The sequence below is a fragment of the Niallia circulans NBRC 13626 genome (assembly GCF_001591585.1).
Lineage (GTDB): Bacteria > Bacillota > Bacilli > Bacillales > Cytobacillaceae > Niallia > Niallia circulans.
The window spans coordinates 115,343-173,013 of sequence record NZ_BCVE01000007.1 but is presented as its reverse complement, the minus strand read 5'-3'; the positions used below and the strand labels follow the sequence as shown (position 1 = coordinate 173,013).

The 57,671-nt window shown below is 34.7% G+C and carries 51 protein-coding genes (1 of these 51 cut by a window edge); 44 read left to right on the top strand and 7 right to left on the bottom strand.

Going from position 1 to position 57,671, the window contains the following annotated elements:
- Positions 1-481, bottom strand: the 5' portion of a protein-coding gene (gene msrC / locus BCI01S_RS11315) for a free L-methionine (R)-S-oxide reductase MsrC (RefSeq protein WP_047941831.1). Its footprint begins 2 nt before the window's first position; only the first 481 of its 483 coding nucleotides appear in the window; its start codon is at positions 479-481; only part of the stop codon is in view: it crosses the left edge, with 1 base visible at position 1.
- A gap of 226 nt (positions 482-707) precedes the next feature.
- On the opposite strand from msrC, the gene refZ reads away from it, so the two are divergent.
- The gene (gene refZ, locus BCI01S_RS11310) at positions 708-1,334 is read left to right on the top strand and encodes a forespore capture DNA-binding protein RefZ (protein ID WP_047941832.1); all 627 of its coding nucleotides are present in this window, start codon (positions 708-710) and stop codon (positions 1,332-1,334) included.
- On the opposite strand, the gene hisJ is transcribed toward refZ, so the two are convergent.
- Entirely contained in the window at positions 1,317-2,123 is an 807-nt protein-coding gene (gene hisJ / locus BCI01S_RS11305; RefSeq protein ID WP_061798797.1) for a histidinol-phosphatase HisJ, read from the bottom strand. The two genes, refZ and hisJ, sit on opposite strands and share 18 nt — an antisense overlap.
- 406 nt (positions 2,124-2,529) lie before the next feature.
- Between hisJ and ezrA the strand changes: the two genes are divergently transcribed.
- The 19 genes from ezrA to argH all read left to right on the top strand — a co-directional run bounded on the left by ezrA (position 2,530) and on the right by argH (position 24,970).
- On the top strand, positions 2,530-4,233 hold the full coding sequence (gene ezrA / locus BCI01S_RS11300; protein ID WP_061798749.1) for a septation ring formation regulator EzrA: 1,704 nt from the start codon (positions 2,530-2,532) through the stop codon (positions 4,231-4,233).
- A 380-nt stretch (positions 4,234-4,613) separates the two neighbouring features.
- The gene (locus BCI01S_RS11295; RefSeq protein ID WP_061798746.1) at positions 4,614-5,759 is read left to right on the top strand and encodes a cysteine desulfurase family protein; all 1,146 of its coding nucleotides are present in this window, start codon (positions 4,614-4,616) and stop codon (positions 5,757-5,759) included.
- Positions 5,756-6,964, top strand: a complete 1,209-nt coding sequence (gene thiI, locus BCI01S_RS11290) for a tRNA uracil 4-sulfurtransferase ThiI (protein ID WP_061798744.1) — start codon at positions 5,756-5,758, stop codon at positions 6,962-6,964. Before BCI01S_RS11295 ends, thiI begins: the two co-directional genes overlap by 4 nt.
- A gap of 121 nt (positions 6,965-7,085) precedes the next feature.
- Positions 7,086-7,292: an alpha/beta-type small acid-soluble spore protein gene (locus BCI01S_RS11285; protein WP_031534962.1), complete on the top strand. Its 207-nt coding sequence runs from the start codon at positions 7,086-7,088 to the stop codon at positions 7,290-7,292.
- A 243-nt stretch (positions 7,293-7,535) separates the two neighbouring features.
- Positions 7,536-9,113 (top strand): acyl-CoA synthetase MbcS, encoded by a 1,578-nt coding sequence (gene mbcS, locus BCI01S_RS11280; protein WP_047941836.1) that lies wholly within the window; start codon positions 7,536-7,538, stop codon positions 9,111-9,113.
- A 93-nt stretch (positions 9,114-9,206) separates the two neighbouring features.
- Positions 9,207-10,805 (top strand): amidohydrolase, encoded by a 1,599-nt coding sequence (locus tag BCI01S_RS11275; RefSeq protein ID WP_061798742.1) that lies wholly within the window; start codon positions 9,207-9,209, stop codon positions 10,803-10,805.
- Between the two features lie 108 nt (positions 10,806-10,913).
- A complete protein-coding gene (gene rarD / locus BCI01S_RS11270; protein ID WP_061798739.1) occupies positions 10,914-11,840 on the top strand; it encodes an EamA family transporter RarD in 927 nt (308 codons plus the stop codon).
- A gap of 105 nt (positions 11,841-11,945) precedes the next feature.
- Positions 11,946-12,959, top strand: a complete 1,014-nt coding sequence (sppA, locus tag BCI01S_RS11265; protein ID WP_047941839.1) for a signal peptide peptidase SppA — start codon at positions 11,946-11,948, stop codon at positions 12,957-12,959.
- Positions 12,960-12,971: 12 nt separating this feature from the next.
- On the top strand, positions 12,972-13,535 hold the full coding sequence (locus BCI01S_RS11260) for an RDD family protein (protein ID WP_047941840.1): 564 nt from the start codon (positions 12,972-12,974) through the stop codon (positions 13,533-13,535).
- A gap of 199 nt (positions 13,536-13,734) precedes the next feature.
- Positions 13,735-14,421, top strand: a complete 687-nt coding sequence (locus BCI01S_RS11255) for a DUF2953 domain-containing protein (RefSeq protein WP_047941841.1) — start codon at positions 13,735-13,737, stop codon at positions 14,419-14,421.
- A gap of 19 nt (positions 14,422-14,440) precedes the next feature.
- Positions 14,441-14,893 carry a GerW family sporulation protein gene (ytfJ, locus tag BCI01S_RS11250; protein WP_047941842.1) on the top strand — a complete coding sequence of 151 codons (453 nt, stop codon included), beginning with the start codon at positions 14,441-14,443 and terminating at the stop codon, positions 14,891-14,893.
- 167 nt (positions 14,894-15,060) lie between these two features.
- Positions 15,061-15,561 carry a thiol peroxidase gene (tpx, locus tag BCI01S_RS11245; RefSeq protein ID WP_047941843.1) on the top strand — a complete coding sequence of 167 codons (501 nt, stop codon included), beginning with the start codon at positions 15,061-15,063 and terminating at the stop codon, positions 15,559-15,561.
- A 141-nt stretch (positions 15,562-15,702) separates the two neighbouring features.
- Entirely contained in the window at positions 15,703-16,686 is a 984-nt protein-coding gene (locus BCI01S_RS11240) for a class I SAM-dependent methyltransferase (protein WP_061798736.1), read from the top strand.
- Between the two features lie 270 nt (positions 16,687-16,956).
- Entirely contained in the window at positions 16,957-18,147 is a 1,191-nt protein-coding gene (locus BCI01S_RS11235) for an acetate kinase (protein WP_047941845.1), read from the top strand.
- 183 nt (positions 18,148-18,330) lie between these two features.
- Positions 18,331-19,167 (top strand): EcsC family protein, encoded by an 837-nt coding sequence (locus BCI01S_RS11230; protein ID WP_047941846.1) that lies wholly within the window; start codon positions 18,331-18,333, stop codon positions 19,165-19,167.
- Positions 19,168-19,232: 65 nt separating this feature from the next.
- Positions 19,233-21,554, top strand: a complete 2,322-nt coding sequence (gene helD, locus BCI01S_RS11225) for an RNA polymerase recycling motor HelD (protein WP_047942139.1) — start codon at positions 19,233-19,235, stop codon at positions 21,552-21,554.
- Entirely contained in the window at positions 21,547-22,053 is a 507-nt protein-coding gene (locus tag BCI01S_RS11220; protein ID WP_047941847.1) for a MogA/MoaB family molybdenum cofactor biosynthesis protein, read from the top strand. Before helD ends, BCI01S_RS11220 begins: the two co-directional genes overlap by 8 nt.
- A gap of 320 nt (positions 22,054-22,373) precedes the next feature.
- Complete coding sequence (locus BCI01S_RS11215; RefSeq protein WP_047941848.1) at positions 22,374-23,582, top strand: argininosuccinate synthase; 1,209 nt, start codon at positions 22,374-22,376, stop codon at positions 23,580-23,582.
- Positions 23,579-24,970 carry an argininosuccinate lyase gene (gene argH / locus BCI01S_RS11210; protein ID WP_061798734.1) on the top strand — a complete coding sequence of 464 codons (1,392 nt, stop codon included), beginning with the start codon at positions 23,579-23,581 and terminating at the stop codon, positions 24,968-24,970. The genes BCI01S_RS11215 and argH overlap by 4 nt, the downstream gene beginning before the upstream one ends.
- Before the next feature lie 67 nt (positions 24,971-25,037).
- Here the strand turns inward: argH and BCI01S_RS11205 are convergent, their stop codons facing one another.
- Positions 25,038-25,484, bottom strand: coding sequence for a universal stress protein (locus BCI01S_RS11205; RefSeq protein ID WP_047941850.1), 447 nt, complete (start codon positions 25,482-25,484; stop codon positions 25,038-25,040).
- A 109-nt stretch (positions 25,485-25,593) separates the two neighbouring features.
- Between BCI01S_RS11205 and BCI01S_RS25250 the strand changes: the two genes are divergently transcribed.
- The gene (locus BCI01S_RS25250; RefSeq protein ID WP_156485418.1) at positions 25,594-25,740 is read left to right on the top strand and encodes a hypothetical protein; all 147 of its coding nucleotides are present in this window, start codon (positions 25,594-25,596) and stop codon (positions 25,738-25,740) included.
- 254 nt (positions 25,741-25,994) lie between these two features.
- On the opposite strand, the gene BCI01S_RS11200 is transcribed toward BCI01S_RS25250, so the two are convergent.
- Together BCI01S_RS11200 and BCI01S_RS11195 are read right to left on the bottom strand one after the other, a co-directional pair.
- Positions 25,995-26,606, bottom strand: coding sequence for a cupin domain-containing protein (locus BCI01S_RS11200; RefSeq protein ID WP_061798732.1), 612 nt, complete (start codon positions 26,604-26,606; stop codon positions 25,995-25,997).
- 260 nt (positions 26,607-26,866) lie between these two features.
- A complete protein-coding gene (locus BCI01S_RS11195) occupies positions 26,867-27,967 on the bottom strand; it encodes a M24 family metallopeptidase (protein WP_082810047.1) in 1,101 nt (366 codons plus the stop codon).
- A 228-nt stretch (positions 27,968-28,195) separates the two neighbouring features.
- On the opposite strand from BCI01S_RS11195, the gene BCI01S_RS11190 reads away from it, so the two are divergent.
- From BCI01S_RS11190 to BCI01S_RS11180, 3 genes are all read left to right on the top strand, one after another.
- The gene (locus BCI01S_RS11190) at positions 28,196-28,441 is read left to right on the top strand and encodes a hypothetical protein (RefSeq protein WP_047941852.1); all 246 of its coding nucleotides are present in this window, start codon (positions 28,196-28,198) and stop codon (positions 28,439-28,441) included.
- Between the two features lie 578 nt (positions 28,442-29,019).
- Positions 29,020-30,339 (top strand): CBS domain-containing protein, encoded by a 1,320-nt coding sequence (locus BCI01S_RS11185; RefSeq protein WP_061798730.1) that lies wholly within the window; start codon positions 29,020-29,022, stop codon positions 30,337-30,339.
- Between the two features lie 15 nt (positions 30,340-30,354).
- Complete coding sequence (locus BCI01S_RS11180) at positions 30,355-31,287, top strand: DHH family phosphoesterase (RefSeq protein ID WP_061798728.1); 933 nt, start codon at positions 30,355-30,357, stop codon at positions 31,285-31,287.
- A gap of 81 nt (positions 31,288-31,368) precedes the next feature.
- On the opposite strand, the gene ytrI is transcribed toward BCI01S_RS11180, so the two are convergent.
- Positions 31,369-31,878 carry a sporulation membrane protein YtrI gene (ytrI, locus tag BCI01S_RS11175; protein ID WP_047941855.1) on the bottom strand — a complete coding sequence of 170 codons (510 nt, stop codon included), beginning with the start codon at positions 31,876-31,878 and terminating at the stop codon, positions 31,369-31,371.
- Positions 31,879-32,211, bottom strand: a complete 333-nt coding sequence (gene ytrH / locus BCI01S_RS11170) for a sporulation membrane protein YtrH (protein WP_016202788.1) — start codon at positions 32,209-32,211, stop codon at positions 31,879-31,881.
- A 460-nt stretch (positions 32,212-32,671) separates the two neighbouring features.
- On the opposite strand from ytrH, the gene dnaE reads away from it, so the two are divergent.
- From dnaE to BCI01S_RS25245, 20 genes are all read left to right on the top strand, one after another.
- Positions 32,672-36,034, top strand: coding sequence for a DNA polymerase III subunit alpha (gene dnaE / locus BCI01S_RS11165; protein ID WP_061798726.1), 3,363 nt, complete (start codon positions 32,672-32,674; stop codon positions 36,032-36,034).
- Between the two features lie 157 nt (positions 36,035-36,191).
- Positions 36,192-36,812: a FadR/GntR family transcriptional regulator gene (locus tag BCI01S_RS11160; RefSeq protein ID WP_082138306.1), complete on the top strand. Its 621-nt coding sequence runs from the start codon at positions 36,192-36,194 to the stop codon at positions 36,810-36,812.
- Positions 36,813-36,881: 69 nt separating this feature from the next.
- Entirely contained in the window at positions 36,882-37,751 is an 870-nt protein-coding gene (gene accD / locus BCI01S_RS11155) for an acetyl-CoA carboxylase, carboxyltransferase subunit beta (RefSeq protein WP_047941858.1), read from the top strand.
- Positions 37,745-38,698, top strand: a complete 954-nt coding sequence (accA, locus tag BCI01S_RS11150) for an acetyl-CoA carboxylase carboxyl transferase subunit alpha (protein WP_047941859.1) — start codon at positions 37,745-37,747, stop codon at positions 38,696-38,698. Before accD ends, accA begins: the two co-directional genes overlap by 7 nt.
- A 721-nt stretch (positions 38,699-39,419) precedes the next feature.
- Positions 39,420-40,385, top strand: coding sequence for a 6-phosphofructokinase (gene pfkA / locus BCI01S_RS11145; protein WP_217275753.1), 966 nt, complete (start codon positions 39,420-39,422; stop codon positions 40,383-40,385).
- A gap of 117 nt (positions 40,386-40,502) precedes the next feature.
- Positions 40,503-42,263: a pyruvate kinase gene (gene pyk / locus BCI01S_RS11140; protein ID WP_061798724.1), complete on the top strand. Its 1,761-nt coding sequence runs from the start codon at positions 40,503-40,505 to the stop codon at positions 42,261-42,263.
- Positions 42,264-42,478: 215 nt separating this feature from the next.
- On the top strand, positions 42,479-42,877 hold the full coding sequence (locus BCI01S_RS11135; RefSeq protein WP_047941861.1) for an FxsA family protein: 399 nt from the start codon (positions 42,479-42,481) through the stop codon (positions 42,875-42,877).
- Between the two features lie 183 nt (positions 42,878-43,060).
- On the top strand, positions 43,061-44,803 hold the full coding sequence (locus BCI01S_RS11130; protein ID WP_061798722.1) for a sensor histidine kinase: 1,743 nt from the start codon (positions 43,061-43,063) through the stop codon (positions 44,801-44,803).
- Position 44,804: 1 nt separating this feature from the next.
- Complete coding sequence (locus BCI01S_RS11125) at positions 44,805-45,584, top strand: response regulator transcription factor (protein ID WP_047941863.1); 780 nt, start codon at positions 44,805-44,807, stop codon at positions 45,582-45,584.
- 128 nt (positions 45,585-45,712) lie between these two features.
- Positions 45,713-47,032: an extracellular solute-binding protein gene (locus tag BCI01S_RS11120; RefSeq protein WP_047941864.1), complete on the top strand. Its 1,320-nt coding sequence runs from the start codon at positions 45,713-45,715 to the stop codon at positions 47,030-47,032.
- Between the two features lie 201 nt (positions 47,033-47,233).
- On the top strand, positions 47,234-48,112 hold the full coding sequence (locus BCI01S_RS11115) for a carbohydrate ABC transporter permease (protein ID WP_061798721.1): 879 nt from the start codon (positions 47,234-47,236) through the stop codon (positions 48,110-48,112).
- Between the two features lie 14 nt (positions 48,113-48,126).
- Positions 48,127-49,023 carry a carbohydrate ABC transporter permease gene (locus tag BCI01S_RS11110; protein WP_061798719.1) on the top strand — a complete coding sequence of 299 codons (897 nt, stop codon included), beginning with the start codon at positions 48,127-48,129 and terminating at the stop codon, positions 49,021-49,023.
- Positions 49,024-49,430: 407 nt separating this feature from the next.
- Complete coding sequence (locus tag BCI01S_RS11105; RefSeq protein ID WP_061798717.1) at positions 49,431-50,066, top strand: YesL family protein; 636 nt, start codon at positions 49,431-49,433, stop codon at positions 50,064-50,066.
- Between the two features lie 123 nt (positions 50,067-50,189).
- Positions 50,190-50,981, top strand: coding sequence for a Nif3-like dinuclear metal center hexameric protein (locus BCI01S_RS11100; RefSeq protein WP_061798715.1), 792 nt, complete (start codon positions 50,190-50,192; stop codon positions 50,979-50,981).
- A gap of 313 nt (positions 50,982-51,294) precedes the next feature.
- Entirely contained in the window at positions 51,295-52,257 is a 963-nt protein-coding gene (locus tag BCI01S_RS11095; RefSeq protein WP_061798712.1) for an ABC transporter permease, read from the top strand.
- Positions 52,258-52,270: 13 nt separating this feature from the next.
- Positions 52,271-53,140 (top strand): carbohydrate ABC transporter permease, encoded by an 870-nt coding sequence (locus BCI01S_RS11090; protein ID WP_047941871.1) that lies wholly within the window; start codon positions 52,271-52,273, stop codon positions 53,138-53,140.
- A 111-nt stretch (positions 53,141-53,251) separates the two neighbouring features.
- Positions 53,252-54,880: an ABC transporter substrate-binding protein gene (locus BCI01S_RS11085; RefSeq protein WP_047941873.1), complete on the top strand. Its 1,629-nt coding sequence runs from the start codon at positions 53,252-53,254 to the stop codon at positions 54,878-54,880.
- A gap of 165 nt (positions 54,881-55,045) precedes the next feature.
- Positions 55,046-55,783, top strand: a complete 738-nt coding sequence (locus BCI01S_RS11080; protein ID WP_061798711.1) for a DUF624 domain-containing protein — start codon at positions 55,046-55,048, stop codon at positions 55,781-55,783.
- 185 nt (positions 55,784-55,968) lie between these two features.
- Positions 55,969-56,814: an SDR family oxidoreductase gene (locus tag BCI01S_RS11075; protein ID WP_047941876.1), complete on the top strand. Its 846-nt coding sequence runs from the start codon at positions 55,969-55,971 to the stop codon at positions 56,812-56,814.
- Between the two features lie 594 nt (positions 56,815-57,408).
- Positions 57,409-57,579, top strand: a complete 171-nt coding sequence (locus tag BCI01S_RS25245) for a hypothetical protein (RefSeq protein ID WP_156485417.1) — start codon at positions 57,409-57,411, stop codon at positions 57,577-57,579.
- Positions 57,580-57,671: the final 92 nt, after the last annotated feature.

Sequence of the window (57,671 nt, the reverse complement as noted above, 5' to 3'; positions counted from 1 at the left end):
ATAAATACTTAACTAAAGTAGAAGCGAATAATTCTAAGTATTTTTGATCCAATTCATCAAATCGATTCTTTTCTGGGGAATCGATATCAAGCACTCCAATTAATGTGCCATCTTCTTTTACTAATGGGATTACAATTTCGGATTGAGAAGCGGCATCACACGCAATATGGCCAGGGAATTGATGGACATCTTCAACTCTTACTGTTTCTTTATTGTGAGCGGCTGTACCACAAACCCCTCTCCCAAATGGAATTCGAACACAAGCAGGTAATCCTTGGAATGGTCCAAGAACTAGTTCATTTTCTTCCACTAGATAAAAACCCACCCAATTGATGTTTTGCAAAAATTGATTCAATAATGCGGATGCATTAGAAAGATTCGCAATAGCATTATGTTCTCCCTCTAATAAAGCACGTAATTGCTTTTCAACTAATTGATACTGTTGTTCACGGTTACCATTATATGTTTCGACACTAAACATGTATATCACCAATCTTTCTCGTTTTAAATGTGTTTTTTTGACGATAAATACAGAAGAATCCAGCACTTTGTCGGAAGGTTTTTAAAGGATTCTTTCCGCTGATAAAGAAATTGTAATTAAATAGAAAACGATTGTCTTCATAAAAACAGTCTTTCTCAATTATATAGAAGTTTTTATTATTCAACCATACTTTTTAATGATTCGCAACAGAAAAGAGGTAGACTAGATGAAAGAAATTTCAACAAGGGATGCCATTGTAGAAGCAGCCATTTCTTTATTTAATCAAAAAGGCTATCATGGTACTTCTATACGTGATATTGCTGGATTAGCAAATGTAAATATTGCCAATATATCGTATTATTTCAATGGGAAACAAGGATTATTAGAGTATTGCTATATGAACTTTTTTGAAACGTATTTAGAACTGCTTGAAGAAGTATTTCTCCAGTCTGATAGTCCAACAGAGAAATTAAAAAAAATGGTGGATTGCATTATTTCCTATCAATGTAAAAATCCACAGCTGACAAGATTTGTTTTACGAGAGGTATCCATCGATTCCCAAGTTGTAAGAGAAATAATGTCCACCTATTATGTGAAAGAAAGATATATTTTTACGCAAATCCTTGAAAAGGGGATCGAGAGCAAAGAATTTAGAAAACAATCTATTTCTTATAGTATCATTCAATTAAAAGGACTACTCTCGATGCCCTTTATACACTCTTATTATGTGACCGAGGTTCTTCATATTTTTCTAAATGAGGACTACTTTAAAAGAAAGTATATAGAAGAGATCCACCGATGGATTCGCGATGTTGTTTGTTTGAACGAAAAAGAATTATTGATTATTCCATAACATAACGTCCCAGCCTTGCCCTAAATCTTTTGCCTGATGAGCATCAGATCCATATACTAAAGGGATTTGACGGTTTATCGCTTCCTTGACAATCCACTTAGGAGGATATGGTTCTTTGCAATATGGCTTATTTACGCCTGCCCCATTATAATCCAGTTCATATCCATGGCTTTTCACTTCATCTAAAATGGTGAAAATAATGGTTTGAAAGTTCTGCTCCTGGGGATAAAGCTGCTGGAATTTATGTATAAGGGTGATATGGCCTAGTCGTTTTGGCTTGGCTGGGCCTAGATCTGCTTTAATCGATTTAAGAAGTGTTTTATAGTAGCAGTCATATAGTCTTGAAACTCCCCCATACTGTTTCACCATATGTCCAAAATACTCAGGACTATAATCCACACAATCATAGCGATTAGATAATGGATCTTTCAAAAAGTGAACACTTAGGATACTGTCGTCCAAAAAATGTCCCCATTCAGCTAGAAAATCTTTTATTTCTAGTTCGAATCCTTCTATATAATCAATCTCGAGTCCTATATTGATCTTTATTCTTTCTTCATATTCTTTCTTGATATGCTGAACTTCCTTTAAGTAGAATGGCAGTGCTTCCAGCGTTATACTACTATCCTGTGTTGGTGTGGTATCGATAAAACCTTTTGGTAATGGCGCATGCTCTGTAAAAGTCATTTCCGTAAAACCGAGCATAATTGCTTGTTCAACGTATTGTCTAAGAGAATCCTTCGTTCCATGGGGGCAAAATGGTGTATGAATATGTCCGTCCTTCTTCAACGTAATTACCATCCTTTCTATTCCTTCTATATTCAATATATACTTAATTTAACAGCAAGGTAAATAAAGAAGTTTTCCTGCGTGTTTTTTTGAATTAATCCTTATATAATTAAGATAACTATCGAACTTTGAAAAAAGAATACAAAATTATGAAAAAAACGTAAAATAATAGTCAAAAATTGTCGTTTACATGTTATCATAAATACAAAGAATTTTACTTGCTTATAGGGAGACATCTCTTAATTTTTTTTCTTATTTTGTTATCGTACAGATTTGTTGAACCTATTTAGTTTTTTAGGGCATTTAATCCATTGTTGTTACTTACGGATTACTGCTGCTTAATTTTGATAAAAAATAGTGAAAATAGATACGGAATTATGGCCGGTGTATGAACAGGGGGCTTCAAATGAATTACATAATTGGAGGAATAGGGATAGTTATTTGCCTATTCGTAGCGGGATATTTTATTAAAAGAAAGTATTATAACGGAGTCGATGAATTAGAAAACTGGAAAATAAATATCATGAATCGTCCAGTACTGGAAGAACTCGCGAAGGTTAAACAATTGAATATGATTGGACAAACTGAAGAGTTATTTGAAAGATGGAGACAAGAATGGGACGATATCGTTACGGCTGAATTACCTGAAATTGAAGAGCTGCTTTTTGATACAGAGAGTTATATTGATAAATATAATTTTCCAAGAGCGAAGAAGACACAAGATATAATTCGGATGAAAATGGAAAGTGTGGATAAAAGAATTGATACACTATTAGAAGAGCTTAATAACCTTGTCGGTAGTGAAGAAAAAAACCGCACAGAAATGGAAGAACTAAAAGAATCCTATCGTGTCAGTAAAAAAAATCTTTTAGCCCATCGCCATACTTTTGGTGATACAGAGAAAAAGATTGAAACAATGCTTCAAGAAATAGCGGAATTATTTATTACTTATGAGGAGAAAACGAATAATGGAGATTATTTAGAAGCAAGAGAAATAGTCTATAAAATCCAAGATCGCTTATCTACTATTACTTATTTGATTGAAAAAATTCCTCCATTATTAATTGAATGTCAAACGAAGCTGCCTGAACAACTTGATGAGTTAAAAGATGGCTATGCAGATATGCTGGAGCAAGGATACATTTTAGAACATTTGCAGATGGATGAAGAAATAGCAAGTTTAACTAATGAACTTGCTTCCACAGAAACAGATTTAAAGGAAGGAAATGTGGAGGCCGTAGAGAAGGTTGTTTCTGAAATTCAGGATAAGCTAGATTTACTTTATGACTTATTAGAAAAAGAAGTGCTGGCAAAAAATTATTGCCATATCAATATGAATGCAACAAAAGAAATCTTAGCAGATGTGCAGCAAGGAAATGCGCAGCTTCAAGTCGAGGTTGGCTTGTTACAAAAGAACTATAATTTAGATAATGAAGATATTGAGCTTCAATTTAAGTTGGAGAAGAAATTAAATTTTCTATTCAAGCAATATGAAGTATTAGAGCATAAATTACTGACCGAATCTGCAGCACATACACTTTTGGGAGAAGAGTTAAAAGATTTAAAGGAACAGTTAGAAAGTGCCTCTTTAGAACAAAAAGCACTATTTGAAAAGCTGCATGCTCTTCGTAAAGACGAAGTTTCTGCCCATAATCGCTTAAGAGAATTAAGTAAACAAGTGGCAGATGCGGTAAGAAGCGTGACAAATAGCAATTTGCCAGGTGTCACAGAGGAATACAATCAACTAATGCAAGAAGCAAAAGAGAGTATTGATCAAGCAAAAAGAATGCTAGAACATACGCCATTAAATATGGTTGAAGTGAAAAAGATAATTGATGTGACCGAAGAAAAAGTGACAATGCTAGTAAATGTAACAATTGAATTGGTTGAAACAGTTTATTTAGCAGAGAAAATTATTCAATATGGAAACAGGTATCGTCGTAAATATCAAAAAGTCCATCAAGGTTTATTAGAAGCAGAAGCTCATTTTAGACACTATCGCTATAAAGAAGCATTGCAATATGCAGCAGCCACCATCGAAGAAATAGAGCCAGGCAGTATGAATAAAATCGAAGCTTGGTCAAATGAATGGAAAGAAAATCAACATTAGAAAGCTAATGCAATATGTGCAAAAAAGTCTGAGGAAATAAACTCAGACTTTTTTTATGTAATGAAGAAATCATAGTAGCTTATCCGTGTATTTGCAAAAGTTTTAACATATGGTAGCATTATAAAGTAAAACTTTCATGGTGGGGCTTATTACCTAAATGTAATGGGCATCTGTTGTGAAGTGTTCGACTTATCGGATATCCTGTCAAAGAACATAAAAAAGCAGTTGCAGTTTTCAATCGATAAATACTCTTTTAAAAGGAAACTACCTTCTAGAAAAGATTTTGTTTTTATGATGTGATGCAGCAAAATGGCTGTTAATAAATATATCCATTTAACTAAGTAAAGTTAACTTTTTTAAGGAAAGGAACTCCCGATGTAATGATCTATATAGATAATAGTGCTACAACTAAACCTTTTTCAGAAGTTCTTGATGCATATACTACTGTATCTCAAAAGTATTTTGGGAATCCATCCTCGATCCATGGGATAGGAATGGAAGCGGAGAAATTACTAATACAGGCAAGGGAACAAATTGCTGAGCTCTTAGAAGTAAAAAGTAATGAAATATTTTTTACTTCAGGAGGAACGGAAGGGAATAATACTGTTTTAAAAGGGATAGCGCGTACGTTTAAAGGAAAAGGAAATCATATAATAACGACAACTATTGAACATGATTCTATTCACAAGGTAATGGAACAATTAGAAGAAGATGGATTTACTATTACGTATGTACCCGTTAATGAATATGGACAAGTTTCTGCAGAGGATATAATCAAACAGATTCGTAAAGAAACCATCCTTGTCTCGGTGATGCATGTTAATAATGAAGTAGGTTCAATTCAGCCGATTGAAGAAATAGGCAGGTTTTTATCTAATTATCCGCATGTTTTTTTTCATGTGGATGGCGTTCAAGGAATTGGAAAGCAGCCAATTTCTTTAAAGAAAGCAAATATAGACGCTTATACGATTTCAGCTCATAAATTTCATGGACTTAAAGGAAATGGCGTTCTATATATAAAAGAAGGTAAAAGGATTCAACCGCTATTAGCAGGTGGTGGTCAAGAAAATGCTTTTAGAAGTGGGACCGAGAATGTAGCTGGAGCAGTAGCAACTGCCAAGGCATTACGAATGCAGCTACAAAATCAAAAAAAGAAAATGTCTGTCCTAACACAAATAAATCTTTATTTGCGTGAACAGCTAGCTAGAATAGATGGTGTCTCTATCCATTCGCCAGCTCTAGGAAAAAGTGTGCCCCATATTCTTAATTTCTCTATTGAAGGAATAAAAGCAGAGGTATTTGTTCATGCGTTAGAAGAACGTGATATTTATATTTCTACAACGAGTGCATGTTCCTCCAAAACTAATAAAGTTAGTAAGACATTATTAGGTATGGGTGTATCCGAACAAATTGCTGAAAGCTCTTTTCGAATTAGTTTTTCGTATGCAAACACAATGGAAGAAATGGAAAAAGTAGTGGCTGCTATACAAGATATCAAAGAATGGTTGAGAGGTGTAATGAAATGAAATATGATCGTATTTTAATACGCTATGGGGAACTATCAACAAAGGGAAGAAATAGAAAACAATTTGTAGATAAATTAAGACGGACAATCGCCAAGGCTTTAGAGGCGTTTCCAGCTGTGTCTATTGAAGCAAAAAGAGAAAGAATGTATGTATTATCAAATGGGGAAGATGTGGAGGAGATTTCCAAAGTTCTTAAAAATATCTTTGGCATTCAATCTTTTAGTCCTGCAATAAAGCTAGAAAGAGATATCGAAATAATCAAAGCGGCTGCTTTAGATATTGTTACTTCTTTATATGAGGAAGGATCTACTTTTAAAATAAGTGCTCGACGTGCAGACAAAGGGTTTGAACTTGATACTAATGAAATAAATCAGGCGATTGGTGGTCATTTATTAAAAAATATCCTTGGTTTAAAAGTAGATGTTAAAAACCCTGATATAAATGTCCAAATTGAAGTCAGAACAGAAGCGATCTATCTTTCCTGTGAAAATATAGCAGGAGCAGGAGGATTACCTTCAGGAACAAGTGGAAAAGCGATGTTGATGTTATCTGGAGGATTGGATAGTCCGGTAGCTGGATACTTGTCCATGAAAAGGGGATTAGAAGTAGAGGGAGTACATTTCTTTAGTCCGCCATTTACTAGTGAAAGAGCTAAACAAAAGGTAATTGATATTTCGGAGAAACTGGCTCGTTTTAACGGACATTTTGTCTTGCATATTGTTCCATTTACGACAATCCAGCAGTTGATTCATAAACAAATTCCAGAGAACTATACGATGACTGCAACACGAAGAATTATGTTAAGAATCACAGACGAAATTCGGAAAAGACAAGAAGCACTAGCTATCATTACGGGTGAGAGCTTAGGTCAAGTGGCGAGCCAAACGTTAGAAAGTATGTATGCAATCAATGACGTGACAAATACTCCTATTTTAAGACCTTTAATAACAACAGATAAAACGGAAATTATTGAATGGGCAAAGAAAATTGATACCCATGATATCTCCATTCGTCCATATGAGGATTGTTGTACAGTATTTGTACCTTCTTCTCCAAAAACAAAACCGAAAAAGGAAAAAATACAGTATTACGAAAGTTTTACTGATTTTGAGCCTTTGATTGAAGAAGCAGTCAAAAATGTGGAAACGATAATCCTGAAAAGAGAAGAAAATAAAATAAACACAGAAATGGATTCCCTTTTCTAAGTGGAGCATCATAACTTTTGCTAACAAAAATCCCAAATATTTTTGTGAAGAATTACCAGTAATTAAAACGAATGAATGCCATGTGTATTACACATTCTATTATCACAAGGAGGTGATACACATGGCAAGCAGCAACAATTCAAATCAATTATTAGTACCTGGAGTTTCTCAAGCTCTAGATCAAATGAAATATGAAATCGCTACTGAGTTTGGTGTAAACTTAGGTGCTGAAACAACTTCTCGCGCTAACGGTTCAGTTGGTGGTGAAATCACTAAACGTTTAGTTCAAATGGCTGAGCAACAATTAGGCGGCGGTTTCTCTAAATAATTGAATAAAATGGCCAAAGAGCAAGGTGTTATGCCTTGCTCTTTTCTTTACGATATTTTTATAAAAAGAAACACTTTATCATTTTGCAGAGTGAGTTTCTATTGAACTTTCATGTAGATTTTAGAGTAATTCTTTGAAAAACTATCAAATTCCTAGTGCTTTGAAATTTAAATAATTTAAAAAATACAAATGGGGTAGTATAATGGGTTAAGTATTTACAATTAGAATCAGGAGGAATAGGTTATGAAGACGGAAGATTTAATAGCTCCCAAACAATATAATTTTGTTTCGGAGATTGAGAAATTTGCCCAGAATCCAGATAGGCTAGCGTTGAAATGGGAGAACGAAGAAGGCGAAACAAAAGAAGTTACATATTCCTCTTTAATGAAAGCAGCAAATAGAATAGGAAATGTATTTAAGGATGAAGGGTTACAAAAAGGAGATGTCGTGCTTGTTATTGTTCCACGAATAATAGAAGCATATCAAGTATATTTAGCAGCTTTAAAACTAGGGTTAACGATTTTACCAAGTTCTGAAATGCTGCGGGCCAAAGATTTGCAATACCGGATCAAGCATGGAGACGTAAAAGCAGTTGTTAGTTATTATCCTTTCATAGGCGAATTAGAACTAGTAGAAGATATACATATGATTAAACGCTTTGTGCTGGGAGAAGGAAAAGAAGGCTGGATGCATTTAGATGCAAGAGCAGAAGATGTTTCTGACGAGCTGCAGTTAGCTCCTACATTGAAAACAGATACGGCTTTTATTTCCTATACTTCAGGAACAACGGGGAATCCAAAAGGTGTTGTACATACGCATGGATGGGCATATGCTCATCTAAGAACAGCTGCTCCAAATTGGCTCTGTATTGAAGAAGGAGATTTAGTATGGGCAACAGCAGGACCTGGATGGCAAAAATGGGTATGGAGTCCTTTATTATCAGTATTAGGATCTGGAGCAATTGGACTTGTTTATCATGGACGATTTAATCCAGAAAAATATTTACAACTTTTGGAGAAATATGAAGTGAATGTTTTCTGTTGTACACCAACAGAGTATCGTCTAATGGCGAAAGTGGAGGATATTCATAAGTATCAATTAAACCAATTACGAAGTGCTGTTTCTGCTGGCGAACCATTAAACAGGGAAGTAATTGATGTATTTAAAGAACATTTCCACCTAGATGTACGTGATGGATATGGACAAACAGAAAATACATTATTAGTTGGGATAACAAAAGGAGTCGAATTAAGACCTGGCTCCATGGGAAAACCAACACCAGGAAATTTGGTGGAAATCATCAATGAAGATGGTGAAATTTGTTCAGTTGGTGAAGTTGGAGATATAGCAGTTCACAAAGATACGCCAGCGTTGTTTAAGGAATATTTAAAAGAACCAGAAAGAACACAAAATCAATTTCGCGGGGAGTATTACGTCACAGGGGATCGTGCGAGAAAAGATGAAGATGGTTATTATTGGTTCGAAGGTAGAAGAGATGATATTATTATCAGTTCTGGCTATACGATTGGACCATTTGAAGTGGAAGATGCTCTTGTTAAACATAAAGCGGTGAAAGAATGTGCGGTCGTAGCAAGTCCAGATCCAATAAGAGGGAATGTTGTGAAGGCATTTGTCGTTCTTAGAGATGGAATGGAAGGAAACGAGGAATTAACGAAAGAGCTGCAATCCCATGTCAAGAAATTAACGGCTCCTTATAAATATCCTCGTAAAATAGAATTTATGAATGAGCTGCCAAAAACAACTTCAGGTAAAATTAGACGAGTTGAATTAAGAGAGAATGAAAAAAATAGTAAGTACTAAAACAGTATATTGAATTGAAGCAGGGAGACAAAAAGGGCACTTTTAAGAGTGTCCTTTTTGTAAAAAGAAAAGTGAAAATGGGGAGGGATTGACGTGAGAAAACTTATTTATGGTGGGAAAATATATACACTTAAAGAAGAAGGAGATCTGGTAGAAGCTATTTTAACAGATGGACAATATATAGTAGACTATGGTGATAAGGAATATTTGTTAGAAAAACATGGAGAAAGCATAGAGGAAGAAATAGACTTAAAAGGTGATGTGCTTCTACCAGGTTTTGTTGATAGTCATATGCATTTAATTGGTCACGGAGAAAAACTTTTAAGACTAAATTTATCTGCTTGCACCTCGAAAGAGGAAGCTTTACAAATGCTAGCTAGTTATGCAAAGGATATTAAAGAAGGCGAATGGGTTATCGGAGATGGTTGGAACGAAAACATGTGGCCTGAACAGAAAGTCCTGACAGCTAAGGACATTGATCAACATGTTCCCAATCATCCCGTTCTCCTTAACCGAATATGCAAGCATGCGATTGCGGTGAATTCATATGCTTTGAAGATTGCCAATATTACAAATGATACACCAGTTCCATTTGGTGGAGTTATCGAGAAGGATGAATTAGGCAACCTTAATGGCGTATTTAAAGATCAAGCTCAAGAATTAATCACAAGTGTTCTACCAAAAGTAACAGACGAATATGTGGAGAATGCATTACGAGCAGGAATTAAAGATGCTTACCGATTAGGCCTTACTGGAGCTCATACAGAAGACTTAAATTACTATCATGGATATAAAGGAACATATCAGTCCTTTAAAAAAGTAATAGAAGAAGAGGGCAATCTATTTAGAGCTCATCTGCTTGTGCACCATGAAGTGTTTGAAGAGATGAAAGAAGATGGTGGGAAATACTTAGGTGGTTCCGAATGGGTAGAGTTTGGTAGCATGAAAATATTTGCAGATGGCGCTTTCGGAGGAAGAACCGCCTTTTTAAGTAGACCGTATCATGATGATCCTTCGACAAATGGAGTAAGTATTTTTACCCAAGAAACGTTAGATGACCTAGTAGCAAAGGCAAGAGAAAAAGAAAATCCGATTGCTGTACATGCCATTGGGGATGCTGCCTTTGAGATGGTGTTGAATGCTATTGAAAAGTATCCCTTGCAAGGGTCTGGGAGAGATCGTCTTATCCATGCAACCATGCTGCGCAAGGATTTAATCGAACGTATGAAGGGATTACCTTTAATATTAGATATCCAGCCTAGCTTTGTAGCTTCCGATTTCCCATGGGTTATCGATAGACTGGGAGAGGAAAATTTAGCATACTGTTATGCTTGGAAAACATTATTAGAAGAAGGATTGCATTGTGCAGGTGGTTCAGATGCTCCAATTGAAAATGTGAATCCTTTAGTAGGAATTCAAGCAGCAGTGACAAGATCTAACCAAGAGGATAAACAAGGAAAAGGATATATTCCCGGAGAGGCTTTGACGATTTATGAAGCAGTTTGCCTGTATACAAAAGGGAGTGCCTATGCTATTTGTCATGAAGAGGATCGGGGGAAGATTGAAAAAGGGTATGTAGCGGATTTTACGATTTTAAATATGGATATATTTCACGTGAACTCACATGAAATAGAGCAAATCGAAGTAACGAAAACTATTGTTGGAAATGAAATAATGTACGAACGTATTTAACAGAGGAAGTTAATCCATTACAAAGATTTCTAAAAAAGATTGATTGTCAGCCTCCAAAAAAATGTATATAATATGGAATATTTCGATTATAGAAAGAAGCGATGAAAAATGGAGAAAAATAATGTTCGGATTGGGGTCATCTTTGCGGGGATTTCCTATTTAATATGGGGGCTGTTTCCGATATATTGGAAACATCTGCAAGGAGTAGGAGCAGATGAAATTCTTGCAAATAGAATATTTTGGTCGTTTATTTTTATGTGTATTTTACTTACTATTACACGGAAATGGACATTGTTTTTTCAAACACTACGATCATTTAAGTATCAAAAAAAACAGGCGATTATGCTATTTATAGCTTCTGTGCTAGTTAGTTGTAACTGGTTTATCTATATTTGGGCGGTAAATGCCAACAAAATAATCGAAACGAGTCTTGGGTATTATATAAATCCATTAGTAAGTGTATTATTAGGCATTTTTGTGATGAAAGAAAAATTATCGAAGATCCAGTATGTATCCGTACTATTAGCTGCAATCGGAGTTTGTATTATTACATTCGCCCATGGAGCCTTTCCTTGGATAGCAATTTCTTTAGCAATGACATTTGGTTTATATGGCTTGGCAAAAAAATTAATCAAAGTTGATTCCGATGTAGGATTAACATTGGAAACCATGTTTATTACCCCATTTGCGCTCCTTTATATCGGTTATTTATTTGCAAAAGGGAATCATGCCTTTTTGGCTGTTTCAACCAGTTTAGACTTTTTGTTAATTATATCAGGCGTGTTGACAGCTGTTCCGTTATTATTTTTCGCTAAGGGAGCGCAGCGGATTCCTTTATCCATGCTAGGATTCATACAATACTTAACACCTACATTAACATTAATTCTTGGTGTATTTGTTTATCACGAACCATTTACAACGGCACACTTATTAGCATTTATATTTATTTGGTCTGCATTAACGATTTATTCTCTTTCACGAACAAAGCTATTTTCTTCAGCAAAAAAGAAAGAAGAAGCTAAAGGAATAGCATAAGAGAAAAATAATAAAATACTATAGTTGGAATTATGCATTTTTCTGAAACATTTTTCTTGGTAGAACGTAAAGGAAAGAGAACGAATATTAGGGGGTTTTGAGTGAATGAATGGAAAACGTTGGGCAGCTTTAGGCATAGCAGGTGTTATTTTTGCCTTCTCCATTATTACTAGTTTGGTATCAATAGCATTTACAACCGATGTGGAAGAGTTATTTGGACAATTTCTAGGTGAAGGTAAAGCGCCTTATGTAGAAGAATACATAGAGGATGGAAATATCGCTAATAAAATTGCAGTTTTAGAAGTGTCTGGAACGATACAGGATACTGGTGATGCTGATTCTCTTTTTTCAGCAGCTGGATATAACCATACTTCCTTTATGGAAAAGCTGGATTATATAAAAGAAGATCCAAGTGTAAAAGGGGTTATTTTGAAAGTGAACTCTCCAGGTGGAGGAGTAGTGGAAAGTGCACAGATTCACGATAAAATAGTGGAAATTCAAAAGGAAGCTAAAATACCTGTTTATGTCTCAATGGGATCAATGGCAGCTTCTGGAGGTTATTATATTTCAGCCCCTGCTGATAAAATTTTTGCAAGTCCTGAAACATTAACTGGTTCGCTTGGTGTTATTATGAGTGGATATAATTTTGAAGGTCTAGCTGAAAAGTATGGTGTTGAATTTGTTACAATTAAAAGTGGTAAATACAAGGATATCATGAGTTCTACTAGAGAAATGACAGAGGAAGAAAGAGACATTTTACAACGATTAATTGATAATTCATATGCTGGTTTCGTTAAAGTCATCGCAGATGGACGAGGTATGAAAGAGGCAGAAGTGAAGAAAATCGCAGATGGTCGTATCTATGATGGAAGACAAGCGAAGGAATTAAATTTAATTGATGATTTTGGTTATTTTGATGATGTGGTAGAAAAGATGAAAGCAGACTATCAATTAAATGATGCTGCGGTTGTTAAGTATACGGACAATACTGGCTTTGGTTCCTTGTTTGGCGTGACTGCGAAAAAATTAATTACAAGTGAGGATAAAGAATTAGCAAATATATTAAAAATCGTCACAAATGCTAACTCACCTCGACTAATGTATTTATATGCAGAATAGGAGGGGAACTAATTGAGTAATGAACATGAAAAGTTGGAAACTGAAACTTCTTTAAAGGGAGAAACAGTGTCAGAATCTACTATTTCATATAAGGAAACAGTAGATAGGGATGAGCAGACACCAAATGTACCAAAAGAAAAGAAGTTGCCATTGGGGGAAGCTCCTTATGTGTATGCAGGATTCTGGATGCGCTTTTGGGCATATCTAGCAGATTTAATTATTGTTTCAAGTGTCAATCGAATTCTAATCTATCCGATTTTACGAATAGCCGATATCCCGTTATACGAATCAGGGATTTTCTCAACAGTAAACATTTGTACAGCTATTACGTTTTATTTATATTTTGTGTTAATGACAAAGTTTTTGAAACAAACATTAGGGAAAATGATTTTTGGATTAAAAGTTGTACCGATAAACAAAGAAAAACTAACATGGGATACTATTCTTTTCCGTGAGTGGATAGGTCGATTTATCTCTAGCAGCTTTTTCATTTTATATGCATTAGTTGCCTTCTTACCAAAGAAACAAGGACTTCATGATATATTTGCTGATACGGCAGTAGTACATGACCGATAACAAAAATGAGACGAGGATTGCAGTATTTTAACGAATATAGACCCGAACAATTATACGGAAATGGTAATTTTCGTATAATCGTTTGGGTTTTTTTATTGATTTTGTGAAACACGCTTTCTGGTAATTAACTGCAGACCTAGCATGTTTAATTTTGGCTGCTTTATCCAATAATAATAAGCTGAAGGGAAGTGTTGCCAAAATGAAAGTTCTTTTCATTCTAGCTATTATTATTGGTGCTTTTTTATTACTTCTACTATCTTTATGTTTTTTTAAATTAACGATACATATCCGCTATTACCATAAGAAAGATAACGATGATTTAAAAATAGAAGTTCGTGCGTTATTTGGAATTATTCGGTATAAGAAGACGATACCACTAATCAAAATAGATGAGGACTCTCCTTCATTAGTAATAGAAGAAGAAACAGAAATAACAGGCAAAAAAGAGACAATGGAGGATACGAAACAATTTTCTGGCTCAGATTTATTAAATTTTTTATCAAATTCCCAAGAGTTATTAAATCATGTTGTTCATTTTCACCGCATAGTAAGAGCGTTTTTAGCAAAACTAACAATAAAGAATATAGAATGGAGCTCCATTGTGGGCCTAGGAGATGCGGCGCATACAGGGATGGTTTCGGGTGCAATTTGGGCAGTAAAAGGCAGTATCATCGGAATGATGAGTAATTATATGAAGCTGCGTGATATGCCGAAAATAAATATCTATCCTCAATTTCAGGGAGTTGCCTCTGAAACATTATTTTCTTGTATGATTCAATTTCGGTTAGGGCATGCTATGATGGCAGGAATTAAACTGGTGAAATATTGGAAAGATGGTTTCCCTAATTTTAAAACAAATGAAACGTCTATCCAAAGTAAACAATAGACAATGGAGGAATAGGAAAATGTCAGATCATCCGATTCAAGGCTTAATGACAACTGCGATGGAAAATTTAAAAGAAATGATTGATGTCAATACGATTATTGGCGATCCTGTCGAAACACCAGATGGCAGCGTTATTTTAACTGTTTCTAAAGTTGGATTTGGATTTGCGGCCGGAGGGAGCGAATTTACGTTAGAGAATCATTCATTAAATGATTCTTTAACAAAGCATCCTTTTGGTGGAGGTAGCGGTGGTGGAGTTAGTATTACACCAATTGCATTTTTAATTGTAAATGCTCAAGGAGTAAAAATGGTCCACTTAGATGAAAGTACCCATCTTTATGAAAAAATCTTGGATATTGCTCCACAAGCTGTTGATAAAATTCAGCAAATGTTTGCCAAGAAAGATTTATCTTCTAATTCCAACAGTAGTGAAGGACAATCACAGCAACAAAAAGAAGATATTGAATTTTAATGTTCAGCAAACTGCGAATTTAATTGTTAGCAAAACGAGTTCACAAGAATCGGTGAGCTCGTTTCACTTTGCCTGTAAATATCCTTAAACAGTTCGTATTTTTTGCAAATAGTAGCAACTATCGATATGATTGATAGTAATTACATATGAATATGGAGGAGAGACAAATGGCAAATGTAACATTTAAACATAATCCAGTCACACTGATTGGGAACGAAATTAAAGTTGGAGACAAAGCTCCCGAATTTACTGTATTAGCGAATGATATGTCAGAAGTGACTTTAGCTAGCTCAAAAGGAAAGATTCGTCTTTTTAGTGTAGTTCCTTCTGTTGATACAGGTGTGTGCGATGCGCAAACAAGAAAATTTAATGAAGAAGCTTCCAAGCTTGAAAATGTGGAAGTAATAACAGTAAGTGTCGATTTACCTTTTGCGCAAAGAAGATGGTGTGCAGCAAGTGGGTTGGAAAATGTTATTACCGTATCAGACCATAGAGACTTGTCTTTCGGGGAAGCATATGGTGTTGTGATGAAAGAATTGCGATTATTAGCACGTGCTGTTTTCGTAGTAGATGCTAATGATACGGTAACATACGTAGAATATGTAAGTGAAGGAAGCAATCATCCAAATTATGAGGCAGCAATCGCAGCAGTAAAAGAAGCTAATTAATTTGCCGAACGGCAGATAATACAATCGATTATCTGGTTAATTTCTTAACCGTATGATAAGCTAGAGTTTGGCCTTTTAAAAGGGACAGACTCTTTTTATTTGGTTTATTTTATAAGAAATCTATAATAATTAGGTGATAACATGAACATTTCTCCAGTAGAAGAATTATTTACAGTTTTTAATGAAACAGCATTGATTATACAAGAAGAACTAGAATATACGTATTTAGAATCTTTAGCTTTAACAGGAGAGAATATTTTTCAAGAAGCGATTTTACAGGAAGAGTTAAGTGAATTAAGTAAAAAAAGATTAAAAAAATCATATGAAACGATTCACTTGGCTAAATATTCAAAAGAGGAAATTCGTAAAGCATTTCAATTAGTCATTTTAAAAGGAATGAAAGAAAATACACAGCCTAATCATCAAATGACACCAGATTCAATTGGAATCCTCTTTGGTTATTTAGTACAAAAGTTTTATACGAGTGAAGAGCTTCGGTTATTAGATTTGGCAGTTGGAACAGGCAATCTATTAACAACTGTGATGAACCATCAAGTCGGTAAGAATATTGCAGCCTACGGTGTTGATATTGATGACTTGCTTTTACAGTTAGCATTAGTAAATGCGAATCTTCAGGAACAACCGATTGAATTTTTTAACCAAGATAGCTTAGAGCATTTGTTTATTGATCCAGTCGACGTTGTCGTAAGTGATTTACCAGTAGGGTATTATCCGAACGATATTCGTGCGAATGAATTTAAAGTGAAAGCGGAAGATGGGCATACATATGCACATCATTTGTTCATCGAACAAAGTATAAATTATGTTAAGCCTGGGGGCTATGCTTTCTTTGTTATTCCTAATAACTTATTTGAGTCAGAGCAAGCGGCTAAACTTCATGACTATATAAAAGAAGAAGTACACATACAAGCAATAATGCAATTGCCGGAAACGCTTTTCAAAAATAAACAGTCCGCAAAAAGTATATTGATTCTACAGAAAAAGGGGAATAATATAGTAGCACCAAAGCAAGTTTTACTTGCAAAAGTTCCAAGCTTCTCTAATATGCGTGCAATGGAACAAGTTTTAAGTGAATTAGACACATGGATACAAGCAAATAAGTAAGGATAATAATTTAAATTACGTTAAGTGTTATAAGACAGTTTCCTTTTATTATATAGAAGATAATCGGCGCAAATTTGTCTTTTTTTCGAAAAATCGACGAAAATCTAAAAAAAAATGAATAACTGGGCATAATGTGCTTGAAATGTTTCTAGTAGAATGTTTTAATGAAAAACTGAAAGAAGTAAATCTTGTCTGTTGTATGATTCGATCTGTTCAATGTCAGGCAAAGTAAATAAAAAGTTGTTATACAAAAGGGGAGTAAATCATTTTATGGCAAAAATAATTGCGATTAATGCTGGTAGTTCTTCACTAAAGTTTCAATTGTTCGAAATGCCAAGTGAAGAAGTAATTACAAAAGGTTTAATAGAGCGCATTGGATTAACTGATGCTGTATTTAATATCTCTGTCAACGGAGAAAAAATCAAGGAAGTTACAGAAATTCCTGATCATGATGTCGCTGTTAAGATTCTTTTAGGCAAATTAACAGAATTAGGCATTATCGCATCTTTAGATGAAATCGAAGGAATTGGCCATCGTGTTGTTCACGGCGGAGAAGAATTTGCTGATTCTGCAGTAATTACAGATGATGTAATTGGTAAAATTGATACTTTATCTGAATTAGCACCTTTACACAATCCAGCTAACTTAACTGGTATTCGTGCATTCCAACATGTATTGCCAAATGTTCCGGCTGTAGCAGTATTTGATACAGCATTCCATCAAACAATGCCGGAAAAATCTTATTTATACAGCCTTCCATATGAATATTATGAGCAATATGGAATTCGTAAATATGGTTTCCATGGTACAAGCCATAAATACGTGTCTCAACGTGCTGCTGAATTATTAGGCCGTCCTATTGACCAATTACGCTTAATTTCATGTCACCTAGGAAATGGTGCTAGTATTGCAGCTATTGAAGGTGGAAAGTCTGTTGATACTTCAATGGGATTCACTCCTCTTGCAGGTGTTACAATGGGAACTCGTTCTGGTAATATTGACCCTGCGTTAATTCCGTTTATCATGGAAAAAACAGATCAATCTGCTGATGAAGTATTACAAGTATTAAATAAGAAGAGTGGTCTTTTAGGAATCTCTGGTTTCTCCAGTGATTTACGTGATATTACAGAGCAAGCAAAAGAAGGCAACGATCGTGCGGAACTTGCATTGAGAATTTTTGCAGATAACATCCATAAATACATTGGATCATATGCATCTGGAATGAACGGTGTAGACGCAATTATTTTTACTGCTGGTATTGGTGAGAACAGTGAAATTGTTCGTGCTAGAGTTCTTCAAGGGCTTGAATTTATGGGAGTTTATTGGGATCCAACATTGAATAAAATCTCTGGTGAAGAGTCATTCATTAACTATCCACATTCTCCAGTAAAAGTAATGGTAATCCCAACAAATGAAGAAGTAATGATTGCAAGAGACGTTTGTAGATTAGCTGGTATTTAAGTTAAGCGTACAAAGGTCTAGGATGAAAAATTAGAAGACAATCTTTTTCGTAGCATAATGTACGAGAAAGATTGTCTTTTTCCTATTAAAAAAGGAATACTACTTGAATGGATAAATATATTGTCTTTTATTGGCTTCTTTTAGTAAAATAAGGAATGATTCTTATTATTCAGGGGGGATTAAATGCTTACAAAAGCTGAAGCTTATTATTTGGATAAATTAGAGCAATGGGAAAATGAACGGAAAAGTGAACGATCAATCAAAATTCTCCATCTTTATTCTGATTACATAGATACTGGCTTATCCTATTTACCTGAATGGCAAAAACAAAAAATTGTACGATCACTTAATAATATCTTATTCCATCTTCATGCCATCTTAATTAATTCCACATTTCAACGAAACACCGCTCAAAAAATTATGCAGCAGGCAAGAGTACATAATGAATCAATCTTCACTTTAAGAGATATGACAAAATTGAGTATAGACCAATTACAATCCATTGCAGAAAAACAAATGGCTCATTACAGGATGCTTGCCTCGGCCCAAGGGGCTTTGGCTTCGAAGCATACTGGTTTTTTCATGGGCGATTTTCTCTCGATGCTTATTATTAATCTTCGATCCGTTCAGGTTCTTGCTTCGCTATATGGGAGACCAGCTGATAGTCCCAATGAAATCATGACAGCATTGAAAGTTTTCTGTGCAGGGTGTTTACCGCATGAGCAGCGAAAAGAAGCATGGAATGAGCTAATGGATGAATTGGAGAAAGAACAGCAAGGTTTCTTTTATGATGGAAAGGATGAAATAGTTCAGGAAAAGATGCTGCACTCTTTATTAAGTGAGCTGATAAAGCTTTCATTTATCTTATTTTTTAAAAGGAAATCGAGTATGGCTGGTACCATAATAGGAGCAGCGGCGAATTACCATTTTACGAAAGAGATGACGGAATTGGCACATCATTTTTATCAAAAAAGCTATTTACTAAGTAAACGAGATGGAATTTATCCGTCTTTAAGATAAGTGTAGCAACCGGGACCAAAAAGGTGCGGATGGAAATTTTCTTATAAATGGAGAAAGGGGAAACTATGGAAGACTTTTCATTAGACGAATGGGAACAGGAAAGGGAAAGACTTGAATATACGAAAAATTATATGAATATTGTTTTGCATGAGGCGCAGATCAATCAAGGGACATTACAGGAAAATGTGCGAGAATCCATAAGCAATGAAGAGGCGCTTGACAGTAGTTTGAGTTATATCAACTATTTAACGAATAGTAAGTTTTTACAGCTTGCAACAACCGAGTTAAGTATTTTAAAACGTATTTTAGATACTCCCTATTTTGCGCGGATTGATTATCAAATGAAAGGGAAATCCCAAAAGAATGTCTATTATTTAGGAAAAACTTCGCTTTTTGAAAAGGACACACAAAAACCAATAATTGTAGACTGGCGTTCACCAATTGCAAATGTCTATTACGATGGACGATTGGGCGAAGTTTCATACGAAGTGAATGAAGAAACGATTGAAGGGCATTTATCATTAAAAAGACAATTTAAAATTGAAAAAGGAGAGCTCCTTCATTATCAGGATATTGATTTAACTACAACAGATGAATTATTGCAGCAATCTCTTGCTGGAAAAGCAGACCAGCGACTAACAGAGATCATTTCAACTATTCAAGCTGAACAAAATGAAATAATTCGAGCAGATCTAAATCGGCCAATCATTGTCCAAGGAGCGGCCGGAAGTGGAAAGACCACTATTGCTTTACACCGAATATCCTATTTTATCTATAACTATGCAAAATATTTTCAGCCTGAGCAATTAATGATTATTGCGCCAAATAATATGTTCATCGGTTATATTGCACAAGCGCTGCCTGATTTGGGAGTAGAGAAGATTCGTCAAACGACATTCCTAGATTATGTTTTACTATGCATTGGAAAGAAAATGAAAGTAATTCAGTCAAATAAGAAATTACTAACATTTATAAATCATAAGAACAAACAAGAAGAACTGGTTAAGTGGCTTTCCCGTTATAAAGGATCTTTAGAATATAAAAAGGTAATGGATAAATATTTAGTGGATATATGTAATGAAATGAGTCCAAAAGAAGATTTTCGGGTAGAAAAATTCCCGTTATATGGAGCAAAGAAACTGGAGCGTTTATTTAAGAAGGAATACGATTATCTTCCCTTAATCAAACGGAAGGAGAAAATAAAGGGAATCTTACAAGCTGATTTAAAACGGAAAAAGAAAATAATTTTAAGTAAGTTGGAAGATAAGTATGAAGATGCATTAGATCGTGCCTTAAAGATAAAAGAAGATTCAAAGCGGAAAGAGAAAGTTGTCTATTTTCTAGACACGAAGGCAGAAAGAATAGCAACTGTAAAAAAAGAAGCTTCAACTGCTGTTAGAAGATATATGAAGACAATGGAGACAACCGATTTATATGAGTATTATTCCAGATTATTTGCGGATAAGGAGCTCCTTAGAAAATATACGGAAGATTCGCTAACAGAAAAGCAATTAGATTATTTGATTGCCTTCCAGCGAAAGATATTAAAACAAAAGAAAGTGGAAATCGAGGACTTAGGGGCATTATTTTATTTGCAGTATAAAATATTTGGCATAGATAAAGAATATCGAGCGAAGAATATTGTCATTGATGAAGTGCAGGATTATAGCGAATTTCAGCTATATGCCTTAAAAGCAGGACTAGAAACAGATATGTTTACCCTTGTTGGAGATTTAGCACAAGGGATTCACTCCTATCGGGGATTACAGAACTGGCAGACATTACAGCAAACTATTTTTCCGCGCGCGAATTATATGACCTTGCAAAAAAGCTACCGGACTACGATTGAAATTATGTTTTTGGCAAATGAAATTTTGCATTTAGTCAATGAAGATTTGCCCAAAGTGAAACCAGTTGTCCGCCATGGAGAAAAACCGACTGTTCATTTATATGAGCAAAAACAAGAATTGATTGACAGAATGATTCAAGTAGCAGATCGACTGCATAATGACGGTTATCACTCCATTGCTATTATTGGTAAAACAGAGGAAGAATGTAGAGCAATATTGAAAGAGATGCAAAAAAGAAAAGTGCCTAATGTCCAATTTCTTCAAGAAAATGAAGAGCTTGAAAAGAAATATTTAATTATAGTACCAAGCTACCTTTCCAAGGGACTGGAATTTGACGCAGTTCTTCTTTTTACGTTAAATGAGTCTTTTTCCCAAGAAGAAATAGATTTAAAGCTTTTATATGTTGCAATGACAAGACCAATGCATCGCCTTCATTTATTTACACGCGACAAAGCCACGTTATTATTGGATAAGGCACATAAAGCATATTTTACAGTGGAGAAAGAAAACGAGCGAAAGAGTGGGGAATATGAATAAACAAATCCATACGAAGCATCAATACTTACAGGTTGGCTGTAAAGTGATAACCGTTAGTGATACAAGATCTGAGGAAAATGATAAAAGCGGTAAATTGATGATTGATCTGTTAGAACAGGAAAACCATTCTATACAAAAGTATGTCATCGTAAGGGATGAGAAAGAACAAATTGTACACGAAATAATGACGGGGGTACAATCAGCTGAAATTAATTGTATTCTCTTAAATGGAGGGACAGGAATTTCACCCAGGGATATTACCATCGAAGCCATTAAACCTCTCCTAACAAAAGAATTAGATGGATTTGGAGAACTGTTTCGAATGTTAAGCTATACAGAAGATATAGGCTCTAGTGCTATATTATCAAGAGCGATTGCTGGAACGATTAATAATACGGTCATTTTTTGTACTCCAGGATCTACAGGTGCTGTACGGCTTGCGATGAACAAATTAATCCTTCCTGAATTAAGTCATGTCGTCAGCGAATTGCATAAATAATAATAAAAAGGTCAATAACTTTTCAAGTAAAGAAAAGGGTTGACCTATTTTTATATATAAAAATAGAATTTATCTACTAATGAAATGTATAAAATAATGCATAAAAGATTAAGTTTATTTTTATAGATACAAATAGTTAGTTTATTAATAGGATGTATACTGAGATTCCTATCTTTTTGTGTGTATAAAAATAAAATTATTTAAATTTTTATAAAAATTCTATTGAAATTATTAGGGAAAGTTGTTAAAGTGATACATATAGTTTTTGAATAAAAATATAAATAAATGAATATTTATTCGAATATAGGAGGAATTAGGTAATGGCAAATCCAAAAGTAGTCTTAGCATATTCAGGAGGATTAGATACATCTGTAGCAATAAAATGGTTACAGGATCAAGGTTATGATGTAGTAGCTTGCTGCTTAGATGTTGGTGAAGGAAAGGATTTGAACTTTATACAACAAAAAGCACTTTCGGTTGGTGCAGTTCAATCTTATGTCATCGATGCAAAAGAAGAATTCGCACAGGATTTTGCACTTACTGCTATGCAGGCACATACCCTTTATGAAGGAAAGTATCCCCTTGTTTCTGCATTATCAAGACCTTTAATTTCCAAAAAATTAGTAGAAGTTGCAGAAAAAGAAAATGCTGTTGCGGTCGCACATGGATGTACGGGAAAAGGAAATGACCAAGTGCGTTTTGAAGTATCTATCCAAGCATTAAATCCTAATTTAAAAGTATTAGCACCAGTCCGTGAGTGGGGATGGTCTCGTGAAGAAGAAATTGCTTATGCAAAAGAAAAAAATATTCCCATCCCGGTTAACTTGGATAGTCCATTTTCTATAGACCAAAATCTATGGGGAAGAAGCAATGAATGTGGAATTTTAGAAGATCCTTGGGCTGCCCCTCCAGAAGAAGCGTATGACTTAACGGTAAGTCTCGAAAATGCTCCTGATCAAGCAGATATTATTGAAATTGAATTTAAGGAAGGTGTTCCTGTCAGCATAGATGGTATTACTTATTCTTTATCTGCGCTAATTCTTGAGTTAAATAAGATCGCTGGAAAACATGGTGTGGGTAGAATCGATCATGTAGAAAATAGATTAGTAGGAATTAAATCAAGAGAAGTGTATGAATGTCCAGGTGCTTTAACATTGATGAAAGCACATAAAGAATTAGAAGATATTACGCTTGTAAAAGAAGTAGCTCATTTTAAACCAGTTATCGAAAAGAAAATCACAGAAGTTATTTATGAGGGACTTTGGTTCTCTCCAATTACAAAAGCATTGCAAGCTTTCTTGCAAGAAACCCAGAAAAACGTGACAGGAACGGTTCGCGTGAAACTATTTAAAGGGCATGCGATTGTAGAAGGAAGAAAATCACCGTATTCTTTATATGATGAAAAACTTGCTACGTATACTTCCGACGATGAGTTTGATCATGCAGCAGCGGTTGGCTTCATTAAACTTTGGGGACTTCCTACAAAGGTTCAAAGCATTGTGGAAAACGACAAGAAGGTGTCTGTGTGAAGAAGTTATGGGGAGGCAGATTTACAAAATCTGCCGAGGAATGGGTAGATGAATTTGGGGCGTCCATTTCCTTTGATCAAGAACTAGTGTTAGAAGATATAGAAGGGAGCATTGCCCATGTGGAAATGCTCTCTAAGACAGGGATATTGTCAGTAGCAGAGGCAGAGAAAATCAAAAATGGATTACTTACTCTAAAAAAGCAAGCAGAAAAGGATGAATTATCTTTTTCTGTAAAACTAGAAGATATCCATCTTAATTTAGAAAGTAAATTAACGGATTTAATTGGTCCTGTAGGTGGGAAGCTCCATACTGGTAGAAGTAGAAATGATCAGGTTGCAACAGATATGCATCTTTACCTGCGAAAACAAGTGAAACAAATTATCCAATTATTGAATGAGCTGCAAAGCTCGTTGCTGGAAAAGGCAGAGCATCATATTGAAACAGTAATGCCTGGTTATACACATCTTCAGCGTGCCCAGCCTATCTCTTTTGCGCATCATTTAATGGCGTATTTCTGGATGTTTGAAAGAGACAAACAGCGATATCAGGAAAATGTAACGAGAATTAATGTATCACCACTAGGTGCAGGTGCTTTAGCAGGAACAACCTTTCCTATTGATCGTTCCTATAGTGCTGACTTACTTGGCTTTGATTCCATTTATGAAAATAGTATGGATGCAGTAAGCGATCGTGACTTTATTCTAGAATTTCTATCGACTAGTTCTATTTTAATGATGCATCTATCGCGCTTTAGTGAAGAAATTATTCTTTGGTCTTCTCAAGAATTTAAATTTATTGAATTAGACGATAGTTTTTCCACGGGAAGCAGCATTATGCCCCAAAAGAAAAATCCAGATATGGCTGAATTAATCCGAGGAAAAACCGGACGGGTTTATGGAAATTTAATGGGCTTGTTAACTGTATTGAAAGGTTTGCCTTTAGCATACAATAAAGATATGCAGGAAGATAAAGAAGGGATGTTTGATACCGTAAAAACGGTGGTTGGCTCTTTGCGCATTTTTGCTGGTATGATTCAAACAATGAAGGTTAATGAGCAAGGAATGGAAAATGCCACGAAAAATGACTTTTCTAATGCTACAGAATTAGCTGATTATTTATCAGAAAAAGGGATGCCATTCAGAGAGGCACATGAAGTAGTAGGGAAATTGGTTCTATACTGTGTGAATAAAAAATGTTATTTGCAGGATTTAAGTATTACAGAACTACAAGCGGCGAGCAGCTTATTTGAACAGGATATCTACCATGTATTGAATCCCAGAACGGCAGTTGAAAGACGAAATAGTGCTGGCGGAACTGGATTTACCCAAATAAAGCAGGCGATTGAAAAAGCAAAGCTTTGCGTTTTGGAAAAAGAAGAAGTGAAGTAAAAGAAGAAAATTCTATTATTTGATTGCAAACACTGCTTTCAATAATAGAACTTTCTTCTTTTTATTTCTATTGATCACTGCTTCTAACAATTAAAACATCACAAGGAGCATTTCTGGTAATTCCTTCAGAGACACTGCCGATAATAAATCTCTCAACGGCATTTAAACCTGTCGCTCCACACACAATTAAATCAGCTTTGTACTTTGTCGCAATTTCTCGAGGAACTACTGCTCTTGGAGAACCGAATTCAATTGCCTTTACAACATTCTCAATTCCTGCTGCAGTTGCTTGAACAATATATTTATCTAAGAGCTCATTAGCGAATTCATCTGATTTAGCTGCAATGGATTGATCGTACGCAGCTACTGTTGCAAAAGATCTCGTATCAATAACATGGGCAATGACAAGCCTAGCATTATTTTCTTTTGCGATTGAAATCGCTTTCTTTATAGCGTTATCAGCCTCGTCAGAACCATCTACTGCCACAATAATGTTTTGATAGTTTACGTTCATAAGCATTCACTCCTTAAGTTTATCTACTTCTATTATATACCCAATTCATGCATAAGTTTAACTTTTCAATCAAATAATAGGGGGAAAAATAAGAAAGGAAGGAATAGAGATGCACAAACAAAATGAAAGTATACAGAATGATTTTCAATTTGATGAAAAAGGAAGCGAAGAAGTAACTGCCCAAGTGATGGAATCCTATAACGACGGTGCGGTTGATGCCTTCTTGGATAAAGAGCAGAAACAAATAAAGGACTAAACAAAAAAGACTGTAGGAAGAGCCTGAGCCTTAAATGATAGGCGAATAATAACTAATTCCACCTATCATTTAAGATAAACTAGTTTTAAGTTACTATGACCTGCGGCTGAATGGAGGAGGCTGAACCTCCCTCAACGCTCTCCTGGTGGAAAGCAATATATACCATTCAGCCTGTGAGTACTGTTGCAAAACAAATCGTCCTTTTTAAATAAATAACTGCCCTAATTTTTAATCCATCATCTGCACTCAACTTGTTAGTAATTTCTTGGAATGTAGTAAGGCTGGTAGATAGGCTGAGGATAAGGGGCGTCTGCATAATAATTTTGACTAGAACTATTTCTACTAATCACTGGGCCAAGAATTGTTGTTTTATTAATGGGAGAGATGGTGGATTTCCACTTATGAAGATCCAATGAATAAGTATGTGCCATTAAGTCTGAAGGAGTTAGACGAAGTAAATCAGAGCCAAAGATTGCTTCAGGTGTAGGTGCATTGAATATAGCTAATAAATGTGTCTTATTTGTATTTGCGATTTCATAATGCCACCAGCCTTGGGGAACATTAGCTACTTGGCCAGGCGTAATGGTATAGTTTAGGATTTTTTTTGTAAAAGGATTTAATAGTGAAACAGTAGCAGAACCGGAAATGCAGTATACGAGCTCTGCCGCATTTTGGTGAATATGTGGTTCAACTACAATATCTCTGCTTAAATAGATATCTAGCAATGACACATTCTCTAACGAATTTAACTGTTGTTCTCCTAAAACATTAATATAGTTATGACTATCTCTTGTGAAAAAATTACTTTTATTTACATCAAAATGGTATTGGATTTTTGGATCTGTATAATCTACATATTTAACCATTCTCTTCTCCCCCATTTATTCCTTTTTAAGTTTAGGTATCTTATGTAAAATATAAATTTAGGTGCAAGTACATTAAAAGAGAAGATAATAGATTCGTTTTTTTGGGGGCATGAGTATTTCAATCACATATAAACCCCAACGATTATACGGAGATGCTAGGGGAAACTCCGAATTATCGTTGGGGTTATTTAGAAAACAGGTTTGTGGTTAACATCAGCATGACAGATATTAAAAAACAGGCGGATTTTCTTGTTTACCATTTATTGAATAATTTGAAGCTCTTTCGGAAATTTAGTTAAAATCTCCACTCCATCTTTTGTAACATAAACATCATCTTCTATCCGAACTCCTGCAACATTCGGTACATAAATTCCCGGCTCGATTGTATATACCATACCTTCTTGTAAAACTAGGGAATTTGTTTCAGTTAAGGAAGGGAATTCATGAACACTAATCCCTAATCCATGCCCTAAACGGTGAGGGAAAAACTCGCCATAACCTGCTTCTCTTATTGTGTTTCGAGCAGCTAGATCAACAGTAGCACAAGAAACGCCTGGCTTAGAGGCTTCAATCGCTGTAAGCTGAGCTTTTAAAACTGTATCATAAATATCCTTTTGCTTATCATTAATGTCGCCAAATGCCACTGTTCTGGTTATATCGGAACAATATCCATCAACAACAACCCCTAAGTCAAATAATACTAGGTCTCCTTTTTTGATTTTTGTCTCTCCTGGATTACCATGAGGGGAAGCGCCGTTCACACCAGTTAAAACCATGGTTGAAAAGGACATCTTACCAATTCCTTTTTTCTTCAATTCATATTCAATTGCAGCTAGAATTTCCATTTCAGATTTGCCTTCTGCTATTTCATTACAGCCTACTTCTATAGCGAAATCAGCCCATTTACAAGCTTCTTTTATCTTAGCTAATTCATCTGATGTTTTTATCATGCGCAAAGTATTAATTTTTTCTTCTGCTGAAACATATCCTTCAATGTTTGGAAATGACGTTTGAAGTGCCTGATATCTTGCCACATTCATGTGATCTATTTCAAGAGCTACTTTTGTTGTACGGTTTGTACGGCTTTGAACCATACTTTGAATAGCCTCCCATGGATTTTCTGTATCACTATAGCCGATGATATCATAGCTCCACCCGGCATTTTTAGCATCATTTGTTTCCATTGCAGGACAAACTAATATCGGATCGTTTTCTGGGAAGACAATCAAAGCCAATAATCTTTCATGTGGATCACTATAGAATCCGCTAAAATAGAAAATATTATCTGTAGAAGTTAAAAAAGTGAAATCAATTTCTTCCTGCTTCATCCAATTTGCTAGAGACGCTATTTTTTTTTCCAATTCAACCTACCTCCAAGTGTTTCTTAACAAGTCTATACTTTTTTCCATTTCCTTATATTGTAGGACCAGTTAAATATTATTCTTATCCTATAAGATTATCAACATAAATCGTGTATGTAAATATTTAGACTTACGAAACTTTCTGTGTGATCAGATGCTTTAGCTAATTTTTAAATACTTTTTTTGTCCTTGTCCGCATAGGATAGTATCAAGGAGGTTTTAGCGACTATGAATAAGAATAGATATTTACTATGTATATTATTATGTGGTGTCCTTTTATATTATGGAATGCCAAGACTTTCTCCCTTCAGTAACGGGGCTGAAGGAATATTTTCGGTTACATGGCTAGCCTTTGCCTTAATGGTAGTAGCGGGAAATTTAACTGCATTACTATATACCCCTAAAAAACCACGACCAGCCAAAAGGTCCTATAGTAAAGCACAGAAAAAGAAGAAAATCTATTATTACCAATAAGATGAAAAGAGGAGAGAGATAGAACTAAAACGAAAATCTATCTCCCGTTATCAATAAATAAGGGTCCGTATGCTGGTAAATGATTATGCGGGTCTTTATTGCCGATATCCGTATAATGTGGTTCGATTTATTTACGGCTGGAATTATTTTCTTCCAGCCCTTTTAGCATGTAATATTTTAATACCAATCAGATTTTTTTAAAGAAATAAAGATGTCCACAAAAGACATACTCCACTCAAAAAACAAAATGACTGAATGTTTTAATGGCGATTAACAGAGAATTCATTGAATACCCTAGTAGTTCACTCTATAATAAAGATATACAAGCTTTTTTCAATAGATTTTTTACCTAGGGAAATCATAGATATTAAAGAAGGCAGCTTTAAATGAAAGAAATTAATAGTTAGCCGAAAACTATTGAAACATAGATGGATAAATTGTAATAAATAGAAATAAATGGTATGAAAATGTCTAGTACAGGCAGTTTTCGCATAGAACAAACGAGAGAGTTTAACCAATAGAATTTTCTAAGTTTGTCTGCGAGAAGCAGTGTGCTTTTCTTAAAAGAGGGTGGTAATTTGGCTACAAAACATGAGCAAATATTAAATTATATTGATGAATTACAAGTAGGAGAAAAGATTTCTGTTCGACAAATTGCGAAAGCATTAAATGTAAGTGAAGGAACAGCTTATAGAGCGATAAAAGAAGCAGAGAATAAAGGGTATGTAAGTACCATTGAAAGAGTTGGTACAATTAGAATTGAACGAAAGAAGAAAGAAAATATTGAGAAGTTAACCTATGCAGAAGTAGTTAATATTGTGGATGGACAAGTTCTTGGTGGGAGAGCTGGTTTACATAAAACCTTAAATCGTTTTGTTATTGGGGCAATGAAATTAGATGCAATGATGCGTTATACAGGTCCTGGAAATCTCTTGATTATAGGGAACCGTGTGCGGGCACATGAACATGTATTAAAAGCTGGTGCTGCGGTTTTAATTACAGGTGGCTTCGATACAGAGGAACATGTGAAACGTTTAGCAGACGATTTGCAGCTCCCGATTATTTCAACAAGCTATGATACATTTACTGTTGCAACGATGATAAACCGGGCAATCTATGATCAGCTCATAAAAAAAGAAATTGTTTTAGTAGAAGATATTTTAACACCGCTTAAAGAAACGATTTACTTAAAGACAACGGATGATGTTGCTTTGTGGCATAAATATAATAAAGAAACGTTACACGGTCGGTTCCCAGTAGTGGATCATAGTTTAAAAGTACAAGGGATGATTACATCAAAGGATATCATTGGAAAATCGATGGATATGACGATCGATAAAGTCATGACAAAACACCCAATGACGGTTAGTGGCAAAACAAGTGTTGCTTCTTGTTCGCATATGATGGTATGGGAAGGAATTGAAGTCTTGCCAGTTGTAGATGAAGCAAACAAGCTAGAAGGGATTATTAGTAGACAAGATGTATTAAAAGCGCTGCAAATGAACCAAAGACAGCCTCAAATTGGCGAAACGATTGATGATATTGTCACAAAGCATGTCTTGTTGACTAAAGGAAAAAACAAAGGGGAAACAGCCTTTTCCTGTGAAGTAACTCCGCAGATGACGAATCACTTAGGGACCATATCTTATGGGGTGTTTACAACGATTGTTTCCGAAGCGGCGAACAGAGTACTTAGATGGTTTAAAAAAGGTGATTTAGTTGTCGAAAATATGACCATCTATTTTATCAAGCCAGTTCAAATGGATAGTGTTATTGAAATAGTTCCCAAAATTTTAGAAGTTGGACGAAAATTTGGGAAAGTCGATGTAGAAGTTTTTAACCACGGAGTACTTGTTGGAAAAGCGATGATGATGTGTCAATTAATCGATCGTCATTAATGAAAGGAGAAATAAATGAAACAGAAAATACTAGATGCGATAAGAGCCTTTAATACTATCATTATTCATAGACATGTCCGTCCAGATCCAGATGCATATGGATCGCAAGGTGGATTAGCAGAAATTATAAAAACTTCTTATCCCGATAAAAACGTCTATACGGTAGGAAAAGAAGAAGCTTCCTTAAACTTTTTACGAAGACTCGATGTCATTGATGACAGCACCTATGCTGATGCGCTGGTCATTGTATGTGATACAGCTAATCAAGAAAGAGTATGTGACCAGCGCTATCTGACTGGGAAAATGCTAATAAAGATCGACCATCATCCAAATGATGATGCATATGGCGATATAGTTTGGGTAGAGACTGCAGCTAGTTCGACAAGTGAGTTGATCTATGAGTTTTATTTGTTTGGAGAAGATCAGGGGCTAAAGATGAGTGATGAGGCTGCAAGGCTGCTATATGCGGGAATTGTTGGAGATACTGGGAGATTTCTATATCCAAGTACATCGGAAAAAACATTTCTTTATGCCGGAGAATTAATCAAATATTCTTTTTCGCGCACAGAAATGTATGACCAAATGTATGAACTCGATCCCCATATTGTCAAGCTGAGTGGCTATGTTCTGCAAAATTTTCAAGTTCATGCAAATGGAGTAGCAAGTATGAAGCTCAATAAGGAAATATTAGCTCAATTTCAGGCAACTCCTGCAGAGGCATCGTTACTTGTTAGCAGTCTAGGGAGTGTAAAAGGTTTAAAAGCATGGGTCTTTTTTATTGAAGAAGCAGATCAAATTCGTGTAAGATTGCGTTCAAAAGGACCAGTTATTAATGGAATTGCAAAAAAATATAATGGTGGAGGACATCCAATGGCCTCAGGCGCAACCATTTATCAATGGGAGGATGCCTGTAAAGTAGTGAAGGATTTAGAAGCAGTTTGTAAATAAGGTAGTTTTCTTATGGCTTAATTATTCAACAAGAAAGAAAAAGGGTGCAATCCGTTACGTTATAATGGATTGCACCTCTTTTTAATCGCCAAAGGTGACTCTTAATTCGACATGAACCGTTGTATAAATAATCAACTCTGTTACTTTAAATTTATAACGCTTTTTATCGGAAACAACTACTTTGTTTTCAATCGACTTTTTTAACAGTGCGCGACTTTTATAGACCATATCGAGGTCTTTTGCAATAATGGTCGATAAATCTTCTTTAATGGCATCTTCCATTTCTAAGGCATTAAAGGGTTTAATATCATATTTTTCTTTATCTGTATTGTTTATCTTTACAACGATATCCTCCACTGTCAGCTTTTCTTCGGTCGTTTTATTTTGTGCAGCAAATTCCTCTTGCCATATTTTTTTCTCTCTTTCTAAATCCTCAATAGTTGCTTTTTGTGTTTTAATTTCCGAGCTATATCGTTCCTGCCATACACCAAAAATAAAGACAAAAATACACCAACTGATTACTCCACCGATAACCATTCCGGCAAAAAAACGTTGTACAGCCTGATTTTTATAATATGGTGGAATTCTCATTTATATATACTCCTGTGTAATCCACTTAATAATTGTAATGCCTGTATGAGCTCCTCCGAAAGCAGAAACGATTAATAAGATTTGTTTGAATAGGTCTTTTGTGCCAGCATCATAGATTCCTTTTTCAATCGTATCAATAGCATCAAAGGTCCCGCCAATCGCTGTAACAATCGCCCAAATTTTGATGATTCCAGAAATGCGTATGATTTCAGTAAGGAGTGGTTTTCCGGTTAGAAATGCAGCAAGTCCACCTAAAAGTGCGCCTCCTAAAATAACCCCTAAGGCAATAAAGTAGCTTTCGATGAAGGTAGGGAAGAATGGTTGTTGATTCATACGTTTACCTCTCTAACTTTTATTAGTTTTTGTTTCTAAGCAGGCAATAAATCAAATAGAATGAAGTCTTCTCCATAGAGCAAAATATTTATTCTCACGGTTGTATATTTTTCTCATATCTTGTAATCTTCTATTCTTCTTCTTATTATTATGGACAATCTATTGCATTTATGAATGAATTTAAAGGTCGATTATACAAGTGTTGAAGTTTCACGTCATTCCTTAATAAAGAGAACATATTTTCTTTTTTTGCTGTGAACATCTATAATGAAAGGAAAAAGTCTTTTATTTTGAGGCAAACTAATAAGATAGAATAACAATGATTGCTTTTTTAAGGGAATAGCCTTTAAAGTGGTAAAAAGGTTTGTAAATAAAGCAAAAATGACATCTTCTCTAGCATTTTTATATATTTTTTTGTTATAAGGAAAAAAATTTTTTAAGAAAAGTGGTGAATTAATTTATGTCTTTTATACATCTTCAAGTATCTAGTGCATATAGCCTTTTATCTAGCACGCTTTCGATAAAAGAGTTAGTTACAAATGCTAAAAAGCATGGCTATCGTTCTATTGCTTTAACAGATCGCAATGTGATGTATGGTGCAGCTTCTTTTTATAAAGAATCATTAAAGCAAGGGATAAAACCGATTATCGGACTAACAGTAGATGTAATAAGTGAATGGGAAGAAGATAATGTTTATCCATTGGTCTTATTAGCTAGAACTAGTCTAGGATTTAAAAATTTATTGAAAATTACGAGTGCTGTTCAAACAAAAAATCCACAGGGAATTCCTGTGAAATGGTTAAAGCATTATGCTAAAGGTCTCGTTGCAATCTCACCTGGATTTGAAGGGGAGATTGAACAAAATTTACTGAGGGATGATACGGAATCAGCAAGAAATACATTAATGCTATGGAAGTCCATTTTTGAACCTGGTCAATGCTTTTTATCTATTCAAAGACACGGCATTGCGGTGGAAGATGCACTAAATGAAAAGTTACTCAGATTAGCTTCTGAAGAAAAAGTCAAGCTGGTAGCAACAAATAATGTATTTTACCTGGAGGAGGAGGACCATTTTGCTTATGAATGCTTAAAGGCAATCAAAAATGGGGAGAAGCTTTCCGATATAGAGCAAGATGAATGGAGTTCTAATCAGCATTATCTAAAAAACAAAGAAGAAATGATCACATTATTCAATGATCAACCAGATATTCTGGAAAACACATGGAAGGTAGGAGAGTCTTGTCAGATTGAAATGAATGGCATACTTGCTACCTTACCTAAATATACTGTACCTGCAGGAAAAAATGCTCTTAGTTATTTAAGAGAATTATGTATGGCTGGTTTAAATGACAGATATTCTCATCCTTCTCCAGAACACACAGCACGGTTGGAATATGAATTGGACATCATTGGGAGAATGAATTATAGTGACTATTTCTTAATTGTTTGGGATTTTATGAAGTTTGCGCGAGAGAACGGAATTCTAACAGGTCCTGGAAGGGGGTCAGCTGCGGGATCAATCGTTGCCTATGTTTTACATATTACAGATATAGATCCTATTAAATATCAATTGCTTTTTGAAAGATTTTTAAATCCAGAGAGAATTTCCATGCCAGATATCGATATTGATTTTCCTGATAATAAGCGGGATAAAGTTATTTCATATGTGAAAAATAAATATGGAGAGCTGCATGTTGCGCAAATTATTACCTTTGGTACGCTTGCTGCTAAAGCAGCTTTGCGTGATGTTGGGCGAGCCTTTGGCTTATCTGTTAAAGAGTTGGATGAACTGTCAAGAATGATCCCATCTAAACTAGGTGTTAATCTCAAACAAAGCTATCAAGAATCCATCCGTTTGCAGCAATTTGTTGAATCATCTCCTCGAAATCAAAAACTATTTGATACTGCATGTAAAATCGAAGGGCTTCCAAGGCATACATCAACCCATGCTGCCGGCGTGGTTCTTAGTCAACAGCCCCTTGTTGATATTATTCCGATTCAAGGTGGTCATGACGATATTTATTTAACACAGTATAGCATGGAATATTTAGAGGAACTTGGCTTATTGAAAATGGATTTTCTTGGTTTAAGAAATCTTTCTTTTATTGAAGCTATTCTTGATATGCTTTATAAAGCAACAAAGAAAAGAATAGATATAAGAAAAATACCAATTGATGACCCAAATGTTTTCAAGCTATTAAGTAGAGGAGATACAACAGGGATCTTTCAATTGGAATCAGAAGGAATGCGCAATGTATTAAAGAGGTTACAGCCAACTAATTTTGAAGATATTGTAGCTGTTAATGCGCTTTACCGTCCTGGACCTATGGAGAATATACCGCATTACATCAATAGAAAACATGGCAAAGAATCGATAAACTATTATCATCCTGATTTAGAAGAGATACTAAAGAGCACCTATGGAGTGATTGTTTATCAAGAGCAAATTATGCAAATCGCTTCTAAAATGGCTGGGTTCTCACTAGGAGAGGCGGATTTGTTAAGACGAGCTGTGAGTAAGAAACAAAAGGAAATTCTGGAAAAAGAAAGAATTCATTTTGTAAAAGGAGCAGAAAGAAAAGGATATCATGAAAAAACAGCGAATGAAATATATGAGTTAATTGTGCGTTTTGCCAACTATGGTTTTAATAGAAGTCATGCAGTAGCATATAGTATGATTGCTTATCAGCTTGCCTATTTAAAAGCAAACTACCCCCTGTATTTTATGGCGGCACTATTAACATCTTCCCTTGGAAACACAGGGAAAATAATTCAGTATATTCAAGAGTTAAAACAGATGAATATTGAATTGACTCCGCCTTCTATTAATCAAAGTAATTACTTTTTCCGTGTAGAAAAGAATAAAATCCGTTATAGCTTAGCAGGCATAAAAGGTATTGGCGGAAATGTATTAAGAGAAATATTAAAGGCGAGAAGTCAGAAAAAATTTGAAGATTTGTTTGATTTTTGTATACGAGTTTCCCCGAAGACGGTTAACAGAAGAGTCTTGGAAATGCTTATTTATTCCGGAAGCTTCGATGAATTCGGAGTAGATCGTGCTATTTTGCTGGCATCTATTGATGTAGCCATACAGCACGCCCAATTAGTTCATCCAGAGGATGAAGAGCAAAATGATTTATTTAGTGAGGATGATTTCTTTTTTAAACCGAAATATGTAGAAGTAGAACCACTCAGAGTGGAAGATAAATTAGCTTTAGAAAAAGATGCCTTAGGATTTTACTTATCAGACCATCCTGTGTCTATCTATAAGCCGTATCAAGCAACTTTGCAAACCATTGCTATTAATGGAATGGAAGTAGGAAAAAAACATAAAAGCATTGTCTATATAACAGAAATAAATATCATTCGCACTAAAAAAGGGGAGCCGATGGCATTTATCCAGCTGAGTGATCAGAGCGGAGAAATGCAAGGTGTTATATTTCCAACTATTTTTAAGAAATATCAAAGTCTGCTTAACTCGGGTGAAATCGTATATTTGGAAGGGAAATGTGAAGAAAGAAACGGCAGTAAACAATTTGTTATTCAATTAGTTGAATCGATGAGGACGATTGTCCAGTCACTTTCTAAAAAGGAACATAAGTTGTTTATTAAAGTGATGAATGAGAAGCATATGATGAACCAAAGATTAGAGTTACTGGCGGTTATGAGAAAATTCCCGGGAACTACTCCAGTTATTATTCATTATGAGGAAACAGGAAAAAACATCGTTTTAAACGAAGAATATAAAATTTCACCAAGTAAGGAATGTATCGCTGAATTATCTACTTTACTAGGTGCTAATCGCGTTTTCTTATCCGAATAAAACTTTACAACTTTAAAAAGTTGTTATATTGTTTAATAAGCTGACTGGTCAGACCACTTAGCCTAAATTTTTGGATTGGATATTTTGTACTTATACTTTATTTATTTTCTTATAACATTGCCTAAAAAGGCAAGAAAGAAGTGAGTGATGACATAAGGTGAATGAATCATCTTCAAAGGAATCCAAATTATATGTGGATATCGTGAATCATTTACGAGAAATGATTGATCAAAACGGCCTGAAACCAGGGGACAAGCTTCCCTCTGAACGAGTATTGAGTGAAACCCTGCATGCAGGCAGATCATCCATCAGGGAAGCTCTGAGAGCATTAGAGCTGCTTGGGTTGATTGAAACAAGAAAAGGGGAAGGAACCTTTCTTCGTGATTTTCAAGGTCATAAATTAGTAGAATTGATCAGTACTTTTATATTGCAGAATGATAAAGCAAAACAAGACGTTTTGGAAACAAAGAACTATATTCAATTAAATGCTCTATATATTGCCATGGAAAAAATTACAGAAGATGAATTGGCACATTTAAAACAGTTGGTAAATGAACGAGAAATATCAGAAAGTGAGTTTTTCTTTCAAATCATTAAAATAGCTGATAATTTCTTGGTCCATCGTTTATGGACTATTTTAAATGACTATTATCATTCACTAACAATTCCTGCGAAAGAATGGAAGAGGGAGGATTACCTCCTTCTTTTAGATTCATTAAAAAAAAAGAATCAAATGCAATTATGGAGTGTATTTAGTAATTACAATAATTTTAACTGATTATTGGTGCTTGGAAATGATAGGAATCCGATTCAAATCTAAATTGTTACTTATGGGGAGGTTTCCATATTGATTAAGGGAATATTTTCGAAATCAAAAAAACTTAAGTATGCAACATTACCTTCAGAATTATCAAAGAATGAAGTTCCAGAAGGGATTATGACAAAATGTTCTAATTGTAAGAAAATAATGTATACACGTGAATTACAGAAGAATCATAAGGTTTGTTTAAACTGTGGGTATCATCTGCCTATGAAGGCTTATGAAAGAATGAATTGCATTTTGGATGAAGCAACTTTTGTTGAGCTAAATGCAGAAATGAGAACCGGAAATCCTTTGCAGTTTCCTGGTTATGAAGATAAAATTGCCGGCGATATTAAAAAAACGAATATGAATGAAGCTGTTGTTACAGGAACAGGCGAAATAAATGGCAGAAAAGTAGTAATAGCTGTAATGGATTCTTCTTTCCGGATGGGAAGTATGGGTTCAGTAGTTGGAGAAAAAATTACCCTCGCTGTCGAAAAGGCTGATGAGCTTTCGGTACCCTTTATAATTTTTACGGCTTCTGGTGGAGCAAGAATGCAAGAAGGCGTGCTAAGTCTTATGCAAATGGCGAAAACAAGTGTAGCATTAAAACGATTTAGCGATAATGGCGGTTTATATATTACCATTATGACCCACCCAACAACAGGAGGCGTTTCTGCAAGCTTTGCCTCACTTGGAGATTATAATTTTGCTGAACCAGGTGCATTAATTGGTTTTGCGGGACGTCGTATTATTGAACAAACGATAGGAGAAGAGCTTCCGGAGGACTTCCAAACGGCAGAGTTTTTACTAAAGCATGGTCAATTAGATGCGGTAATACCTAGATTAGAATTAAAAGAGAAGCTTAGCCTCGTGCTTGAAATGCATCAAACAGGTGGTGAATTAGAATGGTAGGATTAGATTTTGATAAACCAATTAATGAATTGAAAGATAAAATCCAAGAATTAAAAGACTTCTCGGAAAATGCAAATGTTGATTTAAGTACAGAGATTGAAAAATTAGAAATACGCTTAAAAAAATTGGAAAAAGATGTATACGATAATATGAAGCCTTGGGATCGAGTTCAAATTGCTAGACATCCAAATAGACCAACGACCCTTGACTATATTCCCCATTTGTTTACCGATTTTATCGAATTACATGGAGATAGAGGCTTTGGAGATGATGAGGCAATTGTAGGTGGAATTGCGAAATACAAAGGATTACCAGTAACGATTGTCGGCCATCAAAGAGGAAAAGATACAAAGGAAAATATTCGCAGAAATTTTGGAATGCCTCATCCAGAAGGATATCGAAAAGCCCTGCGTCTAATGAAGCAAGCGGATAAGTTCAATCGTCCCATTATTTGTTTTATTGACACAAAAGGTGCATACCCTGGTAAAGCTGCAGAGGAAAGAGGACAAAGTGAAGCTATTGCCAAAAATTTATTTGAAATGGCATCGATGGAAGTCCCAATTGTCTGTATTGTAATTGGAGAAGGTGGTAGTGGTGGTGCTTTAGCACTTGGCGTTGGTAACCATATTCACATGCTAGAGAACTCCACATACTCAGTTATTACACCAGAAGGAGCCGCATCTATTTTATGGAAAGATGCTGGGCAGGCTAAACAAGCAGCTGAAAAAATGAGGATTACTGCACCTGACTTAAAAGAGTTAAGCATTATTGATTCCATCATTAAGGAAGTAAAAGGTGGAGCACACCATAATATAAAAGAACAAGCAGAACAAATTGATGAAGTATTATATGCATCTCTGAAAGAATTAAAAGGAATGACAAAGGAAGAACTTGTGAATAACCGCTATGCTAAGTTTAAAAATATGGGTGTCTATTTAAATCATTGATAAGAGTTTTTAAACGAGACTAAGAATAAATTTCCAAGCGAAGATAACCCCCCATAATTATGCGGAGATAGTAAAACTATTTCGTATGATTGTTGGGGGGTTTTTATTCATTTTTTATGCGTCAAAAGGTTTTAATTTCCCACCCAGTGCATCGTTTAATTATAACGTTATGGACGAGTTCTAATCTAAACACACATAATCAAATAGCGGAAAACGTTTGTCCGATCCAATTTGGGAAGTATTTTTGTTTTTTCTTCTTTTTTTATTGGTATGAAAATGCGGTAAGAAGGTAAAAATGTAGTTTGCAGAATAAAAAATGTTTATTTTATTTTAAAACTATTAACACTATTTTTATGATTTTTCTTTTCTGAATGCCAGTTAATAGGTTTAAAGTTTGCGATAAGGGGAAATAGCTACAAAATAGTGATAGATAAAACGTTTGCATTTTGCTGATTATTCCGTCTTTTATTTTTTTTTCATATTAAGTTGAGATACACGATTCTTCATGATATGGTAGAATTGTTTAATGGATAATTGGATAAATGTAAGATAAATTAATAGAGAAAAGCCAATTTCTTGATTAATTTACAAAAGTTAGCATTACATAAATTATATATGTAAATTTTGTGAAAAATGTTACAGACAAGTAATTTGTTATATAATAGTATATGTATGTTATGCTACATAATTTATTTGTTAATGAAATTATGAGGTGAGGAAATTGACAGTTAAAAGAATTGGTGTATTAACAAGTGGCGGTGACGCACCAGGAATGAACGCAGCTATTAGAGCCGTAGTTCGTAAAGCGATATTCCATGGTGTGGAAGTATATGGGGTAGTTGGTGGTTATGCTGGGCTAATTAGTGGCAACTTCAGAAAATTAGAAGTTGGTTCAGTTGGTGATATAATCCATCGTGGTGGAACCTTCCTTTTCTCTGCACGTTGTGAAGAATTTAAAACAAAAGAAGGACAACAAAAAGGGATTGAGCAATTAAAGAAACATAATATCGATGGACTAGTAGTCATTGGTGGAGATGGTTCTTATATGGGTGCGAAGGCGCTTACAGAACAAGGTTACCCTTGTGTTGGAGTTCCAGGAACAATTGACAATGATATTCCAGGAACAGAATTCACAATCGGTTTCGATACTGCATTAAACACAGTTATTGATGCGATTGATAAAATCCGTGATACAGCTACATCTCACGAGAGAACATTCATCATTGAGGTAATGGGAAGAAATGCTGGGGATATCGCATTATGGGCTGGTTTAGCTGGTGGTGCTGAAACAATTCTTATTCCAGAAGAAGGCTTTAACTTGGAGGAAATTGTAGGCAGATTGAAAAAAGGTCAAGAGCGTGGTAAAAAGCATAGTATTATTGTCGTAGCTGAAGGAGTAGCCAGCGGTGTTGAAATCGGTAAATTGATTGAAGAAAATACAGATTTCGATACTCGTGTGTCTGTGTTAGGACATATGCAGCGTGGTGGATCACCTACAGCCCAAGACCGTGTGTTAGCTAGTCGTCTAGGTGCATATGCAGTTGAGCTTTTAGTAGAAGGCAAAGGTGGAAGAGCTGTTGGTATCGAAAAAAATCAATTGGTTGATTATGATATCATTGAAGCGTTAGCACGTAAACATACGATTGATAATAATTTATATCACTTATCAAAAGAATTATCCATTTAAATCAGTAGGAATTTATGATTATCTAGTGCATTTTATGATTAGATCATCCATAAATTCCTAAAATGCTGTTTTAGTTCGCTATTATTTTTTACTAATATTTATCGGAGGTTATTATTAATGCGTAAAACGAAGATTGTATGTACTATTGGTCCTGCAAGTGAAAGCGTAGAAAAATTAACGCAATTAATGGAAGCTGGAATGAATGTTTCACGCCTTAACTTTTCACATGGTGATTTTGAAGAACATGGAGCAAGAATAAAAAACATTCGTGAAGCTGCTGAAATTACTGGTAACAATATCGCGATTCTTTTAGATACAAAAGGTCCAGAAATTAGAACAAACAACATGAAGGATGGCGCTATTGAACTAGTTGCTGGTAATGATATTATCGTATCTATGACAGAAGTTGAAGGTACTACAGAGAAATTCTCTGTTACTTACGAAGGTTTAATTGATGATGTGGAGCCAGGTAGCAAAATTCTATTAGATGATGGTTTAATCGGCCTTGAAGTAACGAAAATAGACAAAGCTGCTGGAGAAATACATACAAAAATATTAAATTCAGGGACTTTGAAGAATAAAAAAGGTGTAAACGTATCTGGTGTTGCTGTAAATCTTCCTGGTATCACGGAAAAAGATGCAAATGACATCCTTTTTGGTATTGAACAAGGAATTGACTTCATTGCAGCATCTTTCGTTCGTCGTGCATCTGATGTTCTAGAAATTAAGCAATTATTAGAAGATAATAATGCTTCTCATATCCATATCATACCTAAAATCGAAAACCAAGAAGGTGTGGATAATATTGATGAAATCCTTGAGGTTTCTGATGGGCTAATGGTTGCTCGTGGAGATTTAGGGGTAGAAATTCCTGCTGAAGAAGTACCATTAGTTCAAAAAATGCTAATTAAAAAATGTAATACATTAGGGAAACCTGTTATTACAGCAACGCAAATGCTTGATTCTATGCAGCGTAATCCACGTCCAACTCGTGCAGAAGCAAGTGATGTAGCAAACGCAATTTTTGATGGAACAGATGCTATTATGCTTTCTGGAGAAACAGCTGCAGGATTATATCCTGTGGAAGCAGTACAAACAATGAATAATATTGCAGCAAGAGCAGAAGAGGCATTAAACTATAAAGAAATCCTCTCAAAACGCAGCAAAGATTCAGAGCATTCTATTACAGACTCTATCGGACAATCTGTTGCTCATACAGCGTTAAATTTAGAAGTAAAAGCAGTAATCACACCAACTGGCAGTGGTCATACTGCAAGAATGATTTCTAAATATCGTCCAGAAGCTCCAATTATTGCAGTAACATATGATGCAAAAATTCAAAGACAATTAGCGCTAGTTTGGGGAGTATATCCACGTCTTAGCCAGAAATCAGAATCAACAGATGAAATGCTAGATGTAGCAGTTCAAGAAGGTGTTAACAGCTCAATTGTTACACATGGTGATTTAGTTGTGATTACTGCTGGGCTTCCTGTGGGAGAAGCAGGTACAACAAACATCATGAAAATCCATGTAATTGGCGATGTACTTGCTAAAGGACAAGGAATTGGCCGCAAAACAGCCTTTGGTAAAGCAGTAATTGCTACTAGTGCAAAAGAAGCACTAGATAAAGTTAATTTCGGTTCTATTCTTGTAACAAATGCTACAGATCGTGATATGGTACCAGCATTAGAAAAATGCAGTGCCTTAATCGTTGAAGAAGGTGGCTTAACAAGTCATGCTGCGGTTGTAGGATTAAATATTGGAATTCCTGTTATTGTAGGAGTAGAAAACGCAACTAGCATCTTAAAAGATGGCTTAGATATTACAGTTGATTCTCGTAGCGGCTACGTATATAGCGGACATGCGAGCGTACTTTAATCTGTAAAGCATAAAAATTGGAAGAGTAGCCATACCTAATAATCTTTAGGCAATGGCTACTCTTCTTTTTCAGTTCTTAAATATCCAAGGTATCGACTATAAGCAGCAACGCGTTATTACATTATTTAACAGGGAAAAGGAAGGCAGCTTACTATCAGACCAGATAAAAAAAAGGTATAATAAAAAAAGGAAATGAAAAGGAGGATGGTGACAATTTGAGAAATTTTATGATCAGCTTGCTGCTATTACCACTAATTGAACTTGTGGTTTTTCTGATAGCCGGAAACATAATTGGTATACCAGAAACCTTAATTATTGCAATAGGCACTGGAATTCTAGGCGGTATTTTACTGAAGAAACAAGGTTTAAAGGCGATACGTAATGTACAAATGCAAATAAATCAGGGAATCATGCCAGGAGATGCGATATTAGATAGCTTTTGTATTCTTATTGGCGGGCTTTTATTGCTGTTTCCAGGATTTTTAACAGATATTGCAGGTGTCCTTATTCTATTTCCGCCAACGAGAAGAATTGGAAAGAATTTATTTATAAGAAATATACAAAGAAAGCTGCAAAAGAGAAATCGAGTTACCATTATCCATTCATATAAATAAGAATAAAAGAAGAGGCTGAATTTTTTACAATAGTAAATAGTCAGGCTCTTTTTTTGGTTAAATAAAAGATAAAAATTTTAGATAGCAGAATAATTATTATGTTTATTTGTATAATGAATAAACAAAGTAAAAAGGATTTTTGGTATAATAAGTTGCAAATGGGGCGAAAGGCGATAAAAATCTATGTTCAGCTTATTAAGGAAATGGAATACACTCCGAAATCAAATTTTATTTGTATTTTTATCCGTAATGATAGTCGTGCTTTTATTTGTAAGTATATTGATATTTAATCAAGTATCTACTTTATTAGAAAATAATGCAGAAAAACAAATTCAGCAAGTCGCAGTGGAAGCAAGTGGAAGAATTGAGACACTGTATGAGCAATTAAATATGGCCTCGAAATTAGCGGCGACGAATGATAAAGTACAAAAGCTGCTAACAAAGGAATACGAACAAAAGAAAGTGACCTTCTATGAAAAACAAGAATTAATGGGCACTGTTAATACAATTACAGCCAATTCTGATGGGATTTTTTCATTTCAATTATTTACCAGGGAACAGGAACGAATACTACCACTTGATGATGCAAAAATAATGACCGATTTGCATGCTAATTGGGTAGAAAAAGCGGACCAAGCAAAGGGAAGTCTAGTTTGGATTGGAGAAGATCCAAATGACAGCAATTATTTTCTTGCTATAAGAAGAGTAAATTTAATTAATCGCAGTTTTACAAATGGAGGGTATTTACTCTTTAGTATTTATGCTAATTATTTTCAGTTTGCTAATCAAACATTAACAGACAAAACGGATCAGTATTTTATTCTTTTAGATGAATTAAGTAAACCGATTATTACTAATTATGAGCAATCAAGTGAGTTCATTTTACAGACTAAGAAAAAAACGGTGCAGATAAATGAAAGGGATTACATGATTACGAAAAATTCTTCGTATATGACAGGATGGACGGTCCTTATTTTAACTCCCTATAATACGCTAACGGAAGGCATAACGGTTGTGCGCACAAGCATTCTTCTTGCTGGCATAATTGGATTAATGATTTTCTTTGTATGCTCTTTTTTTCTTTCTAACATGATTACTCGCCCGATTATCCGCTTAACGAACACAATGAGATTTGCAAGTGAAGGGTCTTTGCCGCTGACACCAAAGATTCCCTCTGTAAATGAAATAAATGAATTAAATAGTACATACAATCAGCTCGTAAAAGAAACAAACCATTTAATCACCATGGTTTATCAAAAAGAAATTACTCGAAACCGTAGTGAATTAAGAGCTTTGCAAGCACAAATTAATCCTCACTTTCTATTTAATACATTAGATGCTCTCCATTGGTCATTAGAGGAAAATGACGAAGAAGAATTAGCCGAACTCGTTGTTACCATGTCTAATTTATTTCGCTATACCATTTCACGATCTACAGAGGATGAGTGGGTTCGCATAAAAGAGGAGATTGCCCATATTGAAGACTATATGGAAATAATGAAAATGCGATTTGGAGAACAACTGAATTGGCAAATACAGCTTCCAAAGGCATTTGAAGAAGTGAAAATTCCAAAATTTTTAATACAACCATTAGTAGAAAATGCTGTCCTGCACGGAGCAGAGAATAAGGTAGGACAATGTACTGTTGACGTTATTGTGCAACAAGGAGAGATAGATAATAACATAAAGGTAATAGTTAGAGATGATGGAATTGGCATAAGCGAGTCTAAATTAAAGCAGATTAAGGAATCGATGGAAAAGGAAGGAATTACTTCAATCACAGGTAAGGGAATGGCTATTTCTAATGTATATAAAAGGCTTACGCTCTATTATCAGGAAAGACAGCAAAAGGGATTAATGATAGAAAGTATGGAGAATAAAGGTACATTCATTTCTTTTGAAATTCCAAAAGATGGGGGTATGTAAGATGCATGCAAAAACAATATTGATTGTTGATGATGAACCGAGATCGAGAGAAGGAATCAAAAAAGCACTAGAGAATTGGTCTAGCGGTCAATATCAAATTTTAATTTCGGAAAATGCAGAATCGGCCATTGATATAATGCAAAAACAAAAAATAAATATTCTTCTAACAGATATTCGCATGCCTAAAATAACTGGAATAACGATGTTAAAAACTATCAAAAGCCAAAAACATCTGCCAGTTGTTATTGTTATCTCAGCATATTCAGAATTTGAATATGCGCAAGAAGCTCTTCGCTTAGGCGTTATTAATTATTTATTAAAGCCAATTAGTAAACAGAAATTAATAGAAGCCGTCGAAGATGCTCTTAAGATTGATAGAGATAAAGACAGAAATGATATTATCTCAAGAGTAGTTGATAATAAGCTGATTGATGCAAGAGTAACAAATGAATCAGTAAGAGAGCCAATCCAGAAAGCCTTGCAATATATTGATAATCACTTAAATGAGGAATTGACACAACGTGACGTAGCTGCCCATGTGTATTTGAATCCAAGTTATTTTAGTGTGCTGTTTAAGGAAGAGATTCGGTTAACGTTTAGTGAATATATCACCAGAAGAAGAATTCAGCATGCGAAAAATCTACTTATCTCCACAAAACTTTCCATTACGGATATTGCAGAAGAGTCAGGATACAAAACGGCCAAATATTTTATTAAAATATTTAAAGAATTAGAAGGAATAACACCGAGCGGTTACCGAAAAATAAATAACGAAAAATAATGAAAGGGCTTTCTAAAAATAGTAGAACTTTTCCTAATCATTGTTACCTTTTTTAGAAAAATCATTAATGATAGACTTTAGATTGTTAGAAGGAATAATTAAAAAGGAAAGTATAGGGGGTAGTTTAAATGTTTCATAGAAAAGCACTGTCAGCATGTCTATCTGTTGCTTTATTGCTGGTTTTAGTTTTAGCAGGATGTTCTTCATCCACATCTTCCAAAAATGAAAACGCTTCAAAAAATGGAGATAAAACAGTGATTAAATTCATGCATCTTTGGCCAGAGGGAAGTTCAAAAGCACAGTACACTATTGTAAACGATATCATTAAACAGTATGAAAAAGACCACCCAGATGTAAAAATTCAGACAGAAATTCTTGGAAACGAGCAATATAAAGATAAAATTAAAGTATTATCAGCTTCAAATGAACTACCAGATATTGGGGTGACATGGGCAGCAGGATATATGCAGCCGTTCGTTAAAGGAGAAATGTTTGCTCCGTTAGATGATATAATTGATAGCAATTTTAAAGACCAATTTGTTGCAGGTACAACAGAGGCATTTGCTATGGATGGGAAAACATATGGTCTTCCACTTGAATTAAATATCACACCTGTTTATTACAATAAAGAAATCTTTGAGAAATATAATTTAGAAGTTCCTGCAACGTATGATGAGTTTTTAAATATTGTTAAAACGTTAGCTGATAACGGCGTTACACCAATTACTTTAGGTAATAAAGACCGTTGGACTGGTTCTATGTGGTATATGTATCTTGCAGATAGAATTGGTGGGCCTGAAGTGTTAACGAATGCAATTAATCGTACTGGAAGCTTTGAAGACCCAGCGCTTGTTCAAGCAGCCGAAGAAGTAAAAAAATTAGTAGATATGGGCGGATTTGTCAAAGGGTTTAATGGTCTTTCAAATGATGAGGCAAAAGGGTACTTTATGAATGAACAAGCAGCTATGTATTTAATGGCGACTTGGGAATTGCCAAACTATACAACAAGCCCAGATGTTACGCAAGAATTTAAAGATAAAGTAGGATACTTTAAGTTTCCAACATATGTAGGCGGAAAAGGAGACATAAACAGTTTTGTAGGTGGCCCTGGGGTTGGACTATTTGTTTCTGAAAAATCAAAGGTAAAAGACGAAGCGAAAAAATTTGTCGCATATTTAGTAGAAGAATGGGGCAAAAATTCTGTTAAGGATGCAGGTGTAATTCCAGCGACAGTTGTAGACACTTCCAATATTGAACTAGATCAAATGTATATCGATATTTTAAATGACCTTGGAAATGCTTCTAATTTAACATTATATGCAGATGTTCAAATGAGCTCTAGTGTTGCACAAGTGCACTTAGATATGATCCAATCACTATTTGGCGGTCAGGCAGCACCAAAAGAATTTACAGCCAAACAAGAGCAAGCTTTAGCGGAAGAAGAATAATAAAGAATGGGTGGAATCTATCGAATAAAAAAGGTGGATTCCACTATTTAAAAGATAATCACTTTAGATAATTGGGAAGATACATTATTGATTTTTGAGAAAGCTCTGTTAAACGATGATATTGGTTACATGAATAACTCATGAACAATTATATATCATTTAACAAAGCTCCTCCCAATCAATAAGGAGGGAAAGCAGAAAATGAAAAACGTGATGTCAAACAAATGGGTAATCACTCTTTATGTGCTCCCTGCACTGTTGCTCATTTTGGGTTTAATCTATATTCCTATTGTATTAACAGGATATTATGGCTTAATGGATTGGGATGGTATCGGGGCTAAGACTTTTATTGGCTTAGATAATTATATACAGCTTATGAAAGATAAAATGTTCTGGTCTAGTACGTATCATTCCGTTTTATTAGCTGTTTTTTCTGCAGTAAGTCTTATTGCATATTTAGTAATTTCACTTATATTAGCAAGCAAGATTAAGGGGGCTGGAATTCTTCGCAAAATATATTTAATTCCGATGTTATTATCGTCTGTAGCTATTGCACAGCTATGGTTGAAAATTTTTGATCCAACAAATGGAATGTTGAACAAGCTTTTAACCATGTTTGGAGTAGAAAATACACCCTTATGGCTTGCGGATCCCAATTTAGTACTATACTCCATTTTCATTCCAATTGTTTGGCAATATGCTGGATTTTACATCATTATTTATTATGCAGCTTTAAAAGGAGTAGCAGATGAAATTATTGAGGCAGCTAAAATTGATGGGGCAACCCCATTACAAATTGCTTATAAAATCAAAATTCCATTAATTGCACCAGTAATAAAAGTAACTATTGTTTTAGCCATTGTAGGATCTTTAAAATATTTTGATTTAATCTATGTTATGACTGGTGGAGGACCAAATGGAGCAAGTGAAGTGATGGCCTCTTATATGTATAAAGAAGCATTCAAAACATATGATTTTGGCTACGGTAGTGCCATTGGCTTTGCGTTATTAATCATTTGTCTTGTTATGACATGGGTTATACAAAAATTAACAGCATCAAAAGAAGATGCTCAGTATTAAGGAGAGAGGTAATCATGAGTGAAGTAATCCTGAAAAAACAAAATAAAACTGAATTATCCACATCTCCTAAAACGAAAGGATCTCTGGGAAGTAAGATTGGATACGGTATTTTGTATCTAGTGCTTGGAGTAATTGCCATTTTTCAAATATACCCACTCGTTTGGTTATTCTTCTTTTCCTTAAAAACGAATCAAGAAGTTTTCGGCTTATCTCCATTTGCTCTTCCGAAAGACCCAAAATGGGGGAACTATGTAAAAGTATGGACCCAAGGAAATATCAGCTTATATTTCTTCAATAGTGTATGGATTACAGTTGTAGCAGTAGTTTTGACGGTTATATTAGCAAGTTTTGTTACCTTTGCGATTACAAGAATGCACTGGAAGTTAAGTAAACTTGTTCTTGGTTTGTTTATGGTAGGCATTATGATTCCATTACATTCTACGTTAATCCCTTTATTTAGTTTTTTTAATAACTTGGAGCTAATTGATAATCCTATTTCTATTCTTTTATCCTATACAGCGTTTAATTTGCCGCTAACTATCATGATTTTATTAGGATTCTATCAGGCACTGCCAAGAGAATTAGAAGAGGCAGCTGTAATGGATGGTTGTTCGATTCACCGTATATTCTTTCAAATCACATTGCCAATGACGACTCCTGTTATGGCTACAGTTGTTATTATAAATATGATTTATAATTGGAATGAATTTGTATTTGTTAATACGTTCATTAGCTCTGATCAATGGAAGACATTAACAGTTGGTGTAAATAACTTCGTAGGTCAATATTTAACAGATTGGGGAGCAATTGGAGCAACTTTAATGATTAGCATTATTCCTATTTTAATCGCTTTCATTTTATTAAGTAATAAAATTGTAGAAGGTTTAGCAGCTGGGTCTGTAAAAGGATAATAAAGGGAGGGGTTCATCCGACTTCAAAAATATTTTTTTGATGCGCACCATTCTCCGATTGGAGCATTCTCAAACTTTACATTAGGTTTTCCAGGTATAGGGGATGGATTAGAATTAGAATTTGGCCGTTCTCCGAAACACAATATTTAAATTGGTGCTTAAAAAAGGAACCATATCAAGCTTTGCCTATCAAGAAAGTATATACGGCTCTATGTGGAATGGCTCACATATCCAGAACCATCCATTTGGAGTTGGAGCGATCAAATAATTTCAGGAGAAATTGAGGGAAGCAAATATCATCCAAGAGGTGTAACAAACATACTTTGGTTAGACGAGCGGCAGAAAAGGTTCTAATCCGCAAATAAGAAAACAATGCTTAGAAGGAAAAAGAAAGAAGAGGGGATAGTATGACAACAAAACCAATGGGAAAATTATATACCATCTGTGAATGGATAATGAAGCTGGCTTCCGTTAATTTGTTATGGATTATGTTCACTGCAAGTGGTCTTTTCCTATTTGGTTTTATGCCAGCAACAGTTGCACTTTTTACCATTGTCCGTAAATGGTTTCGGAAGGAAACGGAAGTTCCTATTTGGAAAACATATCTATCTGTCTATAAAAGCGAATTTATCAAAAGTAATACTTTTGGGTTCGTATTTATAGTGGCTGGTATAATTTTGTATGTAGATTACTATCTAATCTTAAATTTAGGGGGATTTATTCGGATTGTTTCCATAAGTGTTTTACTACTTATTACATGCATATATGCTATCACTCTTTTATTCTTCTTTCCTGTCTATGTACATTATCAGTTAAGATTCATCGATTACTTTAAATACTCCTTTTTTCTAGGAATTCTAAATATCCATATTACATTATTGATTATACTTGGGTTAGCAGCAGATATTTTTCTATTATTATATATACCTGGACTTCTCCCTTTTTTTAGTGGAATTTCCGCAGCATGTATACTAATGTCGAGTAGCATTCTGCTTTTTCAGCGGTTGCAAAAACAGAATATGAATAAAGCGATCACAGAATAAGAGGAAGTCAATGACTTATTGATTATAAAATATAGTAAAAGTTGTAAAAAAAAATATAGTTTGTATATTGAATAAACAAACTTGAGCGTGGTATAATTGGATTAACTTGATGGGAGAGATAGAATGACAACTATTCAAGAAGTAATAGATAAGTTATTGGAGCCCGCAAAAATGGTTGAATCCACAACAGATGTATTAATAAAAGGGTCAGCAGATTCGGATGTGAAAGGAATTGTAACCGCATTCATGTTGACGCAGCAAGTATTGGAGAAAGCGATATCTATTGGAGCAAATATGATTATAAGCCATGAAGGACCATTTTACAGCCATGAGAATTGGAAAAAATTATATGAGAAAGATTCAGTATACATGACTAAGCTCCAATTAATAGAAGATACTGCTATCCATATTTTTCGCTTTCATGATTATTATCATCGTTACAATCCAGATGGCGTTATGGCGGGATTAATTCAAAAACTGGAATGGGAGAATCATGTCGAAGAGCATCTGTCCATTGCAACCACTATTGTCACACCAAAGAAAACTGTCGCTGATATTGCAAAATACGTGAAAGATAAGCTTGATGCCCCGTTTGTAAGAGTTGTGGGGGAGTTATCCATGGAATGCCAAAGAATTGGCTTGTTAGCAGGTTATCGCGGAGGAGGTGAAGTAGTGATCCCTTTATTTCAAAATCAAAATTTAGACCTGATTATTGCAGGAGAAGGACCAGAATGGGAGTCTCCTGAGTATGTCAGAGATGCCGTCCAACAAGGAAAGAAAAAAGCATTTATCCTAATTGGGCATGCAGTTAGTGAAGAACCTGGCATGGAATACTTAACCAATCTAATAGCAAATAATTTTCCGCATATTCCTGTACATTACATAAAAGAAAAGCCACTGTTTCAGATTATTTAAATAACAATATTTTTTTGGCTAATCTGCCATACTAGTATGGCTAAAATCAAGTTGACAAAAAATCTACTTCATACAACAAGTTAAATTTTCTCATTTCACTGATCACTCCATTACCGAGATTATCATCATAAATATTGCTTGCACCATCTATTAGCTATTTTATAAGGGGGTATTGATGCAAAATAAAGTAAGCGCTTTAATTTTTATGTGTGTTTGCTTCATCCTCTAAAAAGATGAAGCTTTATAATAGTCAGCTGCTATAGAAAGATTTAGCAAAAGGCTATAGATATTATTAAAACAGAGGGGGGTACTTATGGAAACAGAGGTTGTGCATTCACATGTAAATAAAACAATGAAGACAAAAAGAAACAAATTTAAAACAACATTAGCTGCAATTAGAAAGGATTGGCAGCTCTATTCATTATTAGTCTTACCGCTTATTTATTTAATTATTTTTAAATATGGTCCAATGTTAGGAAATGTTATTGCATTTAGAAGATATATGCCAGGTGGAAAAATTTATGGTGAACAATGGGTTGGTTTTTATTACTTTAATATGTTTATTAACGACCCAGTTTTTTGGAATGTATTTAAAAACACATTAATTTTGGGCGGAATTACCTTGTTATTTTGTTTTCCTATGCCCATTATATTCGCTCTTCTTTTGAATGAAGTTAAATCCAAAAAGTTTAAGAAGTTTGTACAAACAGCTTCCTATCTACCGCATTTCTTATCTATTGTTATTATTGCTGGAATGATCTTGCAATTAACAGCTCTAAACGGTTCCATTAATGGAATAGTCGAATTTTTCACCGGAGAAAAAATAAGCTTTATCCAAAGTCCAGAATGGTTCCGGACAATTTATGTTACCTCTGAAGTCTGGCAAGGGATGGGATGGGGGGCAATTCTATACTTAGCGGCATTAACAACGATTGACGATTCCTTATATGAAGCAGCAAAAATTGACGGTGCGAACAGATGGAAACAAACCCTTCATATTACGATACCAGGGATATTGCCAACTATTGTTACCCTATTGATTTTGAATATTGGCAGCTTTCTTGCAATTGGCTTTGAAAAAATCTTATTAATTTATAACCCATTAACCTATGAAACTTCTGATGTTATTTCAACTTATTTATATCGTGTTGGTTTAGAATCCAATAATTTTAGCTATGCAGCAGCTATTGGATTATTTGAATCTATTATTGGCTTAGTGCTTGTATTAACGGCGAACAGCATATCAAGAAAACTAACAGAAAGAAGTTTATGGTAGGGAGGGAGATTTAATGAAAGAATCGAAACAGTACAAAGTTTTTAAAGTCTTTAATGTTTGTATTCTCTTAATTATTATATTTTGTACTTTATATCCATTTATAAATGTAGTTGCACAATCCTTTAGTAGTGAGTCTTATATCAATTCTGGACAGGTAAATTTAATACCAAAAGGATTCAATGTAGACACATATGAGAAGGTTCTTTCTGACACCATGTTTTGGATTAATTATAAAAATACGGTTGTATACACAGTGGTAGGCACAATCATTTCTATGTTTTTAACAACAATGTTTGCATATGCGCTTTCTAAAAGAAGATTAGTAGGACGCAGGTTTTTAACTGTATTTGCCGTATTTACGATGTTCTTTAATGGCGGCTTAATTCCCAATTATGTTTTAATCAACTCATTAGGCTTTGCCAATACAATGTGGGCTATTGTCATTCCTGGTGCAATTAGTATTTATAATATGCTGATCATGAAATCCTTTTTTGAAAATATGCCAGAAGAATTAGAAGAGGCAGCCTCTATTGATGGTTTAAGCACATATGGTATTTTACTAAAAATAGTATTGCCCCTGAGTAAAGCAGTAATCGCCACTATGGTGTTATTTTACGCAGTAGCTTATTGGAACTCTTGGTTCAGCGCTTTTATTTATATGGATAAAAAAGAATTATTTCCAGTAACGATTTATTTGCGGAATATGATTGCGGGAACAACAGGTGGAATGTCAGCAGGTGCTACTTCAGCTGATAATTTAACTCAAATTTCCGCTAATATTAAATCCGTAACAATGGTCTTAACGATATTGCCAATATTAACGGTATATCCATTTGTACAGAAATATTTTGTTTCGGGTGTAATGCTAGGCTCTATTAAATAGTCAAAATAGGACTTGCCGAAGTTAGGGAGTTCAGCGTAGGTTATTATTCCATATGCCTGTTTCAAGGAAACAACTTACGCTTTTCCTATATATATAAGGGGAGGAAATGCCATGAAAGAAAGTTGGAAAAAGGTTGGGTTATTTCTAGGTCTAATAGTGTTCGTAATAATTGCTGCTGCTTGTTCAAAGGATGATTCAGCAAGTAAGGAAGTGGAAGTAGCAACAAAAGGTGCAATGGAATCATATACCGCAGGTGACACATTTAAAGCAACAGAGCCATTTGATTTATCTATTTTATTTATGGATCAGCCGACATATCCGTATAAAAAAGACTGGCTATTATGGGATAAGATAAAAGAAATTACGAATGTTACCTTGAAGCCGACAATTGTTCCATTAAGTGATTATACGCAAAAGAGAAGTTTGTTAATTAGTTCAGGAGAAGCCCCAATCGTTATTCCAAAAACCTATCCAGGAGAAGAAGCTGCCTTCGTGGCATCGGGGGCGGCACTTCCGGTAAGCGATTACATTGATAAAATGCCTCACTTCAAAGAAAAAATTGAAAAATGGGATATGGGTCCAGAATTAGATACATTACGACAAAATGATGGGAAGTTCTATGTCTTGCCAGGTTTACATGAAGAGGTTTGGCCAGATTATACGTTAATTGTAAGAACCGATATCTTTGAAGAAAATAATATTGCTATTCCAACAACTTGGGATGAATTATATACAGCAATGAAGAAATTAAAAGAAATCTATCCAGATTCTATTCCATTCTCTGATCGTTTTACATTTAACAGTACACTAAATATTGCCGCAACAAGTTTCGGAACGAAAGCTGGTTGGGGATTTGGAAATGGATTATCGTATGATCAAGATGCTGATAAATTTGTGTATGCAGCAACAACAAATAACTATAAAGAAATGCTCACATACTTTCACAAATTAGTAGAAGAAGGATTGTTAGATGAAGAGAGCTTTACACAAAGCGATGATCAAGCGGTACAGAAATTTGTAACAGGAAAATCATTCATTATAAATGGAAATTCTCAAACAATCAACCTCCATCGAGTTGATATGGATAAAACGTTAGGTAAAGGGAAATATTCTATCTCCAAAATTACTGTTCCCGGCGGTCCTGCTGGTCAATTAATGTCAGGCTCTAGATTAGAAAATGGTGTAATGATTACCTCCAAAATTAAAGAAAGTGAAAACTTTGAAGCAATTCTTCAGTTTATTGACTGGCTATATTACAGTGATGAAGGGCAGGAATTCACTAAATGGGGAGTAGAAGGAACAACATTCACGAAGGAAGATGGAGTAAGAAAATTAATGGATGATATTAATTACAATGGATTAAATCCAAAGGGAACAAAGGATTTACGGGTTGACTATGGATTCTCTGGTGGAGTTTTTTCCTATGGAGGAACAACCGATTTACTTCATTCGATGATGAGTGAAGAAGAGATTAAGTTCCAAAATGATATGAAAGCAGTAAAAACACCAATTCCAACTGATCCGTTAATTCCATATTCAATTGAAGACAGAGAAAAAGCAACATTACAAAGTACACCTTTAAAAGACTATACGAATCAAAATACATTAAAGTTTATTTTGGGAACACGTGATTTAAGTGAGTTTGATGCTTTTGTAAAAGAATTACAAAGTCAAGGATTAAAGCAATATGTGGATACCGCAAATAAGACATATCAAGAATACAAGAAAAATAACAAATAAATAAAATGGATAAGTTAATTCCTAGCCATCCTAATGAAGGGCAGCAAGAAGAACTAACTTAAAACTACTCCTAAGAGTTCTGTTATGTGAGGCTAACCAGCAGTGGGGAATAAAGAAACACACACTGCTGGTAATATTATTATATTCTGAAAGAAGGTGACAGGGATGAAGCAGCAAAGAGAGTTTGGGCAAGGAATTTTATATACATTTTGTAATTATGTGTACTGGATTTTACTAACGAATATCTATTTTGTCGTAACAAATCTCATCTTTATTTTTTTCTTCATGACATTAACACCATCGTTTTCAAATATACTCATCTATGCTCTTGCCTTAATACCGTCTGGACCTGCTATATCTGGACTGCTTTATTCGATGGAGAAATTAGTAAGAACGAAAGAGCTATCACCGACAACTGACTTTTTCTATGGATATCGATCGAATTTAAAAGGCACATTTTTTCTGTGGATAATAATCTTAGCTGTATTCTTTGTCTTATTCATCGACTTACAATACCTTCAAATAACCATAACACCAGTTAATCAAATCATTTTTATTGTTGTGCTTGCACTTACGCTTATCTGGACAATGCTTAGTATAAATATGTTAATAATTAATGCGAAATATACTTTTCGAATAAGGGATTTAATAAAGTTGTCTGCGTATTATCTATTCATAAAATGGAAAGAAACAATAGGTAATATATTGATTCTCTTTTTAACTGCTGTTGCAACAGTAATCACTACTGATTTTTTAATTGTTTTCATTGCTAGTTTGCTTGCATGGATAATGACGTTTAATTCTAGAGAGCTGCTTAAACATATAGATCGTAATTTTTTGAAAAGATCTCCTTCTAACAATATAAGTGAAAAATATGATGCATCACCTATTCGAGGTTCATAAATGAAAGAATCGAGATCGATTTTAAAAGTGTTTTAAAAGGAGAAGTACTAAGAAATGACTCTATATAAAAAATAGTTTAAAAACTCTTCATTTCATTCAAAAGAAATTTTGATTTAGAAGGATACATATAGATGGAAAGAGAAGTAGTTTAGAGATTATAAGAAAAAAGTTAGGAGGAAGATAAAATGTTACCATTAATGAAGAATTTATCCGGAAAAGTAGCAGTTATTACTGGAGGTGGGGGCGTACTTTGTGGCTGTATGGCGAAAGAGTTAGGCAGACAAGGAGTAAAGGTAGCCATTTTGAATCGTACATATGAAAAAGCGCAAAAGGTAGCGGAGGAAATTAATAACGAAGGTGGTATGGCGATTGCTATAGCATGTGATGTTGTAGATGTAAATAGTGTGAAGGAAGCGGAAAAAATAGTCTTTGATACTTTTGGAAACTGCGACATTCTTATTAATGGGGCTGGAGGAAATCATCCAAAGGGAATTACTTCAGAAGAAATTCTGCGATTAGAAGATCTTGATAAAGAAGGAATTACTAGTTTTTTTGATTTAACAATGGAGGGATTCTCCTTTGTATTTAATTTAAATATAATCGGTACATTAATTCCTACCCAAATATTTTCGAAACAAATGGTTGGAAAAAGTGGAACAGTTATAAATATATCCTCTATGAGCGCTCCAAGTCCAATGACGAAAGTACCTGCTTACAGTGCAGCTAAAGCTGGGATAGAGAATTTTACAAAATGGTTAGCTGTTCATATGGCTGAAACAGGAATTAGGGTCAATGCAATTGCTCCAGGTTTTTTCTTAACAAAGCAAAATGAAGCACTGCTTAAAAATCCAGACGGGTCTTATACAGAGCGGACGAAGAAAATATTAGCTCATACACCAGTAAAAAGATTAGGAAAACCAGAGGACTTATTGGGAACATTACTATGGCTAGTGAATGAAGAAACAAGTGGATTTGTTACGGGGATTAGTGTGCCAGTTGATGGAGGATTTATGGCATACTCAGGTGTTTAAACATACTCTCTAATAATAACAGATTAAATTTTAAAAGATCTTCCACTAATCCTTAAAGAAATTGTAGATTTATAGTTTTATTTAGTCCCCTTAGTAGTAGGTTGAGGTAAATCCTCACTATTATCCTATAAATATAAATAGTTAAATATTCACTTTGGTAAACCCATCATTTTCTAGAATGGCCAGAAGCCGAGGTTAACATAGGAAAAAAGATGGAACATGTTATCAAAATAATATTTCCCGGAAAATTTCATTATGCTCAACCAGTTGGGATTTTTGTATTCTATTTGGAGAATTTCTTTATCCAAGTATCTCTAAGCTTTTAGAAAGAGGCTAAATACTTATTCAACCTTGAGTCAGGAAGTAATGTTGGGATCTAACCGTGATTATTTATAAACGATAGCGGTCTATTCTAATGGGCAGTATTCGAAATTTTGTTAAGCTGAAGAATAATGTCTAAAATATTTTATAAAAGTAGAGAAGAGGAGAGATAAGAAAATCGTATAAAATGGAAATGTATTATTAGAAAGGATTATGGCATTTTTATAGGGATTCCTATCGAGTTGCCGCATAAATTGGACTTGAGTGGAAGAAATGAGCGGGAAAGAGAAGATGTTAATAAAATACAGCGCTTTTTTTCAGATAAGATATAAAATAGATGAAGCGGCATTTGTAGAGAAATCCCTTCATCCAAATGGATTAATTACTACAAATGCAACGGTTTCCTTAGTGGCAGATGGACTTTTTCACCCTAAAAATGGCTGAATTTTTGGAATACATCGATTAAAAAGGCGAAAGTATCTAAGGTGATAATTGTTTATCCTTTTCTAGTTTACTTACTTTTAAGTAGTAAATAT

What these genes read in the sequence shown, in the direction of transcription:
- refZ (WP_047941832.1), top strand. Translation starts at nt 708, where the DNA reads ATGAAAGAAATTTCAACAAGGGATGCCATTGTAGAAGCAGCCATTTCT.
- ezrA (WP_061798749.1), top strand. Translation starts at nt 2,530, where the DNA reads ATGAATTACATAATTGGAGGAATAGGGATAGTTATTTGCCTATTCGTA.
- BCI01S_RS11295 (WP_061798746.1), top strand. Translation starts at nt 4,614, where the DNA reads ATGATCTATATAGATAATAGTGCTACAACTAAACCTTTTTCAGAAGTT.
- thiI (WP_061798744.1), top strand. Translation starts at nt 5,756, where the DNA reads ATGAAATATGATCGTATTTTAATACGCTATGGGGAACTATCAACAAAG.
- BCI01S_RS11285 (WP_031534962.1), top strand. Translation starts at nt 7,086, where the DNA reads ATGGCAAGCAGCAACAATTCAAATCAATTATTAGTACCTGGAGTTTCT.
- mbcS (WP_047941836.1), top strand. Translation starts at nt 7,536, where the DNA reads ATGAAGACGGAAGATTTAATAGCTCCCAAACAATATAATTTTGTTTCG.
- rarD (WP_061798739.1), top strand. Translation starts at nt 10,914, where the DNA reads ATGGAGAAAAATAATGTTCGGATTGGGGTCATCTTTGCGGGGATTTCC.
- sppA (WP_047941839.1), top strand. Translation starts at nt 11,946, where the DNA reads ATGAATGGAAAACGTTGGGCAGCTTTAGGCATAGCAGGTGTTATTTTT.
- BCI01S_RS11255 (WP_047941841.1), top strand. Translation starts at nt 13,735, where the DNA reads ATGAAAGTTCTTTTCATTCTAGCTATTATTATTGGTGCTTTTTTATTA.
- ytfJ (WP_047941842.1), top strand. Translation starts at nt 14,441, where the DNA reads ATGTCAGATCATCCGATTCAAGGCTTAATGACAACTGCGATGGAAAAT.
- tpx (WP_047941843.1), top strand. Translation starts at nt 15,061, where the DNA reads ATGGCAAATGTAACATTTAAACATAATCCAGTCACACTGATTGGGAAC.
- BCI01S_RS11240 (WP_061798736.1), top strand. Translation starts at nt 15,703, where the DNA reads ATGAACATTTCTCCAGTAGAAGAATTATTTACAGTTTTTAATGAAACA.
- BCI01S_RS11235 (WP_047941845.1), top strand. Translation starts at nt 16,957, where the DNA reads ATGGCAAAAATAATTGCGATTAATGCTGGTAGTTCTTCACTAAAGTTT.
- BCI01S_RS11230 (WP_047941846.1), top strand. Translation starts at nt 18,331, where the DNA reads ATGCTTACAAAAGCTGAAGCTTATTATTTGGATAAATTAGAGCAATGG.
- helD (WP_047942139.1), top strand. Translation starts at nt 19,233, where the DNA reads ATGGAAGACTTTTCATTAGACGAATGGGAACAGGAAAGGGAAAGACTT.
- BCI01S_RS11220 (WP_047941847.1), top strand. Translation starts at nt 21,547, where the DNA reads ATGAATAAACAAATCCATACGAAGCATCAATACTTACAGGTTGGCTGT.
- BCI01S_RS11215 (WP_047941848.1), top strand. Translation starts at nt 22,374, where the DNA reads ATGGCAAATCCAAAAGTAGTCTTAGCATATTCAGGAGGATTAGATACA.
- BCI01S_RS11205 (WP_047941850.1), bottom strand. Translation starts at nt 25,484, where the DNA reads ATGAACGTAAACTATCAAAACATTATTGTGGCAGTAGATGGTTCTGAC.
- BCI01S_RS25250 (WP_156485418.1), top strand. Translation starts at nt 25,594, where the DNA reads ATGCACAAACAAAATGAAAGTATACAGAATGATTTTCAATTTGATGAA.
- BCI01S_RS11200 (WP_061798732.1), bottom strand. Translation starts at nt 26,606, where the DNA reads ATGGTTAAATATGTAGATTATACAGATCCAAAAATCCAATACCATTTT.
- BCI01S_RS11190 (WP_047941852.1), top strand. Translation starts at nt 28,196, where the DNA reads ATGAATAAGAATAGATATTTACTATGTATATTATTATGTGGTGTCCTT.
- BCI01S_RS11180 (WP_061798728.1), top strand. Translation starts at nt 30,355, where the DNA reads ATGAAACAGAAAATACTAGATGCGATAAGAGCCTTTAATACTATCATT.
- ytrI (WP_047941855.1), bottom strand. Translation starts at nt 31,878, where the DNA reads ATGAGAATTCCACCATATTATAAAAATCAGGCTGTACAACGTTTTTTT.
- ytrH (WP_016202788.1), bottom strand. Translation starts at nt 32,211, where the DNA reads ATGAATCAACAACCATTCTTCCCTACCTTCATCGAAAGCTACTTTATT.
- dnaE (WP_061798726.1), top strand. Translation starts at nt 32,672, where the DNA reads ATGTCTTTTATACATCTTCAAGTATCTAGTGCATATAGCCTTTTATCT.
- accA (WP_047941859.1), top strand. Translation starts at nt 37,745, where the DNA reads ATGGTAGGATTAGATTTTGATAAACCAATTAATGAATTGAAAGATAAA.
- pyk (WP_061798724.1), top strand. Translation starts at nt 40,503, where the DNA reads ATGCGTAAAACGAAGATTGTATGTACTATTGGTCCTGCAAGTGAAAGC.
- BCI01S_RS11130 (WP_061798722.1), top strand. Translation starts at nt 43,061, where the DNA reads ATGTTCAGCTTATTAAGGAAATGGAATACACTCCGAAATCAAATTTTA.
- BCI01S_RS11125 (WP_047941863.1), top strand. Translation starts at nt 44,805, where the DNA reads ATGCATGCAAAAACAATATTGATTGTTGATGATGAACCGAGATCGAGA.
- BCI01S_RS11120 (WP_047941864.1), top strand. Translation starts at nt 45,713, where the DNA reads ATGTTTCATAGAAAAGCACTGTCAGCATGTCTATCTGTTGCTTTATTG.
- BCI01S_RS11115 (WP_061798721.1), top strand. Translation starts at nt 47,234, where the DNA reads ATGAAAAACGTGATGTCAAACAAATGGGTAATCACTCTTTATGTGCTC.
- BCI01S_RS11110 (WP_061798719.1), top strand. Translation starts at nt 48,127, where the DNA reads ATGAGTGAAGTAATCCTGAAAAAACAAAATAAAACTGAATTATCCACA.
- BCI01S_RS11105 (WP_061798717.1), top strand. Translation starts at nt 49,431, where the DNA reads ATGACAACAAAACCAATGGGAAAATTATATACCATCTGTGAATGGATA.
- BCI01S_RS11100 (WP_061798715.1), top strand. Translation starts at nt 50,190, where the DNA reads ATGACAACTATTCAAGAAGTAATAGATAAGTTATTGGAGCCCGCAAAA.
- BCI01S_RS11095 (WP_061798712.1), top strand. Translation starts at nt 51,295, where the DNA reads ATGGAAACAGAGGTTGTGCATTCACATGTAAATAAAACAATGAAGACA.
- BCI01S_RS11090 (WP_047941871.1), top strand. Translation starts at nt 52,271, where the DNA reads ATGAAAGAATCGAAACAGTACAAAGTTTTTAAAGTCTTTAATGTTTGT.
- BCI01S_RS11085 (WP_047941873.1), top strand. Translation starts at nt 53,252, where the DNA reads ATGAAAGAAAGTTGGAAAAAGGTTGGGTTATTTCTAGGTCTAATAGTG.
- BCI01S_RS11080 (WP_061798711.1), top strand. Translation starts at nt 55,046, where the DNA reads ATGAAGCAGCAAAGAGAGTTTGGGCAAGGAATTTTATATACATTTTGT.
- BCI01S_RS11075 (WP_047941876.1), top strand. Translation starts at nt 55,969, where the DNA reads ATGTTACCATTAATGAAGAATTTATCCGGAAAAGTAGCAGTTATTACT.
- BCI01S_RS25245 (WP_156485417.1), top strand. Translation starts at nt 57,409, where the DNA reads ATGAGCGGGAAAGAGAAGATGTTAATAAAATACAGCGCTTTTTTTCAG.